This window comes from Alkalibacter saccharofermentans DSM 14828, from assembly GCF_900128885.1.
GTDB classification, from domain to species: Bacteria; Bacillota; Clostridia; order Eubacteriales; family Alkalibacteraceae; genus Alkalibacter; species Alkalibacter saccharofermentans.
In genome coordinates this window covers 1-57,671 of the sequence record NZ_FQTU01000009.1, presented here as the reverse complement: position 1 = coordinate 57,671, position 57,671 = coordinate 1, and the positions used below count along the sequence as shown (strand labels likewise).

Annotated in this window: 54 protein-coding genes, 1 tRNA gene, 1 other RNA gene and 1 riboswitch (1 of these 57 running past the window's edge); of the genes, 10 read left to right on the top strand and 46 right to left on the bottom strand. The window is 39.0% G+C overall.

The features are described from left to right. The 8 genes from cobT to BUB93_RS07285 form a co-directional block, all read right to left on the bottom strand. Nucleotides 1-611 carry the 5' portion of a nicotinate-nucleotide--dimethylbenzimidazole phosphoribosyltransferase gene (gene cobT / locus BUB93_RS07320; RefSeq protein WP_073270660.1) on the bottom strand. 439 nt of this gene lie to the left of the window's left edge, so only the first 611 of its 1,050 coding nucleotides appear in the window; the start codon lies at nt 609-611; its stop codon lies beyond the left edge, outside the window. Between the two features lie 109 nt (nt 612-720). Beyond that, nucleotides 721-889, bottom strand: a riboswitch (cobalamin riboswitch). A gap of 25 nt (nt 890-914) precedes the next feature. Continuing rightward, the gene (locus BUB93_RS07315) at nt 915-1,892 is read right to left on the bottom strand and encodes a TIM barrel protein (protein ID WP_073270659.1); all 978 of its coding nucleotides are present in this window, start codon (nt 1,890-1,892) and stop codon (nt 915-917) included. Beyond that, on the bottom strand, nt 1,889-2,668 hold the full coding sequence (locus tag BUB93_RS07310) for a sugar phosphate isomerase/epimerase family protein (protein WP_073270657.1): 780 nt from the start codon (nt 2,666-2,668) through the stop codon (nt 1,889-1,891). The genes BUB93_RS07315 and BUB93_RS07310 overlap by 4 nt, the downstream gene beginning before the upstream one ends. Before the next feature lie 8 nt (nt 2,669-2,676). Further along, entirely contained in the window at nt 2,677-3,600 is a 924-nt protein-coding gene (locus tag BUB93_RS07305; protein ID WP_073270654.1) for an amidohydrolase family protein, read from the bottom strand. Between the two features lie 55 nt (nt 3,601-3,655). Beyond that, entirely contained in the window at nt 3,656-4,507 is an 852-nt protein-coding gene (locus BUB93_RS07300; RefSeq protein ID WP_073270652.1) for a bifunctional 5,10-methylenetetrahydrofolate dehydrogenase/5,10-methenyltetrahydrofolate cyclohydrolase, read from the bottom strand. Nucleotides 4,508-4,602: 95 nt separating this feature from the next. Further along, nucleotides 4,603-5,229 (bottom strand): cyclodeaminase/cyclohydrolase family protein, encoded by a 627-nt coding sequence (locus BUB93_RS07295; protein ID WP_423230804.1) that lies wholly within the window; start codon nt 5,227-5,229, stop codon nt 4,603-4,605. Between the two features lie 35 nt (nt 5,230-5,264). Further along, on the bottom strand, nt 5,265-6,938 hold the full coding sequence (locus BUB93_RS07290; protein ID WP_073270648.1) for a formate--tetrahydrofolate ligase: 1,674 nt from the start codon (nt 6,936-6,938) through the stop codon (nt 5,265-5,267). A 74-nt stretch (nt 6,939-7,012) separates the two neighbouring features. Then, the gene (locus tag BUB93_RS07285; RefSeq protein WP_073270646.1) at nt 7,013-7,825 is read right to left on the bottom strand and encodes a methyltetrahydrofolate cobalamin methyltransferase; all 813 of its coding nucleotides are present in this window, start codon (nt 7,823-7,825) and stop codon (nt 7,013-7,015) included. A gap of 208 nt (nt 7,826-8,033) precedes the next feature. On the opposite strand from BUB93_RS07285, the gene BUB93_RS07280 reads away from it, so the two are divergent. Continuing rightward, nucleotides 8,034-9,815: an ASKHA domain-containing protein gene (locus tag BUB93_RS07280; protein ID WP_073270643.1), complete on the top strand. Its 1,782-nt coding sequence runs from the start codon at nt 8,034-8,036 to the stop codon at nt 9,813-9,815. A 40-nt stretch (nt 9,816-9,855) separates the two neighbouring features. Here the strand turns inward: BUB93_RS07280 and ilvN are convergent, their stop codons facing one another. Together ilvN and ilvB are read right to left on the bottom strand one after the other, a co-directional pair. Beyond that, nucleotides 9,856-10,353: an acetolactate synthase small subunit gene (gene ilvN, locus BUB93_RS07275; RefSeq protein ID WP_073270642.1), complete on the bottom strand. Its 498-nt coding sequence runs from the start codon at nt 10,351-10,353 to the stop codon at nt 9,856-9,858. Between the two features lie 60 nt (nt 10,354-10,413). Further along, nucleotides 10,414-12,039, bottom strand: a complete 1,626-nt coding sequence (gene ilvB / locus BUB93_RS07270) for a biosynthetic-type acetolactate synthase large subunit (protein ID WP_073270639.1) — start codon at nt 12,037-12,039, stop codon at nt 10,414-10,416. A 163-nt stretch (nt 12,040-12,202) separates the two neighbouring features. On the opposite strand from ilvB, the gene BUB93_RS07265 reads away from it, so the two are divergent. Beyond that, nucleotides 12,203-13,318, top strand: a complete 1,116-nt coding sequence (locus tag BUB93_RS07265) for a hypothetical protein (protein WP_073270637.1) — start codon at nt 12,203-12,205, stop codon at nt 13,316-13,318. A 14-nt stretch (nt 13,319-13,332) separates the two neighbouring features. Here BUB93_RS07265 and BUB93_RS07260 read toward each other — a convergent pair whose 3' ends face one another. The 3 genes from BUB93_RS07260 to ssrS form a co-directional block, all read right to left on the bottom strand. Beyond that, complete coding sequence (locus BUB93_RS07260) at nt 13,333-15,480, bottom strand: transglycosylase domain-containing protein (RefSeq protein ID WP_073270635.1); 2,148 nt, start codon at nt 15,478-15,480, stop codon at nt 13,333-13,335. Between the two features lie 34 nt (nt 15,481-15,514). Beyond that, entirely contained in the window at nt 15,515-16,405 is an 891-nt protein-coding gene (locus tag BUB93_RS07255; protein WP_073270633.1) for an RluA family pseudouridine synthase, read from the bottom strand. A gap of 96 nt (nt 16,406-16,501) precedes the next feature. Beyond that, a non-coding RNA gene (gene ssrS / locus BUB93_RS07250) (6S RNA) lies at nt 16,502-16,678 on the bottom strand. Nucleotides 16,679-16,813: 135 nt separating this feature from the next. Between ssrS and BUB93_RS07245 the strand changes: the two genes are divergently transcribed. Together BUB93_RS07245 and rpsT are read left to right on the top strand one after the other, a co-directional pair. Continuing rightward, nucleotides 16,814-17,644: a prephenate dehydratase gene (locus BUB93_RS07245; protein WP_159432071.1), complete on the top strand. Its 831-nt coding sequence runs from the start codon at nt 16,814-16,816 to the stop codon at nt 17,642-17,644. Nucleotides 17,645-17,735: 91 nt separating this feature from the next. Further along, nucleotides 17,736-17,996, top strand: coding sequence for a 30S ribosomal protein S20 (rpsT, locus tag BUB93_RS07240; protein WP_073270629.1), 261 nt, complete (start codon nt 17,736-17,738; stop codon nt 17,994-17,996). A gap of 76 nt (nt 17,997-18,072) precedes the next feature. Here rpsT and holA read toward each other — a convergent pair whose 3' ends face one another. The 3 genes from holA to BUB93_RS07225 are packed head-to-tail and all read right to left on the bottom strand — an operon-like array spanning nt 18,073 to nt 22,085. Next, nucleotides 18,073-19,095 carry a DNA polymerase III subunit delta gene (gene holA / locus BUB93_RS07235; RefSeq protein WP_073270627.1) on the bottom strand — a complete coding sequence of 341 codons (1,023 nt, stop codon included), beginning with the start codon at nt 19,093-19,095 and terminating at the stop codon, nt 18,073-18,075. Further along, the gene (locus BUB93_RS07230) at nt 19,092-21,386 is read right to left on the bottom strand and encodes a DNA internalization-related competence protein ComEC/Rec2 (RefSeq protein ID WP_073270625.1); all 2,295 of its coding nucleotides are present in this window, start codon (nt 21,384-21,386) and stop codon (nt 19,092-19,094) included. Before BUB93_RS07230 ends, holA begins: the two co-directional genes overlap by 4 nt. 39 nt (nt 21,387-21,425) lie before the next feature. Further along, nucleotides 21,426-22,085, bottom strand: a complete 660-nt coding sequence (locus BUB93_RS07225) for a helix-hairpin-helix domain-containing protein (protein ID WP_073270622.1) — start codon at nt 22,083-22,085, stop codon at nt 21,426-21,428. Nucleotides 22,086-22,206: 121 nt separating this feature from the next. Here BUB93_RS07225 and BUB93_RS07220 point away from each other — a divergent pair, with 121 nt between their 5' ends. Next, nucleotides 22,207-23,457, top strand: a complete 1,251-nt coding sequence (locus BUB93_RS07220) for a D-alanyl-D-alanine carboxypeptidase family protein (RefSeq protein WP_073270620.1) — start codon at nt 22,207-22,209, stop codon at nt 23,455-23,457. A gap of 7 nt (nt 23,458-23,464) precedes the next feature. Here the strand turns inward: BUB93_RS07220 and BUB93_RS07215 are convergent, their stop codons facing one another. The 16 genes from BUB93_RS07215 to BUB93_RS07140 all read right to left on the bottom strand — a co-directional run bounded on the left by BUB93_RS07215 (nt 23,465) and on the right by BUB93_RS07140 (nt 41,010). Further along, nucleotides 23,465-24,304: a histidinol-phosphatase gene (locus BUB93_RS07215; protein ID WP_073270619.1), complete on the bottom strand. Its 840-nt coding sequence runs from the start codon at nt 24,302-24,304 to the stop codon at nt 23,465-23,467. 3 nt (nt 24,305-24,307) lie between these two features. Further along, a complete protein-coding gene (locus tag BUB93_RS07210; RefSeq protein ID WP_073270618.1) occupies nt 24,308-24,847 on the bottom strand; it encodes a GNAT family N-acetyltransferase in 540 nt (179 codons plus the stop codon). 14 nt (nt 24,848-24,861) lie between these two features. After that, on the bottom strand, nt 24,862-26,658 hold the full coding sequence (locus BUB93_RS07205; RefSeq protein WP_073270617.1) for an ABC transporter ATP-binding protein: 1,797 nt from the start codon (nt 26,656-26,658) through the stop codon (nt 24,862-24,864). Further along, nucleotides 26,658-28,463: an ABC transporter ATP-binding protein gene (locus tag BUB93_RS07200; RefSeq protein WP_073270616.1), complete on the bottom strand. Its 1,806-nt coding sequence runs from the start codon at nt 28,461-28,463 to the stop codon at nt 26,658-26,660. The genes BUB93_RS07205 and BUB93_RS07200 overlap by 1 nt, the downstream gene beginning before the upstream one ends. A gap of 131 nt (nt 28,464-28,594) precedes the next feature. After that, nucleotides 28,595-29,221: a V-type ATP synthase subunit D gene (locus tag BUB93_RS07195; RefSeq protein WP_073270614.1), complete on the bottom strand. Its 627-nt coding sequence runs from the start codon at nt 29,219-29,221 to the stop codon at nt 28,595-28,597. A gap of 23 nt (nt 29,222-29,244) precedes the next feature. Beyond that, on the bottom strand, nt 29,245-30,612 hold the full coding sequence (locus BUB93_RS07190; protein WP_073270612.1) for a V-type ATP synthase subunit B: 1,368 nt from the start codon (nt 30,610-30,612) through the stop codon (nt 29,245-29,247). An 11-nt stretch (nt 30,613-30,623) separates the two neighbouring features. Continuing rightward, on the bottom strand, nt 30,624-32,390 hold the full coding sequence (locus tag BUB93_RS07185) for a V-type ATP synthase subunit A (protein ID WP_073270611.1): 1,767 nt from the start codon (nt 32,388-32,390) through the stop codon (nt 30,624-30,626). Continuing rightward, nucleotides 32,380-32,997: a V-type ATP synthase subunit E gene (locus BUB93_RS07180; RefSeq protein ID WP_073270609.1), complete on the bottom strand. Its 618-nt coding sequence runs from the start codon at nt 32,995-32,997 to the stop codon at nt 32,380-32,382. The genes BUB93_RS07185 and BUB93_RS07180 overlap by 11 nt, the downstream gene beginning before the upstream one ends. Before the next feature lie 14 nt (nt 32,998-33,011). Then, entirely contained in the window at nt 33,012-33,311 is a 300-nt protein-coding gene (locus BUB93_RS07175; protein ID WP_073270607.1) for a V-type ATP synthase subunit F, read from the bottom strand. Nucleotides 33,312-33,320: 9 nt separating this feature from the next. Next, on the bottom strand, nt 33,321-33,740 hold the full coding sequence (locus BUB93_RS07170) for an ATP synthase subunit C (RefSeq protein WP_073270605.1): 420 nt from the start codon (nt 33,738-33,740) through the stop codon (nt 33,321-33,323). Between the two features lie 19 nt (nt 33,741-33,759). Further along, on the bottom strand, nt 33,760-35,706 hold the full coding sequence (locus BUB93_RS07165; RefSeq protein ID WP_073270603.1) for a V-type ATP synthase subunit I: 1,947 nt from the start codon (nt 35,704-35,706) through the stop codon (nt 33,760-33,762). Then, nucleotides 35,707-36,765 (bottom strand): V-type ATPase subunit, encoded by a 1,059-nt coding sequence (locus BUB93_RS07160; protein ID WP_073270602.1) that lies wholly within the window; start codon nt 36,763-36,765, stop codon nt 35,707-35,709. After that, nucleotides 36,762-37,094, bottom strand: coding sequence for a V-type ATP synthase subunit E family protein (locus BUB93_RS07155; protein WP_073270600.1), 333 nt, complete (start codon nt 37,092-37,094; stop codon nt 36,762-36,764). Before BUB93_RS07155 ends, BUB93_RS07160 begins: the two co-directional genes overlap by 4 nt. Nucleotides 37,095-37,995: 901 nt before the next feature. After that, nucleotides 37,996-39,216: a pyridoxal phosphate-dependent aminotransferase gene (locus BUB93_RS07150; RefSeq protein ID WP_073270598.1), complete on the bottom strand. Its 1,221-nt coding sequence runs from the start codon at nt 39,214-39,216 to the stop codon at nt 37,996-37,998. 88 nt (nt 39,217-39,304) lie between these two features. Next, on the bottom strand, nt 39,305-39,685 hold the full coding sequence (gene gloA, locus BUB93_RS07145) for a lactoylglutathione lyase (protein WP_073270596.1): 381 nt from the start codon (nt 39,683-39,685) through the stop codon (nt 39,305-39,307). 119 nt (nt 39,686-39,804) lie between these two features. Further along, nucleotides 39,805-41,010: an ATP-binding protein gene (locus tag BUB93_RS07140; RefSeq protein WP_073270594.1), complete on the bottom strand. Its 1,206-nt coding sequence runs from the start codon at nt 41,008-41,010 to the stop codon at nt 39,805-39,807. A gap of 145 nt (nt 41,011-41,155) precedes the next feature. Between BUB93_RS07140 and BUB93_RS07135 the strand changes: the two genes are divergently transcribed. Then, nucleotides 41,156-41,554, top strand: coding sequence for a PspC domain-containing protein (locus BUB93_RS07135; protein WP_073270593.1), 399 nt, complete (start codon nt 41,156-41,158; stop codon nt 41,552-41,554). Next, nucleotides 41,551-42,468 (top strand): LiaI-LiaF-like domain-containing protein, encoded by a 918-nt coding sequence (locus tag BUB93_RS07130; RefSeq protein WP_073270591.1) that lies wholly within the window; start codon nt 41,551-41,553, stop codon nt 42,466-42,468. Before BUB93_RS07135 ends, BUB93_RS07130 begins: the two co-directional genes overlap by 4 nt. A 42-nt stretch (nt 42,469-42,510) precedes the next feature. Here BUB93_RS07130 and BUB93_RS07125 read toward each other — a convergent pair whose 3' ends face one another. Further along, nucleotides 42,511-43,509 (bottom strand): NAD(+)/NADH kinase, encoded by a 999-nt coding sequence (locus BUB93_RS07125; RefSeq protein WP_073270589.1) that lies wholly within the window; start codon nt 43,507-43,509, stop codon nt 42,511-42,513. 128 nt (nt 43,510-43,637) lie between these two features. Here BUB93_RS07125 and BUB93_RS07120 point away from each other — a divergent pair, with 128 nt between their 5' ends. Beyond that, nucleotides 43,638-44,564 carry an alpha/beta fold hydrolase gene (locus BUB93_RS07120; protein ID WP_073270587.1) on the top strand — a complete coding sequence of 309 codons (927 nt, stop codon included), beginning with the start codon at nt 43,638-43,640 and terminating at the stop codon, nt 44,562-44,564. Here BUB93_RS07120 and BUB93_RS07115 read toward each other — a convergent pair. After that, nucleotides 44,554-45,405 (bottom strand): DegV family protein, encoded by an 852-nt coding sequence (locus BUB93_RS07115; RefSeq protein ID WP_073270585.1) that lies wholly within the window; start codon nt 45,403-45,405, stop codon nt 44,554-44,556. The genes BUB93_RS07120 and BUB93_RS07115 overlap by 11 nt on opposite strands. A gap of 14 nt (nt 45,406-45,419) precedes the next feature. Then, nucleotides 45,420-45,866, bottom strand: coding sequence for a MarR family winged helix-turn-helix transcriptional regulator (locus tag BUB93_RS07110; RefSeq protein WP_073270584.1), 447 nt, complete (start codon nt 45,864-45,866; stop codon nt 45,420-45,422). A gap of 190 nt (nt 45,867-46,056) precedes the next feature. On the opposite strand from BUB93_RS07110, the gene BUB93_RS07105 reads away from it, so the two are divergent. Continuing rightward, on the top strand, nt 46,057-46,320 hold the full coding sequence (locus BUB93_RS07105; RefSeq protein ID WP_073270582.1) for a metal-sensing transcriptional repressor: 264 nt from the start codon (nt 46,057-46,059) through the stop codon (nt 46,318-46,320). 83 nt (nt 46,321-46,403) lie between these two features. On the opposite strand, the gene BUB93_RS07100 is transcribed toward BUB93_RS07105, so the two are convergent. The 11 genes from BUB93_RS07100 to BUB93_RS07050 form a co-directional block, all read right to left on the bottom strand. Further along, nucleotides 46,404-47,129, bottom strand: coding sequence for a GntR family transcriptional regulator (locus tag BUB93_RS07100; RefSeq protein WP_073270580.1), 726 nt, complete (start codon nt 47,127-47,129; stop codon nt 46,404-46,406). 11 nt (nt 47,130-47,140) lie between these two features. Further along, entirely contained in the window at nt 47,141-47,779 is a 639-nt protein-coding gene (locus BUB93_RS07095) for a cobalamin B12-binding domain-containing protein (protein ID WP_073270578.1), read from the bottom strand. Nucleotides 47,780-48,121: 342 nt separating this feature from the next. Continuing rightward, the gene (locus tag BUB93_RS07090; protein ID WP_073270576.1) at nt 48,122-48,691 is read right to left on the bottom strand and encodes a 5-formyltetrahydrofolate cyclo-ligase; all 570 of its coding nucleotides are present in this window, start codon (nt 48,689-48,691) and stop codon (nt 48,122-48,124) included. A gap of 18 nt (nt 48,692-48,709) precedes the next feature. Then, nucleotides 48,710-49,165: a ribonuclease HI gene (gene rnhA, locus BUB93_RS07085; protein ID WP_073270575.1), complete on the bottom strand. Its 456-nt coding sequence runs from the start codon at nt 49,163-49,165 to the stop codon at nt 48,710-48,712. Between the two features lie 18 nt (nt 49,166-49,183). Further along, nucleotides 49,184-49,732: a Holliday junction resolvase RecU gene (locus BUB93_RS07080; RefSeq protein WP_073270573.1), complete on the bottom strand. Its 549-nt coding sequence runs from the start codon at nt 49,730-49,732 to the stop codon at nt 49,184-49,186. Between the two features lie 4 nt (nt 49,733-49,736). Next, the gene (locus BUB93_RS07075) at nt 49,737-50,708 is read right to left on the bottom strand and encodes an RluA family pseudouridine synthase (protein ID WP_073270571.1); all 972 of its coding nucleotides are present in this window, start codon (nt 50,706-50,708) and stop codon (nt 49,737-49,739) included. Nucleotides 50,709-50,712: 4 nt separating this feature from the next. Next, the gene (gene polA / locus BUB93_RS07070) at nt 50,713-53,382 is read right to left on the bottom strand and encodes a DNA polymerase I (RefSeq protein ID WP_073270569.1); all 2,670 of its coding nucleotides are present in this window, start codon (nt 53,380-53,382) and stop codon (nt 50,713-50,715) included. A 111-nt stretch (nt 53,383-53,493) separates the two neighbouring features. Beyond that, nucleotides 53,494-54,663: a DUF4349 domain-containing protein gene (locus BUB93_RS07065; protein WP_073270566.1), complete on the bottom strand. Its 1,170-nt coding sequence runs from the start codon at nt 54,661-54,663 to the stop codon at nt 53,494-53,496. Then, entirely contained in the window at nt 54,653-55,219 is a 567-nt protein-coding gene (locus BUB93_RS07060; protein WP_159432070.1) for an RNA polymerase sigma factor, read from the bottom strand. Before BUB93_RS07060 ends, BUB93_RS07065 begins: the two co-directional genes overlap by 11 nt. A gap of 31 nt (nt 55,220-55,250) precedes the next feature. Next, nucleotides 55,251-56,195, bottom strand: a complete 945-nt coding sequence (locus tag BUB93_RS07055; RefSeq protein ID WP_073270564.1) for a GGDEF domain-containing protein — start codon at nt 56,193-56,195, stop codon at nt 55,251-55,253. After that, nucleotides 56,183-57,277, bottom strand: a complete 1,095-nt coding sequence (locus BUB93_RS07050; RefSeq protein WP_073270562.1) for a cobalamin B12-binding domain-containing protein — start codon at nt 57,275-57,277, stop codon at nt 56,183-56,185. Before BUB93_RS07050 ends, BUB93_RS07055 begins: the two co-directional genes overlap by 13 nt. Nucleotides 57,278-57,418: 141 nt before the next feature. Between BUB93_RS07050 and BUB93_RS07045 the strand changes: the two genes are divergently transcribed. Continuing rightward, nucleotides 57,419-57,505: transfer RNA gene (locus tag BUB93_RS07045), tRNA-Leu, on the top strand. Nucleotides 57,506-57,671 lie beyond the last annotated feature (166 nt).

Here is a 57,671-nt window from a genome sequence, read left to right as displayed (position 1 = left end):
TTGGCCCCGATGCCTGTGACTTCTTCTGGGGACAACGACCCTAAAACTGAAAATATCGCGGAACTGGGAGTTGTGTTTCCTATTCCCATTTCTCCTGTTGCAAGTATATTATATCCGTTTTTGATCATTTCTAGAGCAGTTTCTATGCCTATCTCGAAGCTTTTTTCAGCTTCCAATCTGGTCATGGCTTCCTGCTTAGCCATATTCCCCGTACCCAACCTTATTTTTTTATTCCTGACTTTGGGATTCGTAATCTCTGCATTCACTCCTACATCTGTAACAAAAACCTCTGCACCAGCTTTTTTTGCTATAACCCCCACCCCGCTTTTTCCTTCTGCTATAAAGTGAGTCATAAGGGCGGTCACAGGCTGTGGAGCACTGGTTATATCCTCTTCGCAAATACCATGGTCAGCAGCAAATACCAGTACAGCTTTTTTAAGCTCGCCTCCTAGGATATCTGGGTTGATTCCAGCTATTTGTATAGCTATGTTTTCCAAAACTCCCAAACTTCCAACCGGCTTTAGCAGTCCATCTACATGCTCTCTGGCTTGTGACATTTTTTCCTTATCCACAGGCTCGATTTTTAATAATGTTTCTTTCAATAGCGACATAGTGTTTCCTCCCGTTGTTTTTATTGAATACTCTGCCTTGAAAGCTTGTTGAATAAAAAAAGCTTACGATCTCATCCATGCAAACAAGACCGTAAACTTTACCATCATTTACGTTTACAGATTTAAGGCAGGTCTCCTGGCTTGGACTCACAGCAGTTATGCTCCTTCCCGTTTCCAGTGGCTGATGCACACGCTCCTCCTTACAGTGGCGGGTCCGCTCGGAATTTTAATCCGATTCCCTATTCTCCCTTCCGGGCACCTTAAATCTAATATTCGATTAATCAGATTATAACAAATTAATTCTTATCTTCCAAGAACTTTGTTTTGAATCTTAATCATATTTTTAAGTTCCGATTTATCCTTAGGTAAAAATTCGTAAACGAGGTACTTTGGGTCTATCAGTTCCAGGATTTCATTAATTCTAGGATTGATAAAAGGAAGATGTGTATCGATGTTTCCGATATGCTCCCTTGCTAGATTCAAAACATCCCAGTAGCTATCAGCACTTCTAATGACGTTTAATTTGCTTTCAACGCTTTGCTTCAAGTAATCACCTGTTAAGGACTGATTAAGATGAATACCTTTTATCATTTTCAATACTACTTTGTTTCTTTCTAGCATGTTTTGAATATAATCACAAGCCTGATCCAAAGTCTTAAGGTCGGGGTTGGTTATCATTAAATGGCCAATATCCAGCATAAACCCTTTTTGTGGATACTTTATCTTGTCGATAAACTCCAAGGTGCTATCGGGATTTTTAAAATTCAGACCCGGCCACCAAAGGTTCTCAAAGAGCAAGTCAAACCCAAGGTATTTCTCACCTGCTGCCCGATTTACAAGTTCTGCAGCGCAATCTAGCACCTCTTCATCAGAATATGTAAAATCCCAAGTGAAGGCATGCTCTACTTCAACGTGTGAAACGTGAAAGACCGCGTAATCAACCTCAAGCTTTTTCGCAGTATCAAACTCTCTTTTATACTGGTCGATAATTGCATCTGGTGAAGATCCCCCATAATAAAGCTCTGCATTATCCATGCCCATAAACTGGCTTTCCAATGACAAAGCATCGCCCCTCCAAAAATCCAGCCAGGTAGGCCAGTATTTCAAATGCATTCCCACGGCTATCTCTTTCGGGATTTTTTCGGTATCATAGTCGTCATGAAATATCAGTTCGGAGCCGTGCATTCTTTGCTCTTCAAGAAAGTCAGCAAAGTCAGTCCAATCGCATTTAAACCAGTCTAGTTTGCTTTTATGATTGACCATATTCAAGAGTACTTTCATAGCCCACCTGCAATCCTTTCCAGTCTTTCATAGGCAGCAGATAAAAAATCCTCCGGGTTCTCAAAGGGCTCACAGCTTCCTGTAACCTCTATAGACAAGGAGCGGAGATTGGATTTTGAATAAATTCCCCTGAGCAGCTTCCAATCTACATGGCCGTCACCGGGAAGCCAGTGCCTGTCTTTTAACTCATCGTTATCAGACAAATGAGTTGTAAAGGTCCTTTCCGCCCATTTGTCAAACAGCTGTCCTTTAGTCTGTCCTGTTAACCAATCGTGTGACGAGTCGTAGCAAAGGCCTAAATTTGGAAGCTTGAGCTCCTCCAGCAGCATGTCCACCAGACTGGCGTCTCTGGTGTTTTCTACCGCTATTTTAACATCCCCGCTTTTGGCATTTTCAGCCAAGTCCTGAAAGCTTTTGATTCCGGCATCAATATCCAATCCGATATTTTCTTTATCGCTACAATGCATTACCAGTGTGCCTATGCCGTGTTTATGGCAATCCTCAACATACCCAAAATAGCGCTCTAAAGTTTTCTCTCTAGCTTTTTCATCCCTAGTCCATAAGTTGTTTACATCGCTATAGGGTGCATGGATGTACTCTACAAAAAGCCCGTTGTCTACAGCCATTCTTGGCATATCTTCTTTCTTTACGATTTCGGGAGATATCTCATCTTCCCACCATAGTGAAACTCCGTCAAAACCTACTTTTTTAATCAGTTCAAGCCTTCTTTTTATAGGCATAAAAAATCCAAACCAGGAAAATATGCTTTTTTCCATCTCTGCACCTAACTTTCGTCTATAATCCTGTCCTCTGCAGCCCCAATCTCCTTTTGGGATATCCTCAAAGCCGATACTCCGTTTTTATATGCAATCCTCATCAACTCTTCTTTCCCTATTCCCGACTTGTTTAGATATATCAACTCGTCAAAAAAACCAGATCCGTGATAAACCCTGTAAGATCCCGCATCGCTTCCTACAGCTATTTTAACACCCATATCATAGCCGGATTTAATCATTTTGCATTGTTGCTCAAAGATTCTTCTTATAACGTTTTTTTCCTTTTTGTATCTCTTATCGTTTGAATATAGTATATTCCCAAGGGGAGCCAATGTCGGAACCCATATTATATTTTTTTCCTTCATAGCACAAAGATTTTCATCAGAGAGGTAATATCCGTGTTCTATGGTATCGACTCCGGCTTCAGCAGCCATTTGTACTCCTTGGAAAGAGTTTGCATGAACCATCACAGGAAGGGATAGATCTTGGGCTTTTTTTACCAAATACTCAAATTCATTTTTATTAAACCCTACTCCTCCAACCTTTCCATACTCTTTGAAGGATATCATCCCGCTTAAAACAATCTTTATAAAATCAGCTTTTTTAAAAGCCAGATCATCAAGGTGTTTGTTTATTTCATCCAGTCCTTCTACCGGCTTGCCAATCATGCTTCCATAATATCCTTTTTTGTATATACCATAAATGGGCGTCCTGTAAATAAGTCCTTCTTCGTCGGCAACTGAACGAGCCAGCTCATATAGTCCTAAGTTGTCTCCACCATCTCTTATAGCAAATATGCCCCTGGATTTGTATGATTCAAACACTTTTCTTAACATATTTTCAGTAGTTTTTGAATCGATGTTTAATGAATTCCTATATTTTTTTGAATCTATGCCGTCTAACGTCAAATGCATGTGCGTTTCTATAAACATGCTTCTCACCCTGCCTTGAAAGCTTCTTTTGCTGTTGCTTCACGCCATTTTAAAATTACCCGATTTGCAGCTTGCATGCCTTTATGACATGCTTGGCTAGCACAGATGTTGTGACGGACCCCACTCCTCCCGGTACTGGTGTTATCATGCCGGCTTTGTTTTTACAATCTTCAAAATCTACATCTCCGCAAAGTTTTCCGTTTTCGTCCACATTTATTCCAACATCTAAAACTATTGCGCCTTCTTTAACGTACTGAGAATTCACCATCTTAGCCCTTCCAATCCCAACGATCAAAATATCAGCAGCTGCAGCTACCTTTGAAAGATCTTTTGTTTTGGAATGGCAAATCGTAACTGTGGCATTTTCTTTCAAAAGCAACATGCTCACAGGCTTGCCTACGACCATGGATCTTCCTAACACCACGGTATTGGCTCCATTCAAATCGATATTGTAATGGCCAAGTATTTCCATGACCGCTGAAGGCGTACATGGAGCAAAACCTGATCTATCTCCTTCCATGACTTTAGCCACATTGATAGGACTAAAGCAATCCACATCCTTTTCAGGAGCTACGACATACTTTACGACATTTTCGTCTATGTGCTTGGGCAAAGGTCTGAAAATCAATATTCCATGCACCGAATCGTCCTTGTTCACTAATTCCAACTCGGCAATAAAGTCGTCTTGTGATATACCTTGATCAAGTTCTAAAACCTCAGTTTTTATATCACAACCGGCCATTCTCTTTAGTGCTCCTCTTTCGTAGGATAGGTCACTGGGGTTTTCACCTACCCTTATTATCTTTAGTTTGGGCTCAACTCCTCTTTTCTTAAGTTCTTCTACAGCCCTGACCGTCTCTTCTTTTATGCTTTCAGCTACTAGCTTTCCACTCAACAACTCACTCATTTTATTCCTCCTGAAATCAAATAGTTTGTGTTTTTTTTAACACTAATTTTAAACTTAATCCTCCACCGCTAAGTGGAGGATCGTTAAATCAGATTCTATTTAGCAAGCTTTTTGTCCACCTTGCTGTACACATCGTCGCAAATCTCAATCCCTTTTGACAGCAACGGCTTTACTTCGTTTTCCACCTTTGATACATACTCCTGATTTTTTATTGAGTTAATATTGATCTGTACATTCAACCAGGCACTGATTATTCCTGATCTTAGACACTGAACTCCAACCCCTACATCACTGATAGCCAACATGGAGCCTTTGTCTACCAGCTCTTCATGGAGCAAAATGGCTTCATAGCACTTTTTTACTATCTCTACCGGTACAGAGCATGCCTGAACAAGACATTTTTCCATAATCTCTTCCTTGTGTTTTTTTTCTTCTTCCGTTTCTTTAGGAAGTCCGTAAGCCTTTGACAGCGGAAGGAAGTTCTCCGCATCCAGATCAACCATTTCGAGGAGCGCTCTTTGAATCCTATCAGCTTCCTTCATGATTCTTTGAATATCCTCTTCATATTGTGCATATTTTTTCTTCCCCGTAGTCAAGTTGCATACCATGCCTGCCAATGCAGTGCCCATTGCACCGGAGAGGGCGGCCGCGCCTCCTCCTCCCGGAACTGCATTTTTCGATGCAAGCTCATCCATGAACCTCACACAGGAATAATCTATCATTTTCATGCTCTACCTCCGAATTTCATAAGTCAGTCTTAAAACAACCCTGATATCACGCCGTTTTCATCCACGTCGATTTTTTCAGCCGATGGTACTTTGGGGAGCCCGGGCATTTTCATGACATCTCCAGTCAGCACTACTATGAACCCGGCACCTGCAGATACGGTCAGATCTCTAACGGTTATTGTAAACCCTTTAGGTCTTCCCAGTATGGTTTGATCGTCAGTTAAGGAATACTGTGTTTTCGCCATGCATATAGGCATCTTGCCGAATCCGAGTTTTTCAAAGTTAGCAATCTCTTTTTCAGCTTTGCCTGTAAAGCTGACATCATCAGCTCCATAAATTTTTTGTGCAACCTTTCTGATCTTATCCTTTATTGAATCTTCCTCATCGTATGCGAATTCCATATCGCTTTCAGTCTGTGTCAATCTGATAAGCTCTTTAGCTAATGCCTCTCCACCTGCTCCACCTTTTCCCCAAACTTCTGACAAAGCGACGTTTACTCCAAGCTCCCTGCATCTGTCTTCAACAAGCTTGAGTTCTGCTTCTGTATCTGTCGGAAATCTGTTTATAGCCACTACAGCCGGCAGCTTAAAAACCTGGGTTATGTTTTCCACATGTTTAAGCAAGTTGGGAAGTCCTTTTTCCAGAGCCACTAAATTTTCTTCCTGCAAATCGGTTTTTGCTACTCCTCCGTTGTACTTGAGAGCCTTTACCGTAGCCACTATTATCACCGCATCCGGCTTAATATCCGTCATCCTGCATTTTATGTTTATGAATTTTTCAGCTCCCAAATCAGCTCCAAATCCTGCTTCAGTGACTACGTAATCTGCATACTTCATTGCGAACTTTGTCGCCAAAACAGAGTTGCATCCATGTGCTATGTTCGCAAAAGGTCCGCCATGAATAAATGCAGGATTTCCTTCCAATGTCTGTACCAGATTTGGTTTCAAAGCATCTTTTAAAAGAGCCGCCATAGCCCCTTGCGCGTTAAGATCTCCCGCTGTTACAGGCTCTCCTTTTCTATTGTACGCGACTATTATTTTTGCGCATCTGTTTTTTAGATTTATAATATCGCTGGATAGACAAAATATAGCCATTATCTCACTTGCCACCGTAATATCAAAACCATCTTCTCTTGGCATTCCCTGGGCTTTTCCTCCGAGCCCGTTCACGATATTCCTCAATTGCCTGTCATTCATGTCTACGGCTCTTCGCCACACGACTCTTCTTACGTCTATATCCAGATTATTTCCCTGAAAGACGTGATTGTCGAGCATTGCAGCCAAAAGGTTGTTGGCTGCGCCGATGGCATGGAAATCTCCAGTGAAATGCAAGTTGATGTCTTCCATTGGAACAACTTGGGCATATCCCCCTCCTGCCGCTCCGCCTTTTACGCCAAATACTGGTCCCAGGGATGGTTCTCTCAAAGCTACCAATACGTTTTTGCCCAATCTCGAAAGGGCATCCGCCGCTCCTATAGTGGTAGTAGTCTTTCCTTCCCCTGCCGGTGTTGGGTTGATGGCAGTCGTTAAAATAAGCTTTGCTCTTTTATCTGACTTCTCCTGAAGCAGATTTATATCGACCTTTGCCTTGTACTTTCCGTACAAATCCAGATTTTCTTCATTCAAACCCAATTTTGCCGCGATCTCTCTAATGTCCTTTGGTGCAGCTTCCTGTGCAATTTCAATATCGCTCTTGAACCCCATTTAAACTCCTCCTCAAACTAATTTTATGCACATTAAAACAATATAACCGGTCTGTTTTAACATCTTCTGGTGTTTTATATTCTGCCTTTTCGAACTGCAGTGTTATATTTTCTGGTGTGCCTGTCTCTTCCCAATAGAGCTTCTGTAGCATAAATCGCTCCCATTATTTCCTTGTTCAACGGATCCATTATAGCCGAATCCATTCCCTCGTATATTGCAAGAGTCATAAAATTTTGATTGATGATTTTTCTTGAGGGCATTCCGAAAGATATATTGCTAAGTCCGGATGTAAACTTAACTGTAGGATAAATGGCCTTCACTTCCTTCATTGCTTTTACAAAGTTAAGCAGTGAGTTGTTGTCAGTGGATAGTGCCATGACCAATGGGTCGATGTGTATCCTGTCTGGAGTTATTCCGTATCCTGCTGCTTTTTCAATTATCTTCTTTGATATTTCAACTCTGGTTGGAACATCTCTTGGTGTTCCGTTGACGCTATCGCATGTCAAGGCTATCACCTGCCACTCATTGTCCTTCATCAAAGGAAATATTACGTCGCATTTGTCTTTATCTGATCCTTCTACCTTTTCCAGATTCACCGAATTGATCATGCCCGGCTTGTTTATTATAGGCAATACTTCTTTAATGAACATTGGATTGGGACTATCTATGCAAACAGGCGTATCTACAGCTCCCTGTACTATTTCTATCAACCATTTCAAGGTTTCCACTTCTTTGTCCGGTGCAGTAGAAGCGCAGACATCTATGAAATCCGCTCCGGCTTCCGCCTGCTTTACAGCCCTTTCCCGAATAAACTCAGCGTCCCTTTCTTCAATAGCCTTCTTGACTACCGGAATTGCTCCATTGATTTTTTCACCAATAATAATCAAAATACTCCCCCCTGTTGTGTGGTATCGATTTCAACCCGATTAACTCCTTAATTATTCAAGTGAGCAACTTGTATATACAAGCCTCTTTATGTTTCAATCTTATCAAAGAGTATAGTCTTTGTCAATAAATTATTTAAACTTGCTACTAAATTTATAATCGTTTAAAATTAGACTATAAGCTACCTACACCAAGCAAAGGAGACTGAAAATGGATAAAAAGATTACAGTTAAATTCCCTCTTCTCAACAAGTCGCTGGAAGTCGAACCCGGAATAAAAGTATCTGACGCATGTGCTATTGCAGGCTACCCGTTAAATCTTGTATGTGGCGGAAAAGGCACCTGTAAGAAATGTGCCGTGGAAATCAAAGAGGGCGGTCACCTTAAAAAAATTCTATCTTGCCGAGAAACTGTCTATGACAACATGCAGATCATGCTAAAAGAGGATGTTCAGAAGGCGCAAATCTTAACATCATCATCTTTGGATGAAATCAACTTCAAACCTTCAATCAGGTCTTTGCTATTTAAACGGGAGGAACTCAAAACAGAACTTGGACAAAACAATTGGGATGTTTTGCATAAATTATTAGGCAAAGAAGTAGAGTATCCGACTTTGGAAATATTCCAGAAGATGTCTTTTGTTTATCATAATCCTGAAGGAATAAATGTCATCTTGAATAAAAATAAAATCATCGATATCCAACCAGCCGGATATTCATCAAAGCTATACGGCATAGCCTTTGACCTTGGGACCACTTCCGTAGTAGGATATCTGTACGATCTTAATGAAAATATTTTAATAGGCATCGATTCTACCCTCAACAAACAGACAGAGCTTGGAGGAGATGTTATAAGCAGGATCGACCAAGTCATCAATGACAAAAATAAACTTTCACGATTGCAGCAGCTTGCCATTGACTCACTAAACCAGATAGTGGAAAACCTTTGTAGAGAAAATGAAGTCACAGCAAAAGACATATATCATGCGACCCTATGCGGAAACAGCACCATGCAGCATCTGATTTTAGGCTTTTATCCGGAACACCTTGGCAAGGCTCCTTTTACCAGCACAACCCACGGTGCGGTCGAGGCCAAAGGGGAAATCCTAGGCTTGAAGATAAGTCCAATGGGCATCGTCTCATTTCTCCCCTTGCTGGGGGGATTTGTGGGTGCAGATACTACAGCAGTGCTTTTGTCTCTGCCCAAGGATGGCAAGGCTAGGCTTGTGATAGATTTGGGCACTAACGGAGAGATAGCTGTGGGAAAGGACACCTCTTATCACGTCTCCTCAACGGCATGCGGTCCTGCTCTGGAAGGTGCAGGTATAAAACATGGCATGCGCGGAACTGACGGGGCAATCGAGAAGGTTTCTATGGAGGATGGCAAACTGTCTTACCAGGTAATAGGAAACATAAAGCCCCAAGGCATATGTGGCTCAGGAGTTATCGATTTGATGGCATTGCTTTTCTCACAGGGAGTAATAAACAAAAGAGGTGCTTTTGTTCCTATTGATAAAATCGTTGACAATGACTTGGCTGCAAGAGTCGTTACAAGGGAGGAACAAAAGGTATTTGTCCTGGCTTTTAAAGAAGAGTCTTCCCTAAATGAAGATATATATTTTTCTCAAAAAGATATACGACAGGTACAACTGGCCAAAGGAGCCATATATACAGGCTGCGTAATGCTTATGGAGGAATACGGAATAAAGGGTGAAAATCTTACAGAAATCATCATAGCCGGCGCTTTCGGCAATTACATCGACATAGAAAAAGCCCAATCAATAGGAATGCTCCCCTGGTTCAAAGGTGTGAACGTAAAATCTATAGGAAATGCCGCAGGCACAGGGAGTCAGATGTATCTTTTGTCAGAAGATAAGCAAAACGAGTGTAATGAGATAGCCGAAAATGCCGTCTTCGTAGAACTTGCAAACAATAAATCCTTTGCGACCCAGTACATGACCAACACATACTTCACAGATTTACGTTTGCGATAAAGAAAAGCCTGCTTCGATTCTATTTCGAAACAGGCTTTTCTTAATTTTCTTTAAGTACTTTATCTCCTCTTTGCAGCCCGGTTGCACCCGATCTTATAAACTCTAAGATTCCGAATGGCTCCATGAGATTTGTAAATGCTTCTATTTTCCCTGCATCACCTGTAAGCTCCAGTATAAGGCTCTCATGAGCGACATCAACTATATTTGCTCTGAAGATGTTTGATATCTCGATAATATTCGACCTAGTCTCATTGCTTGCCTTGACCTTGATAAATACCAGTTCCCTGCTTATGGAGTCCTGTGTGGTCAGTTCTATGACTTTTATAACCTCCACCAATTTGTTAAGCTGCTTTTTTATCTGTTCAAGGATTTGTTCGTCTCCGATGACCACGATAGTCATCCTTGAGAGACTTTCGTCCTCGGTAGTTCCTACCGTCAGACTATCGATATTAAAGCATCTTCTCGCGAAAAGTCCTGCTATTCTGCTTAGCACGCCTGAATTGTTTTCAACCAGTAAAGATAATACATACTTCTTCATTGTCTACCTCCCGTTACACTTAGTCTGTTATTTGATTTACCATCAATGCCTGATAAGTCGTCATAAAGTCCTGATATCAGGGTCTATATTACATTGTATCAGACAAGGTTCGTCGGTTGCCAGTACTTCATCTAAAACTTTTTTGAAATTTTCCATATCGCTGACTTCATGTCCGGTTATGTTATAAGCTTCAGCTATTTTGACGAAATTGACCTGAAGATTTAAGTCTACCCCGTAGCTTTTGTCCTTGCCATACAAGTCCTGCTGTATCTCTCGCACAAGACCCAGTTTCCTGTTATTCAATAAAATTATCTTAATCCCCGCATTTTGTTCCCTAACTACAGCTAGTTCGCCGAGACACATCTGGAAACCTCCATCTCCAATTACGCACACCACCTGCCTGTTTGGATTTGCCATCTTAACTCCCGTAGCGGCAGGCACGCTGTATGCCATAGTTCCAAGGCCACCTGATGTCATGAATTTTCTTTCCTTTTTGATTTTGTAATTTAAGGCGGACCATATTTGATTCTGACCTACATCTGCCACAAGGCAGGCATCATCATCCATCTTTTCTGAAAGATGACTTATAAGCTCTTTAGCGTTTATCAGTCCCGATTGTGTTTTATAATCCAAGACTGACAAGCACTTTTCTTTGATAGCTTTGATTTCATCATGCCATGAAGAAAAATCCATATTGTCCGATTTATCAATGAGCTCTCCCAATATTATTTTTGCATCACCTACGATAGGAAGTGTATATCCCACGTTCTTGCCTATCTCTGCCGGATCAATGTCTACGTGAATGAATTCTATTTTTGGGTTGAGCTTTGAGAATCCTGCTGTCGCCCTATTGGACATCCTAGCGCCAATGGTTATCAGCAGGTCAGTCATACCTATGATTTCACTGGAATAGGGATATCCGTGGCTTCCAACAATTCCGGCATAGAGACTGGAGTCCTGAGGAAAACCACCTACTCCCATCAAGGAATTGATTACAGGTATATTTGTCTTTTCAGCAAATTCAAGGACCTCTTTTTCGGCATGGGAAGATAGGATGCCTCCGCCAGCATAAATGACCGGCCGCTTGGCTGACTTGATTCTTGAAACAGCCCTCTTAATCTGCCCTATATGGCCGGAGAGCGTAGGATTGTATCCAGGTATATCTATTTCATTTGGATACTCAAGCTTAATCCTGTCTTCTTGAATATTTCTCGGGATATCAATCAGTACAGGCCCTTTCCTTCCGGTATTTGCTATATAAAATGCTTCTTTTATTATCCTTGGCAAATCCTGGGCATCCCTGACGAGGTAATTATGCTTGGTAAATGGCTCAGTTGCCCCTTTTATATCTGCTTCCTGAAATGCATCGGTACCTATCAGATCGGTATCTACCTGTCCGGTTATTATCACTATAGGAATTGAATCCATATAAGCGGTTGCAATTCCAGTAATTGTATTAGTCGCCCCAGGTCCTGATGTGGATATGCACACGCCGACTTTATTCGTCTCCCTAGCATATCCGCTTGCATAGTGCACAAGAGACTGCTCGTTTCTGACAAGTACATGCTTTATGTCCGATTCCCTGAGGGATTCGTAAATCGATATCACTGCCGCGCCCGGATATCCAAAAACAACATCGGTGTTTTCTCTTTCCAGACATCTGATTATCGCTTTTGCCGCCTTCATCTGCAACCATCTCCTTAAAGTATTTCTATATATGATAAAGTAACAATTTGACAAAGTCAATGATTTTGTTTTTCTTTCACGGGAATTGATAAAAGCTCTTTTTTTTTCTATAATGGAATTGTGAGCATCCGGCAACACAAAACAAATTATTGGGGAGGCAGATTTGATAAAAACAATTGAGGTATCGACTAAAAAGCAGCTGCGGGATTTCGTCTCATTTCCCAAAAAGCTTTATTCTGGTAATCCCTACTATGTACCCCGGCTTGCTATAGACGAATTGTCTACCCTCAACACTGATAAAAACCCAGCTTCTGAACACTGCACGTCCAAGCTTTGGCTGGCAAAAGACAACGGCGTCACTGTAGGCAGGATAGCTGCGATCGTCAACTACAAGTATATCGAAAAATGGGGACTTAACACTGGTCGATTCGGTTACGTCGATTTTATCGAAGATTTCAAGGTTGCGGAAGCCTTATTCCAGGTTGCCCAAAATTGGTTAAAGAGCCTTGGCATGGATCAAATCCATGGTCCATTGGGCTTTTGCGATTTAGACCCTGAAGGGATGCTCGTGAGTGGTTTCGACAAAACTTCCACATTCACTACGATTTACAACTTTCCTTACTATCCAGTTTTTATGGAACGTCTTGGCTTTACAAAGGACGTAGAATGGTATGAATACGAAATCGATATACCAAGGGTTCCTCCAGCCATATTGGAGAAAGTATCAAACCATGTATTGACTAATCATAACCTCAGGATACTGAACTTTGATAAAAAAAGAGACTTAAAGCCGTTCATTCCAAAAGTTTTTCGGCTGATCAACTCTTCATATTCCGATTTATACGCAGTTACAGAGCTTTCGGACAAACAGATTGAATATTATACCAAGCAATATCTGTTTTTTTTCAAAACTGATTTCGTCAAGTTGGTCGTCGACGGGGATGACAACTTAGCTGCCTTCGGGCTGGCTTTGCCTTCTCTTGCCAAAGCCATGCAAAAATGCCATGGTCGTCTGTTTCCTTTTGGTTTTTTGCAGATTTTCAAGGCTTTAAAGCAAAACGACAGAGCTGAGCTTCTCCTGATTGCAGTGGATACCAAGTATAAAAAGACGGGAGTCAATGCCGTAATATTGAAGGCTATAGTTCAAAACAAAAAATATAATATAACCAAAGCTGATTTGAACCCTCAGTTGGAAAACAATTTACCCGTTAGGACCCAGTGGCGATATTTTGATTCTGTACATAATAAAACGAGACGCAGCTATATAAAAAAACTATAAAGCTACGTCTATTTCTACCTTTGAAATATTTCTCTTAATCTGTCGAGTATGTGGGATTTGTCGCATTCTTCAGGCACATTCTCAGGCAGATAAAATCTAACTTCCTTATCTTTCTCCAAGCATTTGCCTTGTGCAAACAACTTGCCTGTGCTTCGATCCACCTCAACCCTTAGGACTCTGACATTTTCAAAAAAGTGAAGGTCTTCCTCCAAGACGGAAAGTTCAGCTATCATGGTTTCATCCACGTATGGGGAACCACCGCTTATTGCATTTTCATCCAGCAATACATAAATAGTTTCCAATTCGTAACCTGATTCCCCTGAAACCAGGTTATAATTGCTGTTTAGAAGATAGTCTCCTATGTTAGACATGTACTCGCCGTATCCCCATGCACAATAGCTTCCCGAACCACCTATTCCCTTGCGGTCAGGATTTCCCAACCATATAGAGGTCGTAGCGTTTCCGGTAAAGCCCACAAACCACAAATCCTTGCTTTCTGAACTAGTGCCTGTTTTCCCTCCGGTCACAAATTTGTTGCCCGCATTTTTCCCTGTCCCTCGCACCACGTTGTCAACGAGAATTCCACTAATATATTCAGCAATATCTTCGTCGATGATGTTATCATCTTCAGTCTGGCTTAAGTTTTTTCTGTAAATATTCCTTCCATTGCTGCCATCTACCGATAGAATACTCCAAGGATCAGTCTTCGCTCCTCCATTGGCAAAAATCGTATATGCCGTGGCCATGTCCAACGGCGTAACTCCATATGTCATTCCTCCTAATGCTGTAGGCAGTCTGAAATCCTCTTTGTCAATTGTTTGTATCCCCATTTCTTCTAAATACGATAAGGTTTTTTCAATTCCCAAATCATTCATGGTCTGGACTGCAGGTATATTTAGGGATTGCACAAGCGCCTGCCTGATTGTGACATAACCGTAATATCTGTTTGAGAAATTCGACGGTGAATAACCATTAAAGTCTGTCCGTCTATCCACTAACAGTGTATTTTCCTGAATTATGCCTTCTTGTAAAGCCGCTGAATATATCAACGGCTTTAATGTGGAACCAGGCTGTCTGGGCGTCGATGCGAAATCAATATCGCTTGTTCCACCATAATAGGCAAGAATTGCTCCATTTTTTGCATCAATGGTAACAATAGCCCCGGTAGCTTCTGTCAAACTATAATTTTCTATTGCTAAAGATACGCTTTCAACAGCTTTCTCTTGGATTTTTGCATTTATAGAAGTATAAATCCTTAGTCCATCCCTTTTCAAGCTTTCCAGGGCTTCACTTCTTGCCTCTTGGTCTTTGTCTATGTAATTAGCATCCTTGTATATTTCTGTGTACTCATCTATCACAGTCCTTATGAAAGCTTCGTAGTTTTTTTTGTACCTACCGACTTTTTCCTCACTGCTAGAATTTCGTATCTCAAGTTCTTCAGCTTTTGCTCCAACAGATGCATCTTCTGTTATAAATCCCTCTTCTACCATTCTTTGAAGCACTTTTTCTTGCCTAGCTTTTGCTCTGTCAAAGTACACATCAGGTTGATAGGCGCTTGGAGCCTGTGGAAGCCCCGCTATCAATGCACATTGGGCAAGATTAAGCTCCCAGACATTCTTCCCAAAATAGCGCACGCTGGCTTCTTGAACGCCATAAGCTCCTCCTCCCAAGTATATCTCATTCAGATACATCTCTAAGATCTGCTCTTTGCCGAACCGTTTCTCCAACATCACCGCCGTTTTAATCTCTTTTATCTTTCTAGCTGCAGTCTTTTCCGTAGATATTTCTTCAAATATATTCCTAGCCAACTGTTGCGTAATGGTGCTTGCACCTTCCGATATTGTCCCCGCTCTGAAATTAGTCAAAAACGCCCTTGTTATGCCTACAAGATCAAATCCGTTGTGTATGTAGAACCTATTATCTTCCACAGCCACTATAGCATTTTTTAGATCTTCCGGTATTCGGTCGAGTGTCACGTATGTTCTGTTTTCTTCGTATATTTCTCCAATTTCTTCACCGTCATCGGAAAATATTATGGTCTTCTGATTCGGCTTGTATTCAAACCCCTCTACATCCGCCGCTTCTATGGATAAAAAGAAAACCACTGCAGAAGCAGCTATTAACAATATTAAAGCTGCAATAATCATCAACGCTCTCTTCATTTTTTCTCCTTTATTATGCTATAACCACATCATTTTAGATTTTTTCAATCAAATTTTTCATATCCTCAGGAATCGAGGCTTCGACCTTTATCTTCTTTCCAGTCCTCGGCTGAATGAATTCCATTTCGCCGCTGTGCAAAGCTTGCCTGTCGATCATATCCGAATTTCCGGGATTGTATAGCGGATCTCCTGCCAAGGGATGCCCCAAGGCTTTCATATGAACTCGAATCTGATGTGTCCTGCCTGTTTCCAAGTCCAGCTTAACGAGGGAGTAAATGTTGTTGGATTTTAAGACATCATAATGTGTTACGGATTTTTTCCCTTCCGCCATAACGCTTCTTTCAAAGGATTCATCTGATTCTCTGCCAATGGGCAGATCTATGGTCCCTGAGTTGTCCTTTAATACGCCATGAACCACTGCAAAATAGGTTTTTTTAATGTTTCCTTCTTTCATTTGACTCTGTAAATGCTGATGTGCAAATTTACTCTTGGCAATCACCACCAAGCCGGTAGTATCTCGGTCTAGACGGTTTACGAACCTTATCTTTGCCTTGATATCTTTTTCAGAGAAGTAGTAAGCTACCCCATTGGCCAGGTTGTTTTCTTGATGGCTCCTAGTAGGATGCGTGACCATCAGGGCTTCTTTGGCTACAATGAGCAAATCAAGGTCTTCGTATATTATCTTCAAGTCTATCTTTTGTGTCGGAGCATCGATCTCTTCAACAGGCATCAATACGGCTACCTCGTCTCCCTGGGATAGAACTCTGTCCATACGGGCAGTTTTCCTATTTACAAGCATTTTGCCTTCCCTTTTGATGAACCTAATAAGTCTGGAAGAATAACCTTTGCAGTCCGCCAAGTAATTCTTAAGGGAAATTTCCCCACAGTTATTTTTATAAACAAACGTATTATTGTCTTCTTTCATATTCTCCTCAACCCGCTTAATATATCACTTGAAATTTTATTTTTCCTTAAGTAAAAAATCGTTTCCCTACAATAAAAAATAAGCACCAAAAGGTGCTTTATTCCCGAAATGCCGTTCTCTGAATTTTGACGCCTAGAAAGATCTAGGTGGGTGTCCTGTCTCAAACCTCTGTCTTCCACTTAAAGAGGCATGACATACGCTCAAGAACTTCGAACTCCCTTATGAATGTTGTAGGTTCAAAATATCAGAGTACCTCGAACATTTCAGGAATTGATTTATATTCATTATAAACCAATTCAGATGATTTAGGAAGTAAATTTTTTGAAATTCCCCTTACTTTCGATCAGTTGATTATTTTCTTTTTATTCATTATAATGAATAGAGCTTATAAAAAAGGACGGATATATGATGAAAAAGTTAAAAATCGCCTATCAGGGAGTACCGGGATCATACAGCTACCAAGCCATGCATGAACATTTCGGAGAAAATATAGAATCAATTAACAAACCGCTGTTTGGAGACGTTTTTGAAACTGTTGAAAATGGAGATGTGGATTTTGGGATTATTCCCTTTGAGAATTCCACAACAGGAGGGGTATACGAAGTTTTTGATCTTCTGGTATCCTCAACGGCCTTAATAGTTGGCGAACGGTGCATTGAGGTCAAACATAATCTTTTGGGCATCAAAGGCTCTTCTATCGATGATATAAAGACTGTTTATTCCCATCAACAGGCACTTGACCAGTGCAGCCGCTTTATCAGAGGCCGCGGCTTGAGTCCTATTCCCACAACTAACACAGCTATCAGCGCCAAGCTTGTCAAGGATAAACAAGATAAAAGCTGTGCGGCCATCGGTAGCGAAATGGCAGGCAAACTATATGATCTGGAAGTCTTGGCAACGGGAATAAATAATTACTTCAATAACATAACCAAGTTCATAATAATTGGAACTAATCCTGTTATGTCTGACGACAAGGATAAAATAAGTCTATATTTCACCACTCCACACAAACCCGGTGCATTGTATAGCTCCTTGGGCATATTTGCAAAAAATGATATCAATCTTTTAAAGCTTATATCCCGACCAACTAGAAACACGCCTTGGGCATATTCTTATTTTGTAGATGTTGAAGGAAACCTAGGTGCCAAAAACGTAACCGCGGCACTTAAAGAGCTCGAAGACTTATGCCCCAAATTCAAAATTTTAGGCAATTACAAGGCCCATAACATAGATGTCTAGTTGCCCTTCAATATTTGTAAAAAACCCTTGAGTTTTCAGTGTTAAAGTGATAGAATATCTAATGTTATAAAGAATGAGGGGTGGTGAAAACATGGCAAATATCAAATCAGCTATGAAAAGAGCTCAAATCGCAGAGCTAAGAACTGTAAGAAACAGAAGCGTTAAAACCGGTATAAAAACTAGCATCAAAAAGTTCGAGGTGGCTCTTGATTCTAGAGATCCGGAAACTGCTCTTGCCGCTTTTAAAGTTGCTGTTCAAAGACTTGATAAAGGTGTTGCAAAAGGAGTGCTTCATAGAAACTCAGCTGCAAGAAAGAAAAGCAGCCTTGCAAGAAAACTTAATGCGATGTAAAAACCCCGTTCTATATTTCCCACAACGTGTCTAAAAAAAAGACTACTCAAAGTAGTCTGTTTTTTTTTGCCTGCTATCATCTAAAATCGTACAACAAAAGCTCCAGCAGTACTTTCGGGTCCGCTCTTGAGCTTTTTAGCAGGATATCGATTCTGGCACATCTGTTGTAGGCTTTTTTAAGTTTATCAAAATCGAATCTCCTCGATTGCCTCAACGCATTGTTGACCATAAAAGTTCTCAAACCCGTCAAAGAGGCAATATTCTCCGTTGAATACCCTTTCATTTTAAGGATTTTGCACTGATACATTATTCTGAACTGTCTAACTATCATGGAAAGAATCTTTATAGCCGGCTCTCCACTATCAAATAGGTAATCCAATATCTCAAGTCCATCTTTCAAATTGCCTGTTCCTATGTGATCCAACATTTTAAATATATTCGACTCCATGCTTTTAACCATTATTTTTTCTACTTCTTCCTGAGTAATAATCCTGTCATTTCCCCCCAGGGATATCAGCTTTTCAGTTTCGTTTTCAATATCACCCAAGGTCATTTTACTGTCTTTCCCAAGGTAGTCCATCCCTTCAATAAATAAATCCATAGCCTTTTTATCTATTGTTTTGCCGGATATCCTTATACGCTTTGTAATCCATCTTTCAAGATCTTTTCTCTCCAGCTTGGCGCATTCCACTAAACTTCCATTTTTTGCTATGTTTTTATACAACCTTCTCTTTTTATCTATTGTCTTGCTTATAAAAACCAGACATGTACTTTTGTTTGGAGAATTCAAATACTCTATAAGCTTGTCTCCATCCTTTTCGTTTCCTCCGGTATTTGCAAGCAAGGGATAATCAACTATCAGAACCATCCTCTTTTCGCTCATAAAAGGCATCGTTTCGCACTGACTTATTATGTCATCCGCAGTAGTGTTTTTGTCGTCTATCTTGTGGTAATTGAATTGTTCAAAGCTCTCATCTACTAATGCCTTCTTTAGATTTTTCACCATCATCGATGATAGGAGATATTCTTCCCCATACACAAGATATAATTCCCCTATGTTATTATCTTTTATATCCTTTAAAAGCTCTTTATAATTCATGGATGCTCCTCTATATAAGTTTTGATATTTACTTTCTCCCCATCGGTTACAAACTCAACTGCTCCGTTTAAATCTGTACGTAAGTATTTTATACCTTCCCCAGCTAATCTTTCAAGTGTTTTATCCGAAGGATGTGCATATCTGTTGTTTCTACCCACGCTTATTATTGCATATTCAGGATTTACCAAAGCCAAGAATTCTTCTGTCGTCGACGTGTTGCTCCCATGATGTGGGATTTTTAAGATTGTGCTGTCTAAATCTTTGTTCATTGCTACCAGCTCTCTTTCCCCTTCTTCTTCGATATCTCCGGTAAATAAAAACGAAACTTCGTCATATATTAATTTGAGAACCACTGAACTGTTGTTTGCATCCAAATAAATAGTATTGTCACCTGGGTAATAAACTGTCATATTTATATCCTTTGACAATCCTATCTTTTGGTCTTCTTTTGAATAGACTATTTTGGATCCGGCTTTTACTCCTCTTTCAGCCAAAATTTCAAACCCCTCATCTTCCAATGGATTTATCATTATGTGTTTAATATTGACAGCATCTATTATTTCTACAATCCCACCTATATGATCATAATGGGAATGGGTGCATATTACAAGATCCAACTTCCTGATGTTTTTGCTTAACAGTGCTTTTAAAACCACATCCTCGCCGATGCGTCTGTTATATGATCCTCCTCCATCTATCAATATGTTTTCTCCTCCCGGGGCCTCTATGAGTATGCTGTCTCCTTGTCCAACATCCAGTGCTGTGACTATAAGATTATTGCTGAAAAAATGCACGGGGACTATTAATAGCCACAGAAGGCATATCCATATGGTTAATGCCGCCTTTCGACCTCGAATATCCAAATAAAAATAACCCGCAAGGCTAAATAAAAAAGTGTAGTAAAGCAATATAAATGATGTGGACATTGTAGGTACTGTAATATATGAAAATCCGTGACCAATAAAAGATTCAGTAATGGCAAAACACAAGTCTGCCAACCTGTCAAATAATGACATCAGCGTGCCTGATGCCACATCAAACATTGCCATTAGAGGCATCGCCGTCATAAAAGTCAGCAAGATAAAGCCTGCTATTGGAACTACAATAAGGTTTAGAATAAAAGAAACCAGGGAGATCCCATTGAAGATGTAAGAGATAATGGGAAATGTGAATGTCTGAACAACGAATGTAATAGCCAGTGCATCCATAGGCTTTTTCCAATTCTCTTTTAAAAGGCGAGAAAAAATCTCCTTGAGGAAAGGATAAAAAACGGATATGGCAAAGACCGCAGAGTAAGAAAGAAGAAAAGAAGATGTGTAAACAATCAGCGGATTCACGGCCGCATTGACGCATCCTATAAAAAAAAGAGCGTTAAGAGTATCGTAAGAAAGCTTATAAGCCTTCGCCAACTGGTGCAAGGCTGCCATCGATGAAGCCCTGGCCACGGATATGCTAAAATCGCATAAAAAAGCATACAGCATCAATAGTATACACACAAAAATGAAACTTGTTTTTCCGGACATCTTTAATATGGATGCCAAAATCAACAAAAAACCGTATATGAACCCCACGTGAAGTCCAGAAACAGCCAATACGTGGGATATTCCACCTTTGGTAAATATCCTGGAATCATCATCATCCATGCTTTTGATGCCAAACACCAAACCCTTTAGAAAATCCCCATTTCTTTTATCCATTTTATCTTCAATCTCATCTATGATTCTTTCTCTAAAGTCGACTATGGGCTTTAGCAAAGGACTTATATCCCTTCTTATAAGTTTGAGAGATTGGGAATCTGCGTAGAAAACAGAATAAACGCCTTTTGACCTCAGATAGAGATTATAATCAAATCCTCCCGGATTTCTCTTTCTGTCTGGAGCATACCCTATCCCTGTCACTTTTATTACATCGCCTTTTTTTATCTGCACATCATATTCGCTTATGTTTATATAGCACTGAACTTTCTCCCCCAGACTTTTGACGTGCAGAATGAAACCTGTATTTTCATTTTTAGTTGATGGAAAGCTTGCCACCCTGCCTTCAATTGAAGAATTTTGACCAAACTCCATGCCGGATTGGCTTTTTATAAAGTATGTCGACCTGCCAAATACAATCGCTAAAAACAATACGACCAGCACCCCTGCCAAATATTTTTCGCTAATCTTCCTGCATGATCCTATGGCTAGTGAAACAATGGGTACTAGAAAAAGCAAAAGAAGCATCCTATCGTAATAAATCGAGGCTGATATTGCTATTGAACCGGCAAACAATAAAATAAACAGACGTCTCAAAACATCACCGCTTTCATTTTTTATGCACCTTCTTGATCGTCAATTCGCAGTTATCATATCCTTAATCTTATCGAACGTCTTATCCCCGATTCGATTAACATTTTTTATATCATCTATTGAAGCAAATCCGTTATTAGACTGCCTGTAGTCTATTATGCTCTGAGCAATGGTCGAACCAATTCCTGGAAGCGTTTCTAGCTCTGTTTTCCCAGCCGAATTGATATTGATTTTGTTGCTTGTCGTGATTTCAGCATCACTGCCCCCTGCATAAACGCTATCCGGTATTTTGGGCTCATTGATATTGCCAATCACCACTTTTTGCTGGTCTGTCAAGAGAGATGCCAGGTTTACGCTGTCATAATCACCATCCTTTGTTATTCCCCCTGCTTTTTCTACGGCTTCGTAGAGTCTCGATCCACTTTTAAGCTTGACCACCCCGGGGCTTTTTACTTCACCGGAAACATGTACATATATTTCAGGCTCCTCTTCAGCCATATCCTCTTCTCCACTGATAATATCATTGTCTAACAATTTTTCTTCTGCTGCGTTTTCTTCCATATTTTTTTCAATTTCATAGTCCGACGACAAAGATATGTTTCCTTTGGTGAATCCTGTATAGAATAAAATAAAAGCGCTGAGAATCAGCAGGCTAATACCAATGATCCATAAGCTTTGCCTGTCAAGCTTTCCTTTGATCACAAAAACCACCTCCTTCTATCTTTTTCTACATATATTTACATTTACCTTTTTTTTAATTTTATTTTGATTTTAAGAGATAAATTTATTATACTGTTAAGAGATAAAACTACGGAGGATGCAGATGTTTAGAAAAGTTCTTTTAACACTTGCAGCATTATTTCTTTTTTCAGGATCAAATACCGTCAACGCACAGCCTTTAGTAGAATCAGAGGCTGCAATTTTGATGGATGGAAATACAGGTCAAGTTCTATTTGAAAAAAACAGCCATGATATCCACTATCCTGCCAGCATAACTAAGATTCTCACAGCGCTCATTTTAGTGGAAAACACCGATCCGTCTGACAACATAATCGTTGGAGAGGATGTTCCTTTTCTCATAGAGAGAGGCAGCAGTCAGGTTTATCTAATACCCGGAGAAGTCCTAACTGCCGAGCAGATGCTAAATGCATTGATGATTGAATCAGCGAATGACGCTGCAGTGGCCATTGCCCAGCATATCAGCGGATCCATAGAAGAATTTTCTGCTTTGATGAATAAACGGGCTAAAGAATTGGGAGCGACTGATACCAATTTCACAAATCCCAGCGGACTACACGACGACAATCACTATACCACAGCCTATGACATGGCCATGATAATGAAAGAGGTCATAACGCACCCAGAGCTTAGGGATGTAATGACAACAATCAATTACAAAATCCCTAAAACCCAACACCAGGAAGAAAGATATCTCTGGACTAAAAATAGGCTCATAAGGTCGCCATCTAACGAATACTACTACGAAGACGTAACTGCTACAAAAACCGGATTTACATCAATGGCCGGAAATACTCTGGTCACGTCTGCTGCTAGAGATTCATTGAGCCTGATAACCGTGGTGCTGAAATCAAGGGGAGTAATGACCTATATCGACACATGCAACATGCTGGATTACGGATTCGATAATTTTACCACTACTGTGCTTTCTGAGCCAAATCAGCTGGTAAAATCGATTCCCTTCGCTGGTGAAAATTTGGACCTACTCGCTGATAACAGGCTGGTGTGCACGATCCCTAAGGATCAAGCGAGCCTAATCGACGCAAAGGTATTGGTAAGTGAAAATCTTGACCTTCCTTTGGACAAAGGCGAAGTCGTAGGAGAGGTGGTTTACACCCTCAAAGGAATCGAAATCGGGAAGGTGGCTTTGCTGTCAGCCCAGGCAATTTCAAAGCCATTTAACCTAATTGACCTTGTAAAGTCAGTTGCAGGCGCGGCATTTGCAATACTGCTAGCGTCATATTCAGTGCTTAGAGTATATGTGTCCAGGCAAAATAGAAAGATCAGAAGAAGAAAAAAGCTAAAAAAAATAAAGAATGAATATTCAAAATTCTGACCCAAGGTCAGAATTTTGTTTTTATCCACTCTTTTCCATCAAACGCATATATATGATCAATCCCTTTTGAAATCAGCAAGTCTCTCGTTTCGCCATAATAGAAATCCATTCCTTCTAAATCGTGGCTATCTCCATTTACTGTAATCTTCACATCCATATCTTTTATCAAATCGAGTATCCAATGACTTGGATAGAAGCAGTCTGCTCCATATCTTCGTATTCCTCCTGTATTTATTTCAATTACAGACCCGTATTCTTTAACTATTGATAAAAACCCTTTAACAACATCTACGTACCACTGATCTTCTTCATTGAACAAAATACTATTTTTGTTGTTTTTCTTTATGATATCCATATGACCTACTATATCCGGATTGCTCTCTTTTACCATTTTGGACATTATTTCGTAATATGTTTCCACGGCTCTTCTGCCATCACCATGGAAGGTAGTCTTTATTCCCTCTTCAACCCCTTCGAATGCATCATCAACGAACCAGTATCTATCCTCATCTGTTTTCCCCAGTGCATGGACAGATCCTATGAAATAGTCGAGCCTTTCCATATGATTTTTCATTACAGGGTTTAGTCCACGGTCAAAAAAGTAGTCTATTTCCATTCCTGTATAAACCTTAATCTTGTCTTTGTGTTTTAACTTAATCTCTTCTATCTCGTTAAAATACTCCTCGAGCATTTTCTCATCCATAGTCCAGTGCTCTTCCTCTATCGGCGCATGAGAGCTTATTCCGATGTGTTCAAAGCCGGCCTCAACAGCTCTTAACACCATATCTTCTATAGTGTTTTTGCCGTCACAATACGTACAGTGTGCATGGTAGTTGGTTTTTATCATTTGTCAGTCCTCCTCATTGATTTTTGCATATCTATAATGATCCATCCATTTCCCGTTAATTTCCAAGAATTTATGCGACATCCCTTCTTTGGCAAATCCCAATTTTTCAGCCACTCTGATTGATGCATAGTTGTCTTTCACCATATTAATTTCCACTCTGTGCAAGCCAGCAACCTCAAAGACAAAATCCAGCACTTTTTCACATGCTTCGGTTACATATCCTTTGTTGACTTCAACCGCATCGAGCTTGTATGACATGAAACAGCTCTTGAAATTGCCCCATATGATGCAATTGATGGTAACAGATCCTATTAAATTCCACGTGTCTTTTTTAAATATCCAAAACCTGTATTCCTCATCATTGCAAAATCGGTCCTTTTGATTCTTCAAGTCAAAGAAATGATATTTGAGGCTATAAAACTCCTCATTTCTTTTCGGCTCCCATTTTCCCAAAAATTCGGCATTGCGCTTATAGTAATCTGCTACTTTAGCTGCTTGCCTGGGATTAGGCATTTTAAGCATAAGTCTTTTAGTTTCAAGCATATGTAAAGTCCCCCTTAAATCGCATCAGACGGTCTATGAAAAAACTGGCTTTGAACCAATGAGTAATAATCTCCTCTTTTGCTCATAAGCTCATCATGGCTGCCCATCTCTTTTATTATACCCTTTTCTATCAATAAAATCCTGTCTGATGACAATACAGTGGATAGACGGTGAGCAACTATAAACGCAGTCCTTCCCTTCATCACCTGGTTGATGGCCTTTTGTATATAGACCTCCGTCTGTGTATCCACAGAGGATGTTGCTTCGTCTAAAATAAAAATTCTTGGATTTCTTATCACAGCCCTGGCAAATGATATCAGCTGCTTTTCCCCAGTGGATAATTTACCCCCACCTTCTCCGACCTTGCTGTCATAACCTCTATCCAGCTTCACTATGAATTCGTGGGCGTTTACCACCTTAGCCGCATTTATCACTTCTTCCATGGTTCCTCCTGGCTTGCCAAAGAGTATATTTTCTTTTATTGACCCACTGAAAAGGTGAGGACTTTGTAGTACATATCCGATTTTTGAATGAAGCCATCCCAAAGATCTTTTCTTGTAATCAACTCCATCAAGGGTAATCTCTCCTGACGTGGGTTCGTAAAACCTGCATAGGAGATTTACTATGGTGCTTTTTCCTGATCCCGTCTCTCCAACCAACGCTATCTTTTCTCCAGGTTTTACACAAAGGTTAAAGTCAGACAATACAGGTTCTCCCTTCAAATAGCTGAAATTAACATTTTTAAACTCTATCCTCCCATTTAACTCCACTTCTTTTTCATTATCAATATCTATTACAGCTTCAAAATCACCTACCGTCTCTTTTGTTCCCAATAAGGCGTATACTCGCTCTGCTGAAGCCTGAGCCTGTTGAAACTCTGATATTACCCTTGCGAGCTCCCTTATAGGCTCGAAAAATTGCGCCGTATATGTTATGAAAAGAATCAAGACTCCTAAAGATACGCTCCCCTGTGCAACTCCTGAACCACCTTTGAATAGAACCAAGGCTGAACCGATAGAACCGATGCTTATAGCCAAGGGCATAAACATCGAGGTAAAGATTGCAGCTCTGATTGATTTTATCCTCATATTATCAGTAGCGGACTTAAACTCTTTGAAACTGTTTTCTTCCAACGCCAGGGATTTTGTCGTTGTAGCTCCGCTTATTCCTTCGCTAAATAACGAAGTTATCTGGGAATTGATTTTCCTAACCCCTCTGTACTCTTTGAGTATTTTTAGCTGAAAAAATCTGCTCAAGACGGCAAGAACGGGCACCACGGACAGGGCTACCAAGGCCAATCTCCAATTATAGTAAAGCATGAATCCTGCTATAATAACCATCATGGACAATCCCCAGACCAGATCCACAACTCCCCAGGATATGATCTCACCGATTTTTCTTATGTCCGACGTCATTCTGGCCATTATCCATCCTTTAGGTGTTTCGTCAAAATAAGAGAAGGAAAGTCCTTGCAACTTCTCGAATGCTTTTTTTCTGATTCCGTATGCAAATCTAACCTCGACCTTGCCCGCAGCCTTGATGAACAATAGTATATTCACCGCTTGCCATGCAACGAGACAGGCGTACAGCAATGCAAAAACACTCAACCCTTCAGAGCTTTCAGGTACTATGAATCTGTCTATCGCAACCCTTGTCATCTGGGGAAAGATGCTATCTGCCAAGGAAACGCTTATCATAAGCATCATCACTGCTATCATTTCTTTTTTATATTCAGTCAGATCTTTTATAATTTTAAGCCAAATCCGCTTATCCAGTTGACTCTCGTCAGTTTTATTTATTATTTTTTCCATCAGTTCCCTCTATGCCCGGTCATAATGTTTCCATTAAAAGTATTTTGATGATCCCAAATTTCTTTGTACAAACCATCGGCAACAGCCAATTCATCGTGTTTTCCCTGCTGTACTATCCTGCCTCCATCCATTACGATGATTTTGTCGGCTTCCATGGCTGTTGAAATCTTGTGGGTGATTATCAGGATGGACGCTTCTTCATTTTCCGCCCTGAGCTCTTTTCTGACCTGTCTTTCGGTCTTGGCATCCAAGGCGCTTAATGAGTCGTCAAAGATGAGTACGGAAGCTTTGTCGATGATGGTTCTAGCTATCGCTATCCTTTGACGCTGACCTCCGGACAAAGTCACCCCCTCTTCACCTACATAGGTTTCATAACCCTTTTCAAATCTTATTATATCTTTGTCGATTGATGCCGTTTTAGCCGCTTTAAAAATTTGTTCCTGCTCACTCTTTCCGTAGATATCTATATTTTCAGTTATAGTTCCTGAAAACAGAAATGGCTCTTGAAGCACCAACCTCACACTTTTTCTCAGCCATGTTTTTTCAATGCTCCTCAAATCAATGCCATCTATCAATATCTTACCCTTTACCGGTTGATAAAATCCTGCCAGCAAATGCGCAAGGGTGGACTTTCCCGACCCGGTTTTTCCCAATACCGCAAGCACTTCTCCATGCTTGATATCAAAATTGATGCCGTCTAGGATCTTTCTTTTGGGATCGTCCGAGTATGAGAAAGCTACATCTTCAAATTTTACATTGCCTGCTATTTGAGGCTTCAATCCGGTTTCGACATAATCCTCTTCGTCTTCAAGCAGTATCATTTGTATTCTTTCTACCGAAACGAGGGCTTTGCCAAAGTCAGCTATAATGTTTCCCATTTGCCTGATTGGCCAAACTAACATCGTGACATAGGATGTAAATGCTACCAATACGCCCAGCGTAATCTCTCCTGATAGATTCAGGTAAACTCCATATACGAGTACCAGCCCTATTTGGGAAAAACACAAAAAGTCAGAAATAGACCAGTACCACGCCAAATCTGAAAGCAGTTTATAGGATTTATCCCTGTATTCCGAATTTTTCTCTCCAAAAACCTTGATTTGAGCGCCTTCAGCACCAAATGCCTTTACGACTCTTATGCCGCTTAGATTTTCCTGTATTACAGTTGATAATTCAGCTTCAGCCTCATCTGCAATCTCAAATCCACTTTGAATCTTCCTGAAGAAAAACCAGGCAAACAAGAAGATCACTGGCGTGAGGGATACAGCTGAAATCGTCATCCTCGGACTTAACCTCCACATCACATATACCGAGAATAAAACCATTAGCGCCACTTTTCCCGTTTCCACAAGTTGAAGCGCTAAAAATTTTTTTAATGTCTCCATATCGGAGGTAGCTCTTTGGATTAAATCACCTGTATTTGCATTCTTGTGATATGAAAAAGGCAGCCTTTGGATATGATTAAATAACCTGTCTCTGAGATTTTTTACAGTTCCCTCAGAAGCACTTGCGGATAATTTGCCTACAAAGTAGAGCAAAAAGCCTCTCAGCGCAGTGAAAACCACATACAAAAAGGCAAAAAACCAAAGATAGCCAGAAAGCGACTCTATCTTAAGCAGTTCCATGATTCCCGCCACTATAGGATTTTCGACATTAAGGTCCCCGATAGAATTGTCCACTGCTATTTGAAGAATCAGCGGGTTCACCAATGAAAACCCTACTGACAAGCCCATTAGGATTGCAGCTATCAAATAAGTTTTTTTATATCCTCTCATATAAGAAAAAAGGGGCAAAAGATTTTCCACGTTATCCTCCGTAATTTTATAGTTACAGCCATTCTATATAGTATATCGTATTACAAAAAATCATCTTTGGCGATAAAAAATTTGCCATAGAAGCGTTAAAATCACTTTTCTATGGCAAATAAACTTTATAGTCAGATTCCGTCATTCTGCTTTTTTTTAATTATCTTAAGCCTGAAAAAATCTTCCCGCTCTTTTTCGTCTATGGTATCAGTAATGAATTTAATTTGACCTTTCAGTCGAGGCAAATGAATCTTTTCCAGCGCATTGGCTCTTTTTTGAGTCTTTCTGATTTCCACAGAAAGTTTGTATGCCGCAGTCTCAACCCTTGCCAGTTCATAGGATAGGTACTTTACCTCATTAAGGGCAAAGATAGCGATATCCAATGATGGATTACTCCTGTAAAAACCGTACTGGGGCTTTATTTTTTCAGTTTTATTATAAATAACCTCGGGAATCTCGACTCCCATTACACTTTTAAAGCGTATTTGATAGTCCTCTTCCTTGTTGATTCCCAAAGTGACTTCTTCAAGGTTTGTAAGTCCCATGGTGATGCTTGTATGTTTAACCGCTTCATAGGCTTGATTGAATTTTTTTTCGATTTCGACTTCGATTTTTTTTGCGGCTTCTATAAGGCTCATCATTTCTTGAATCAAGACGGTCCTCTTTTTGTCCAGCAGCTCAAATCCTTTTTGAGAAAAATCCAATGCTCCTTTACTTTTGAGCAGATTTGCCTTTGTCGGTGTTATTTTACCCGGCATCCTCTCACCTTCAATCCTATTTATTAATAGTACTCTTCAACCAAAGCTGGATTAAGCCTGTTAAGCTCAGTTACAGGAAGAGTTCTTAAAATATCCCATCCCAGATCCAAGGTCTCATTCATTGTCCTATTTTCTTCGAATCCTTGAGCTATAAATCTCTCTTCAAATTGCCTGCCAAACTCTATATACTTTTTATCTATTTCAGTAAGATCATCTTCGCCGATTATTTGAGCCAATGCTCTAACTTCCTGGACTTTGGAATAACAGGCAAACAATTGATTTGCAAGGTCAGGATGATCCTTTCTAGTATAACCTTCTCCTATGCCGTCCTTCATTAATCTTGACAATGACGGGAGTATGTTTACAGGAGGGTAAAAGTTGTTTTGAAAAAGCTCTCTGCCCAAAACAATCTGTCCTTCCGTAATAAAACCTGTCAAATCAGGAATAGGATGGGTGATATCGTCATTGGGCATAGTGAGTATAGGCAAATATGTTATGGACCCTGGATTGTCTTTCAACATTCCCGCCCGTTCATACAAGGACGCCAAATCTGAATATAGATATCCTGGATATCCTTTTCTGCTGGGCACCTCTTCCCTTGCAGAAGAAACCTCCCGTAAAGCCTCACAATAGCTAGTGATATCGCTCATTACCACGAGAATCTGCATACCTTCTTCAAAAGCCAAGTACTCAGCAGCAGCCAAAGCACACCTTGGGGTGTTGATTCTCTCTGCTACCGGGTCGTCAGCATAGTTAATAAACATTACCACCCTGTCCATTGCATTTGCCTCAATGAAGCTTCTTCTGAAAAAATCCGCATCATCGTGCTTTACGCCTATAGCAGCAAATACTATCGCAAAATCCTCATTTGAGCCTTCACTCAACCTTGCTTGCCTAACGATCTGGGCTGCCAATTCGTTGTGGGGCATACCGTTTCCCGAGAATATAGGCAATTTTTGCCCCCTGATTAGAGTTATTAATGCGTCTATGCTCGAGATCCCTGTCTGTATGAAATCCCTAGGATATTTTCTGGCTACGGGGTTGATGGGTCTACCGTTTATATTGTATCTTTTTCTGCTATAAACCTCCCCTCCGATGTCGTCTGGTCTTCCCAGACCATCGAAAACCCTGCCCAGTATATCTTTGGATAAAGGCAGCTCAAACGCTTCGTTCTTAAATCTAATCGAAGAATTATCTGTGGAAAGTCCTGATGTGTTTTCAAAAACCTGTATGGTTACCTTGTCTTTTTCGAGACGAATCACTTTCCCTTTTTTTATCTCGCCGTCTTTGCTTTTAATATCTACGACCTCACCGTAAGCCACACCTTCTACGTTTGACATCTCAACAAGAGGACCTACGACTTTATCTATTTTTAGATATTCTTTTTTCAATTCTATCCCCTCTATTCAAGATATTTTTGGTTTAATTCGTCATAGTAAGTGTCTATCATAGAATTTATCTCATCTATCTTAGTCAGATCTTTATTGGGCACTGTATACTTCATTTTGATAAGCTCGTCAAATATTTCTCTGTTTTTTATCTGGGATATGGGTATGCTGAGAGCTAATGAACTTTTGCATTTTTCATACAGATGGTCTATTGCCTTAAGCATCTTGTACTGCTTTTCCAGTGGCACAAATGTGTCCTCTTTGTTGAAAGCATTTTGCTGCAAAAATCCCGCTTTAATTATTTTTGAGATCTCTAATATTATCCTTTGATCATCCGGAAGTACATCCTCCCCAACCAGCATGACGATTTCCAGAAGTTTGTTTTCCTTGTATAAAAGCTCCAGCATCTTATTCCTTAGAGGTATCGCCTCATCTGAAAGGTTCTCTTCGTACCAACCCTCCAACACCTTAAGATATCCGCTGTAGCTGTCAAGCCAGTTTATCGCAGGATAATGTCTGGCATATGCCAGTTCTTTATCCAATGCCAGGAATACATTTACGTACCTCTTAGTGTTTTCAGTGACCGGTTCAGAGAAATCTCCCCCCGCCGGTGAAACAGCACCAATTATGGTTACAGAGCCTTCTTTTTCACTCAATGTTTTTACATAACCTGCCCGTTCATAAAATTCAGCTACCCTCGAAGACAGGTATGCAGGATAGCCTTCTTCAGCAGGCATCTCTTCCAGCCTGCCCGATATCTCCCTTAGAGCCTCTGCCCATCTCGATGTAGAATCCGCCATTATAGCTACGTCATAACCCATATCTCGGTAGTATTCCGCCATGGTGATCCCTGTGTAAATACTAGCTTCACGGGCTGCCACCGGCATATTGGAAGTATTGGCGATGAGCACGGTTCTTTCCATGAGAGGCCGATTTGACTTGGGATCGATCAACTTTGGAAAATCTTCCAAGACTTCCGTCATTTCATTACCTCTTTCACCGCATCCAATATATATTATGATATCAGCGTCGGACCATTTAGCCAGTTGGTGCTGGGTCATGGTCTTACCGGTACCAAATCCCCCCGGAATAGCACATGTGCCCCCTTTTGCCAGTGGGAAAAACATGTCGAGGACTCTTTGTCCTGTAACAAGAAGCTTTTCTATTTCTTTTCTTTCTCTAACCGGCCTGGCATTTCTCACAGGCCATTCGTGATACATTTTTAATTCTATAGTCCTGTTTTTATTCTTAAGCACAACCAGAACGTCTTCGATTCTATATACGCCATCTGAAACTATTTTTTCCACCACACCGGCACAGCCTGGTGGAACCAACAATTTATGCTCTATCAATCCTGATTCTCTAACAGAACCGAAAATCTGTCCAGGTTCGAGTTGATCACCTTTTTTGACACTTAATTCCACTTGCCATTCTTTGTCTTCGTCCAAGGATATCATACCTATTCCTTCCGGTATGAAATTTTTGTTGATTTCATCTATCTTCAGCAATGGTCTCTGAATTCCATCAAAAATATTTCCTATCATGCCCGGACCCAGCTTAACAGAAAGAGGTTTACCTGTAGGGATTATTTCCTGTCCTAGTTTAAGTCCCTCTGTTTCCTCATAAACCTGCACGGTACCGGTCTCGCCATCTAAGATTATGACTTCGCCAATGAGCCTTTTCTCACCAACCATGACCATCTCCCGCATTCTAAATCCTGACATTTTCTCTCCCTTTATTACAGGTCCGTTTATCATTGTTATTTTTCCGTTAACGATCATTTTTAAAGTCCTCCTCCAACATCTCGTTGAAGATCAACCCGGTTTCATTCTGATATTCTTCCAGCCTAGACCGCAGGGTGTAATCTATTCTCTCCATATTATTTTCGCTTTCAATGATGAATCCGCCGATGCACCTATCATCCCCAGCGGCAACTCTAATTCTGGGATATGATTTCATCAGTTTTTCTGCAAATTCAATTCTGTCTTTTTCTTTAATATATATAACCGCATCTTGATTTAAGATGAATTCTTTATATATATCGATCATTTTAAATAGCCATTTTTCATAGGCTTCCGATTCTGCGAAGCCTTCTAGACTGCTTTCTATGCTATCTTCCAGATCCTCCAACAATCTGTTTTTAAGTTTAAACACCTTGTCCCTAGCTGTGATTTTAGCTTTGGAAACAACCTTTTGGCGCTCAAGCTCATGCTTCTTTTTGAGTTTAACGTTTCTGATCTCACATTTTTCCTTTGCTTTCAGCTCAGATTCTTTGATATTTTTTTCACTCTTTAATTCAGCCTCTTTAATTAAATTTTCAGCTTCATTAAGCTCTTTCTCGTATACATATTTGGAAAAGGTCCTGATTTTATCTTCAACTGTTATCACGGGTTCTCCTCCTGTCACAATCCGATGGATTCCTTTATATAGTTTGTTATTTTTTCCTTGTTATTGTCATATCCGTGCCTATCCGGTATGACAGTTATAAGCGGAAGGTCGTTTTTTTCTTTATGGAGTATCACTTCCTCTTTTATCCTGTGATAGATCTTTTCAGTCAAAAGAATAATTCCATAATCTTTACTTGCCGCATCCAAAAAAACAGCCTTTGCAGATTCAATGTTCTGGACATATGCACCTTCTATGCCTGCAAGTCTAAGACCTACATATGTATCCCTGTTATCGCTTATAAGATATGATTTCATTTCGATTACCTAAAGTGCCCCAAGAATCATGATGGAAATAACCAACCCATATATGGCAATCCCTTCAGCCAGACCCACATATATAAGCGTTTTTCCCAGCATTTTTTCATCTTCCGATATTGCTCCCAGCGCGGCTGATCCAACATTTCCAACGGCTACACCACTTCCTAGGCAAGCCAGTCCTGTCGCTAGAGCAGCCCCCAGATATCCAAGCCCTGCATTGCTGTCAGCACCCTCGGAAGCGCGGACTACATCTGGAATCAATATTAATACAGCCCCCATCATCATCGGAATGAACAATGATAAATTCATCTGTAAAAACTTCTTCAACTTTCTATTTTCAACACAACCCTTTTTAAGATAATAAACACCTGCTGAAATAGTTGCAAATATTATTATTACCGCACTGTACAAAATAAAATTCAACATTTTGTTTCCTCCTAGTCAATTATAATTTAGCCGGATCGAATTCGATTCCGCCGCCTTCAAAGTACTTGCTGAAAAGCTCATAATACTCAAGCCTCAAAACCTGAATTCCCACTATCAAGCCTTCGAGTCCTATTATGAATATATTTCCCAATATATAAATCGCTACGCTGCCGATACCGCTATCGATGAGCATTGCCAGCGACTCGAAAGCGATAAAAAGGCCTACATGGTTGAGTGCAAATGCCCCTACCCTTATAAATGAAAGGGTATTGCTGACAATGCTAAGCAGTATTTCAAATATCTCAAACACCCTCTCCACGACACTGGCTTCTTCGTGGTCTTCATTATCAGCATTTTTTAATTTCACCCATTTTGATATACTTTCTTTTAGAAAAAGTATCACTATTGCAGCAACAACTATTGATACCAGCAATTTCATCGACATGATTCTGTTCCCGGTTAAGGACGCTATAGCTATCATAAGAATACTGATATATAGAACCGTGCCTGTAATACCATTTTTACCCAAGGCAAAATTTGAATAGTTGCCTGCCTTGAAGCTATTTATCATTCCGTATGCGTATCCTACCAGTAGAAAAGCCACACCGATTATGATTGCTGTAATCAAGATGGTATTAATATGGTGAAAAGGCTTAACCCAAAGCGCTGGTATCAGTGTTTCAAAGCCAAATATGCTTCCATATACGAGGCCAAATACCATCGACGTTATTCCAAGCCTTTCTATGATTCCACCAAGCTTTATACCTTTAAGACGAATCAAAAGCCCTAATAGAAAGAGTACAAAGCCCTGCCCCAAATCTCCGAACATGAAGCCGAAAAATACCAGATACGTCAAGCTCAAAAACGGTGTTGGATCCAGCTCTTTATAAGAAGGCATACCGTACATTTTAATCATGAATTCAAATGGCTTGAACATCCAGTTGTTTTTTAGTTTCGTCGGGGGGCTCATGCCCGGGTCATTTACATCCTCGTTGAACATTATTATTATATCTTCAAACTGCGAAAGTTCTTCTACGATATGGTTTTTCATCTTACTTGGTATCCAGCCCGAGAAATAGAAATTCTCTTCGCTGAAGGCCATTAACTTCTTTATTTCCTCGATTCTCTTATACAGATTAAAAACATTATATGCGTAATTGCTTTCTTCTCTGAACCGTTCCTTGATTTTTTCAATTTCATTTTCTAAGATATCCACTTTTTCCTGGAAATCTCCTCTTTTTTTAACCAGCCATTTTATTATCTCCTCTGGTCTTTTTGGGTACTCCGGCTTTAGACCTTCTATGGTTTTAAAGCTTAACGACCTAAGCAACCTGTTTGTTTCTCTTTCCAAGTCTTTGGGAGATATTACCAAGTACACCTCATCATCATCATCGCTTCCCACATGAACGACTATTGCAGTAATGTTGCCGTAGTTTCTTTTAAGCCTTTGGACATTTTCCTTGCTTAAAGTTCCCAAAACATAATTGAAGTATTCCATATTGTTTATATCTTTCATGGCAACCCCTGCAGATTCCAGAAATCCGTAAGCCTTGATACTTTGGTCGATTTGACTTATATCTTCCTGATAAAGCTTTAGTATCTTATGCTTTTTGTGGAGGACATTATATATTTGATAAACGGATTTTACCACTTGATCGATGTCTATGTCTCCCTTTAGATATCTTTTGTCAATTTTAAACTCATCACCAAATATCTCCCTGATCAAACCAAGTTTTTTGACAAACTCATCACTGCTTCCAAATTTAATGCCCGATTCCAAGGATGAAAAACCCAGTATTTCTTTGATGTTTTTTTCAGTAACGTTGATGGTGAACCTGAAGTTGTCTATTTCGTTGTAAGCGTCCACTATTTGAACGTTTTCCATAAAAAGTATCTCTTTGACAAATGAATCGATATATTCATTTTTACCCACGACGTTCATCATCACCAGTTTTTCTATAGCCATCTACTCCACCACCTCAATTGTTCGTATTAAATACTTGGACGTCTCTGCAGGGGAAAGCTTGTACCGTATACACTCAACAAGGGATATTATATCTTTTACTTCAAATTCTAAAAGAAGTACAAATCCCATTATTCTGCCAAACTCCAGCACATGTTCACGATACAGCGACAAGCTTTTATAATAAAGGTATCGTTCGATCCTTCTTTCCATATAAAGATCCGTGTCATCTCCATGACTAAATAAAAAACCGTATTCGCTGTCTTTAAAGTAGTCTCTGAACTTGGAAGGCGTCAAATTATAAACCATATCCTTTATTTTAAAGAAGTTGTATTTATGTCCTCCATCCAATACAAAATTTAAAATTTCTTCCTTGGACATATCGTAAAATTTCATCGCCCTGTAAATCCATTCAAGATTGAAAAGATCTATGTTTCTGCCTATCAACTCCATTACAGGATTGTTTTTTGAATCGGGGAGCTTTTTGCCTGCTGCAGCAAGCTGACGAAAATAATACCTGTCAAGAACCATCTCAACATAAAAACTGAATTTTAAATCGATGTGATTTACATATGGAATAAGGATATCATAGTAGGGCGTGTCACTCAATTTATCCATCAGCTTGGCCAATGAATCTTGGCTTAAAAGCTCATTAAAATCAAGTTTCGAGAACGAATCTCTGGAAAGTATGTGACTTTCGATATTTGTTAACGAGCTTCTGCCGGCAATATATTCTATGACCAGCTTCAAATCTTCAGTTTCGTATTTTTTCATATAGCTCTTCATAAAACCTTTATATGGTTCATTCAAATAATGCAAGAGTTTCTCAAGAGATAATACGTTGTGTTTGTACAGTGCCCTTTCGATATCACCTCTGTGGACCTTTTGCCCCTTCATATCCCATAAAACACTCTTGTACTCCGTATGGTCATTCAGATAATCAAATATGCCCCTCACATCTGGCTGGCCCATCATACTCTTGAAATCATCCAGTGACAACATGTAAGATTTCATCCCGCCTATTTTGGCGCTGGCAGAATCCAATTGTTTTGACCCTATCATCTGAGTTTGCTCCCATTTAATATTTCTTTCACTATCCTGTCTCTAAGTGCTATCTTAGACTTGCTATAAGCTGCTTCTATTTTTTCACATTTCACATCAGCTTCGTCTAGAATCTTTTTTGCTTCCAGTCTGGCATTATTCATTTCTTCTAAATGTATTCTGTCCAATTTATTTTTGGATTCATCAAGCATGCTGTTTTCTATTTCTTTAATTTTTTCTTTTGTTGCTTCTTCAATGAATTTCTGCTTTTCCTCTGCCTCGTTTTTGACATCCTTTGCTCTCGTATCCATATCAATGATCTTATTTAAAACGAACTCTAATTCATTCATAAGCACACATCCTCTAAACTTTAAGTTTTGTTCTTAATCTAATACATTATTATACTCTTTATTTCAGAAACGTCAAACTATTTACCACATATTGTCATTACACTCTCATAAATTCGCATCATGATATCAAAGGAACACCAAAACTCTAACGACTAACGGCCAATAACTAAATAAGAATCAGCACCTCGGACACCGTCGGAAAGTTGATCAGTTTGTTGGTCAGGGAAAATGTTAATAAATTCAGAAGACTAATATTCACCCTTTCCACTTTCTGCTTTCCAACTGATTGCTATCAAAAGCAAGCTTTAACCCCATGGTTCTACATAAGAATCAGCACCTCGGACACCTTCGCTGTCCGAGTTCGTGGGCTTCGCCCAATATCAACCTGGCAGTTCATCGCATTTAAAGTGAACTTTATGCGCTGCCTAGATGTTTATTAACTCTGTCATATTAACCCTGTCATATTATGCAAGAATCAGCACCACGGACACCTTCGGTGCCCGAGTTCGTGGGCTTCGCCCAATATCAACCTGGCAGTTCATCGCATTTAAAGTGAACTTTATGCGCTGCCTAGATGTTTATTAACCCTGTCATATTATGCAAGAATCAGCACCACGGACACCTTCGGTGTCCGAGTTCGTGGGCTTCGCCCAATATCAACCTGGCAGTTCATCGCATTTAAAGTGAACTTTATGCGCTGCCTAGATGTTTATTAACCCTGTCATATTATGCAAGAATCAGCACCACGGACACCTTCGGTGCCCGAGTTCGTGGGCTTCGCCCAATATCAACCTGGCAAACAAACGTCTTTAAATCAAGCTTTAACCCCATTTGGTTGCCAGGTTGATGCTGTTTCTCAGCTTTGCACGCAAAAAGGACCCTTTCAAGTAAGGGTCCTAGATCATTTTTTCTGCTTGTATTCCTTTAAGAAATCTTCCAATCTGTCCAAAGCTGTTTTTAATTCTTCCAGTACGGGCAAGAAAACAATTCTGAAGTGGTCCGGTTTTTTCCAGTTAAAGCCTGTTCCTTGAACGACCAAGACTTTTTTGCTTTGTAAGAAATCCAACGCAAACTGCATGTCGTCATCAATTCCAAATTTCTCAACATCTATTTTGGGGAAGGCGTAAAATGCTCCTTTTGGCTTAGTACAGCTAATACCCTCTATAGAGTTCAATCTTTCATAAAGATAGTCCCTCTGAGCCAACAGTCGTCCACCAGGCTTTATCAAGTCGTTGATGCTTTGATATCCCCCCAAAGCTGTTTGTATTGCATATTGAGCAGGCACATTCGAACATAGCCTCATAGATGAAAGCATGTTAAGTCCTTCAATATAATCAACTGCGCTCATTTTATTGCCTGTCAAAACCATCCACCCGACTCTGAATCCAGCTATCCTGTGAGATTTTGAAAGCCCGTTGAATGTGATGCATAATACATCGTGAACAAGTGTGGACATCGGAGTTGAAACAATACCATCGTATGTTATCTTGTCATAAATTTCATCGGCAAAAACTACTATCTTGTGTTCGTGGGCAATCTTGGCAATCTGTTCCAGTAGCTCCTTTGAATAAACAGCCCCTGTTGGATTGTTTGGATTTATAATTACTATTCCCTTGGTTTTTTCTGTAATTTTTGATTTGATGTCCTCGATATCCGGATACCAGTCCGCTTCTTCATCGCAAATATAATGAACCGGTCTGCCACCTGCCAAATTTACTGAAGCAGTCCATAAAGGATAATCCGGTGCAGGTACCAAGATTTCGTCTCCGAAATCCAATAGAGCCTGCATGGACATGGTTATCAACTCACTGACTCCATTACCTATGTATATATCATCCAATGAAATATCCATAACATTTTTGTTTTGATAATGCTGCATTATAGCCTTCCTTGCAGGGAATATTCCCTTTGAGTCACAGTACCCTTCGGCGCTCTTTAAGTTTATTCTTACATCATGGATTATCTCATCCGGTGCGAACAGGTCAAAAGGGGCTGGATTTCCAATATTCAGCTTAATTATATTTTCTCCATTGCTTTCCATGATCGCACTTTGTTCCATTACCGGTCCTCGTATGTCATAACATACGTTTTCAAGTTTTTTGGACTTATTGATATGCTTCATCTTCCCATCTCTTTTCCATAGTCGATTTTATCCACTATTATAACAGAAACATCTGAATAAATGATTATACAAGATGTAAACTTTTAATTTATTTTCTTATAATCTCTATCCGATATCCGTCTGGATCTGTTATGAAATAAAATTTTGCAGGCGATCCTGGAAGCCCGCTGAGTTTTGTCACTTTATACCCTTTTTCTTCATGAGTTTTATGTGACCCCTCTAAATCCTCCACTACCATTGCAATGTGGCTGTATCCGTCTCCTATAGTATAAGGCTCTTCTCTGTCGTAGTTATAAGTCAGCTCGATTTCATGGTTGTTATCTTCATCCGCCAGGTATACAAGAGTGAATCCATGCTCCGGAAAATCCTTCTTTTTTACTATCTTCAATCCTAACGCATTTTCATAAAATTCAACGGAAGCCTCCAAGTTCTTGACTCTTATACAAGTATGTACGAATTCATATTTCATTCAAATCACCTTTTTCTATATTTTTAATCCATTTTAACACATTAAAATAACTGTGTAAAACTTTCATAATACTTTAATTGAAAACAGGTTTTTATGTCATGCCATTAACATTGCCAAGGCTATTCTTGCCTGCTTTTTTTGGGCAGCTTGTCCACAAGCTGTCTGGCGCTCCTACCTGATTTTGACGCTCTTGCAATTTTCCATTCATTGGCAATCTGCATCAATTCCCTTTCCGACAAATCTATTTGGCTCTTATGAGCCATAGTCTTGACCATTGTGGTGTACAATTCGTCATTTGGCTGATTATAGTAAATAGTTATTCCAAATCTATCGAATAACGACAACTTTTCACTTACCGTCTCATTGCCGTGGATGTCTCCGTCTCTTTCAGAGAACTTTTCTTTTATTAGATGTCTTCGGTTGGATGTTACATATATCAACAAGTTGTCAGGTTTCGTTTCGAAGCTGCCTTCCAGCACCGCTTTTAAGACCTTATATTCTGTTTCAAAATCCTCAAAAGAAAGATCATCTATAAACACTATAAATTTATGCATCCTATCCCTTACTGTTTCTATTATAGATGGGAATAATTTAAACTGATCTTTCTTCATTTCAATAACCCTTAAACCTTCATGCTTATATTCGTTTAATAGCGCCTTCACGGAAGAAGATTTCCCCGTACCTCTATCTCCATAAAGCAAAACATTGTTGGATCGTTCTCCCCTTAAGAAAGACTCCGTGTTTTCTCTTAGGGTTTTTATCTGACTCTCGTAACCAATTAAATCTTTAAACTCGACCTTGTCATAGTTTACAACAGGTTTTAATAGATTATTATCTCCAATCTTAAATACGTGATTATTTTGATAGATCCCTCTCCCCTTTTCGCTGTATAATTTTCTAAAATACTCTCCAGTCCTAAATTTGTCATTTTCCCAATAACTGCAACTTCCTTCTAGAACGGAATTTATAGTGATGCCTTCCATGCCCAGTTCTCTTTCTAATAGCTTCCAATCGAATTTCGTATTAGCTAGCACTATATCTAAATCCTCGAGTACAATTTTATATAGACCCTCAGGTATATCGCTTCCTCTTTCACAAAGCCTAGAAAAAATATTTTCATCTTCACTGACTAGCTGAAGAAGAAACATTTTCCACAAATCACGTCCCGCTAGTCCTTCAAAGTGTTCTAAGAGCATATTTTGGAGCTTAAAGTAATGCTTTAGAGCCTTTTTCTTGGATTTTGATTCTAGCATTTTCATATACGACATAATTATCTTATTTTTCAATATGCATCTGTACACTATCAGATTTTGCAAGCTTTTCATCCGGCTCCCCCTTTTCTCCTATTAGTAACATTATATCAATGACATCTGATATGTGCCAATCCAATATTAATTTCCAGATAATTTGTATTTAATGAATCTCTAATCTTAATGGTTTATATTAAAATCATGGAATGGAGGGAGTTAAATGAATTCAAGATTATTTAAATCAAGAAAAGACAAAATGATACTAGGTGTTTGCGGAGGAGTAGCTAAATACATGCAGATAGATGCTTCCATAATCAGGATCCTATGGGCGATAGCCGCTCTGTTCTACGGAAGCGGAGTACTGCTATACCTCATAGCCGCTTTTATACTTCCATATGAAGATGAAATCGACGGAATTATTGATGAATCCAAGAATGGCGAAGCTGTTGAAAATGACGAAAATCAAAAGAAGGTAATTGGAACAATCTTGATAGCAGCCGGGTTGTTGCTTCTATTTAGAAATTTCAGATTTTTCTTTGACATGGATATTATCTGGTCAGGCCTTTTGATATTACTGGGCTTTGCATTGGTCTTTAAAGAAAGGGGCAAAAACAAGTGAAGAACAAAAACATCTTTTTAGGAATTATACTTATTATAGTAGGAGGCCTATGGTTTTTGAACAACATCAACCTTTTCGATTTCTCGGTAAGATACCTGTTCAACGCATTTTGGAAGCTCTGGCCTTTAATTATTGTAGTAGCCGGAGCTGGATTGATATTGAACAATAAAACTGCAGACAGAGCCCTGTGGCTGGTTTTTTTCCTTGTGATAATAGGTTATGCGTTTTTTTTACAATACGGCAATCCCTTTTCCAATAACATCGACGGAAATATAACAGACAATAGAAATAACATACAAGACAATCGCTATTATCCCTTAAGCTCAGAGGACCAAAAGGGCAACTTGAACTTGAATATAGGTGCAACTAGATTTACGGTAACGGCCATTGAATTCGACAATCTGATCGAAGTAGATTCTAACATTGAAAATCTGAGAATCGATGTAACCGATAGCGGAACACATACCGCAGCCAACATAAGAAACAGCGGCGATTTGATGAACATAGGCGGGGTTTCAAACAACACTTTGGATGTTTTTATAAACAATACAGTGCCTTGGGATTTAAAAGTCAACTGCGGAGCTGTTGATGGAAGCATGGACCTGTCGGAAATAGCCTCGGAAAATATTGACGTAAGTATTGGTGCTGGAAAACTAGCTTTGACCTTAGGAAACAATGCTAGTAATCAGAATTTAAAGCTAAATGCCGGAGTTTCTGAAATTGAGATTCATATACCAGAAAGTTCCGCTGTGAAAATAAGCTTTAAAGGCGCCCTTAACTCCACAAACATAGACAGCCTAGGTTTGTCGAGACAAGACAATACCTATGTATCTGATAACTTCGACTCAGCTGAGAATAAAATTGAAATGGACATTGAAATAGGTTTGGGAAAACTAGATTTTGAGTTTTATTAAAACTAAGGCGAGAATTAACTCGCCTTTTTAATTTTGTATTCCTTACCTGTTTTTTTGAAAAAAACCCTTCTTCACTGCATGCTCCAATACTTTTTTAACGTCTATTCTTTTAGGTCCGTGTCTTCGAATCACAAATCCAAGTGTATCACCTTCCGAAAACACAACTGTTCTTTCACCATCAAGTGCCAAGGTTCCTTTATGGTCAGATTTATAAACATACATCTGATCAAGGGACATCTTTATTGGATTCCCCACGCTTATTGCAGTCATTTTCCCTGGGCTGAAAGGAACAAGCAACCTTTTATCTTCTCCTTTCATAGACATCCTAAAACCGAAATCATCTTCAGGATAACAAATAGTATCTACTCCGATAGCTGATGAAAACCCTATCGCAGATGGATGGGATCTGGTGACAATAACTTCCCTGATCTCATTTATATCCCACAAGGCCCTGCTCCCCACAAACCTGTTGTCTGTTATTGCAGCATCCACCAAAGCTACATCCTCATGACTTCCATTGACATATATGTCTATTGCCTTATCTATATTGACATATGCAGAATTTTCTCCAAATTGACAATACGCAGCAGCAGCCATCCCTGCAACGGTTCCCTCTAGGAACTCCGGATATACATTATTAGTCCCTGTGGAAACAGATATTATTGGAACCTGAGTATGCGTCTTGCCTAAAAGCCTGCTTGTGCCATCTCCTCCCAAAACAATGATGCAATCAACCTTGAGAGACTCCATTTTTTCCGCCGCCCTTACCGTATCTTCCCAGTTATTCTTTAAGAAAATATCTAAAACCTCAACTTCGGCTTTCAGCTCTTCGTTTAATTCAAGTGTACTTCTTATTGTAGAACCAATGTTGTAGGGATCCGGCATAATATAGATTTTTTCGACACCTAAGTCTTGAGCTCCCAGTATCATCCTTTCTACCATATTGGCTTTTTCATTGTTACCAATTGTTATTGCATAAGAAAACAATCTCCGTATATCTTTCCCTGAATTGGGATTGGCAATAATACCAATTTTCTTCAAATCATCGACCTCCTGATGTATTATTAATTTTGCATATAATATCTTGATACCCATTGGTTCAAATCTTTAATTATAATTCTTTTTAATGATATAATTGTATTATATCAAACAACCAAGGAGGATTATATATGTTTTCTACCTTCAATCTAACTAGTAAAGACAATTACAAACTATCCGGATATAAATGGTCTACCGAGAATAAAATCAAAGGATCTGTAGTTATAATACACGGCATGGCAGAACATGCTCTGCGATATGAGGACTTTGCATTTTTTTTAAATTCAATGGGATATCAAGTATACTCTATGGATCTTCGAGGTCATGGGGAAGATGCCCGTCTCGCTACCCCCGGATGGTTCGCCAGTGAAAACGGATGGTTTCTATGCATCGATGATATCAAAGCTTTAATCGACTACGTACAAAAACAGGAAGAGGCAGATAAAATATGCCTTTTGGGGCACAGCATGGGTTCATTGCTTGTAAGAAGCTATCTTATCAAATACTTAGATTCGAGAATTGACAAAGCTGTGCTCTCAGGAACGACGGCAGGACTTCCGCGCTATAAATTGCACCTGGCAAGGCTGCTGTCTAATGTCGCCTGCAAAATGGCGGAACCTAAAAAGCCATCCCAGCTGATGGACAAGCTTATATTTGGAAGCTACGCCAAATCAGTGACCGGCTATAAAACCAAATTTGATTGGCTTACCTGCGACGCTGAAAAGGTTGATAAATATATCCGCGATCCACTCTGTGGATTTGTATGCAGCTCACAATTTTATAAAGATCTTATCGAGGGAACTCTCTATTGCAATAAGGACACAAACTTAAATAAAATTAATGCCTCAACCAGACTGCTAATAATATCAGGGTCTGAAGACCCCGTAGGCAGATCCGGAAAAGATATTGATATTTTATGCCAAAAAATAAGCCCTGTCGTAAAACAGGGCAGTGTAGACACTATTGTTTATAGCAATATGCGCCATGAAATAATAAATGAAATCGATAATGTGTCAGTATACAAGGATATACTGCAATTTATTGATGTTAACTATTGATAAAACTGATACCTATCGCTCCTGGTCCCGAGTGTGTTCCAACTATGGCTCCAACCTGTGATTCTATTATCTCCTTAGGTTTTAAGGTTCCCTCTAACAGCTCTTTAAGCTCATTAAGATATCCTTCTTCTGAAGCATGCACGAGATAAACTGTTTTGTCTGTCAGGTCGTAGTTATTGCTTCCCAACCAGTCCTTGATCCACTTAAGGGCTTTTTTTCTACCCCTGACTTTGTCTTTAGGGACCAACTTACCATCCTTAAGCTCCAAAATTGGTTTTAGCTGTAGCATGCCTCCAATAAATGCAGCTCCCGCTGTAAGCCTGCCTCCCCTTTTCAAGTATTCAAGCGTATCAATAACAATAGCAGATTCCACTTTTCCCTTTATGGCCTCTATATGCTCTACAACATCAGCTGCCGGCTTGCCTTCAGCTGCTTTTAGGGCTGCTTCATAAACCAGAAGCGACAGTCCCAAGCTAACTGATCTGGAGTCAATTAAGTGAATCCTCTTTCCCTTGTCCTCCAATGATTCTTTGGCGATGACTGCTGAGTTGAAAGTGCCGCTTAATTCAGAAGATAAAAACATCCCGATGATATCATCACCTTGATCTAATATTTCATTGAAGACCTCCTCGAATTCTGCTGGATTAACCTGAGATGTAAACGGATTTTGAGTAGTGCTCTTTAGTTTTTCGAAGAACTCATCCGATGTAATTTCATACCTATCCTTGTAGCTTTCCTCTTTACCAAAATTCACCGTCAAGGGTACGACTTTGATGCCAAACTTTTTTTCAATATCTACATTAAGATCACTAGCACTGTCTGTTACTATTCTAATACCCATTTTGAACCACCCCTCTAATTGTTATAATTTGTCATGAAATAATCTATTAGATTATTTAAACCTTTCATTAAAGCCCTCTCTTCAGATTTACTTAAGTTCTCGACAATCTCATTTATCATGTTGTCGTGAAACTCTTGATGCAAACTGAATATTTTCCTGCCTTCATCTGTAAGTGCTAAAAAGACAACTCTTCTGTCCTTGGTGCTTCGCTTTCTTTTGACGTACTCTTTTTTCTCCAAGTTATTTATTGCCTTTGTCAAAGTACCTAAAGTGACGTTGAGCTCTCCTGCCACCCAACCCATAGTTTGATCTTCTTTTTTTCCAATTGCATCTATGACGTGAATCTCGTTTATAGACAAATCTTTGCATCCCACTTCTCGTAAAAATTTTTCTTCTGACTTTAACACCAGATTGAATAAAAGAACTAAGGCGTTGTTTAATATCGATTTGACTTCATCCATTTGATTCCTCCAAATACTTTGATTATCAAATTATATTCTATACAATATTGATTTTTTTTTCAACATATAAAATAATTCAACCTCCATATTGGGCAAAGTTTCAAATTTCTTGACATAATACATCAATAATTGATACAATGTCTTTACCCCCCCACACAGGGGATGCGGATTGGAACTTAAGGAGGTTAATATGTCTCACGATAAAATGTACCAAATCAATTTATTAAAAACTGCAAAAGGTCAAATAGACGGAATCATAAAAATGCTTGAAGATGGCAGGTACTGCATCGACATATCAAATCAGATTATAGCCGTACAAGGCTTGCTTAAAAAAACCAACCTAGATGTGCTTGACAACCATATTAAACACTGCGTCAAAGAAGCAATCAAAGAAGGTAACGAAGATGCAAAGATCAAAGAATTGACTCAGATTCTAGATAGACTTATAAAATAAAAAGCACACCTCAAAAATATTTTATAACTTTTGGGGTGTACTTGACAATTTAGGGTAATCTCACATTGCAGCATAACAAATGTCTAATATATTATATTCGACTTGTCTACAAATGAAGAAACTGCCTGCAGTTGAAAAAAATCTCCCTTGAAATATGTAATCCCCCATCCAATGGGTTTGTTTCCCTCGTCCAGGAGCTTCTGCTCTATGACCATTACCGGTTCGGTATCTTCGATGCCTAAAATCCCTTTTAATTTTCCATCAGGCTTTTGAACTTTTATTTTAAGTTCTTTATTTATTGCAAACAACGATTTTTTTTTGGAGACTATCTCCGGAAATGTTGCGTAGTGTATCTCTTTTTCCACGATGGGCATCCCTCTATAGTATGGAATATATTTAATGTCATATGCCACCGGATTTCCTTCATTTATAAAGACTCTTCTTATTAGCACAACTCTCTTATTTTCCGGAATCTGAAGATTGAAGATTATCTCAAGGGTCGGCTTCACAATATTTACATCCAATAACTGAGTATCCTCAATGCTCCCCTCTATGGAATTCATCTCGTTGAAGTAAAGGATATATTTGTCTTGGTTTGGTTCATTGACAAAATTTCCTTTCCCGGGAACAGAGTATATATAACCTTCACTTGCTAATACGGTTAGACTTTTTCTCACGGTCATCCTACTTACATCGTATTCTTCACAAAGAGCGTTTTCGGATTTTATCATATCTCCTGGCTTTATCTCCCCTGAATTTATCTTGGTTTTAATATTTTCTACGATTGTTAAGTAAATCGGTGATCCCATTTTTTATCTCCTCATCTATCTTTATTCATCCATTTTTTACACATCTTCAGACCTTCCGTGGCATTATTGGCAAATGCATCTGCCCCTATGTATTGGTAGGCATCTTCGTTCAATAAATTTCCTCCTGCTATTATCTTCACATTGTTTCTCAGTCCCGCTTTTTCAATGGCATCTACAGTCTCCTTCATGCTGCTTATCGCCAAAGACAATACTCCGCTCATTCCAACTATTTTTGCATTTGTTTCCCTTATTTTCTGCACAAAATTAACAGGATCCACATCGACACCCAAGTCATGTATGACAAACCCTGCTGAAGTGGCAATATCAGCGAATATATCCTTTCCTATATCATGAAGATCTCCTTTGACGGTTCCCAGCACGATATCTCCTATAGAATTTTTTTGAATTATACTTTTGTCAAACTTCATTTCTTCTAAATCAAGTATTTCACGAAAAATAATTCCCGCCATTATAAGATCAGCAATGAAATATTCACTTTCTTCATAAAGATTCCCTACGTTATCCATCCCCCTTTGAAAAACAGCAAGTATCTCCTCAGGCGTGACTCCTTTTTTTAATTCTTCTTTGACCATCTTTTTAACTTTGTCCTCGTTTAAATCTGTAATTGCCTTTATAAGTGCTTCATTCATCCTTTAACCCCCAAAACAGCTTATTAAAAATCCTATAAATTATTGTATTTTCTTAATTCTTGTTATTGATATCGTTTAACTGCTACAAATATTATTCTATGATTTAAATGTATATTTTGTCAATTGAATATAGTTCCCTAAAAAAAGACTCCTATTAGAGCCTTTTGAACATTTCTGTCAAGCAAACTTGATATACGTGATTTTTTATAGCACCAACAATAACTTATTTAGAAAATTTTTCATATTCATTTTTGTCTCCATTACATTTTTAATATTGAGGAGTCTTATACTTGTTTATTATACCAACTTTGTACATCCTTGTATATACACGTTCGGTTCTTCTTAACATTTGATTATCTCTTCGTCGGTTACTAGATAATCAACTCCAACATCGTGTTCGTCGGTAGGAAGGTCATTAAGCACAAATTCCTTATAAGCCGGACAAACCGTTGAAGTATCACTTCTTTTTTCAGACAAAAGCCTGTCATAAAAACCCCCGCCATAGCCTAGTCTCTTACCTGACCAAGTAAATGCCAGTCCCGGTGTAATTATTAAATCAATGTCCTTAATATCAACCACAACCGCTTTAGTTTTTGGTATCTCAAGAATTCCGTATTTAGTTTTTTTAAACCCCTTTGGAAATTCAAATGTTTTCGCCAGGATCAAAGTTTTATTCTCATTGTTGCATATTGGAGTTATAACAGTTTTGCCTTCCTTTAATGCATCAATTATGAAATCATGAGTGTTTATTTCATTCATGAAACTAACATAGATCATTATTACATCGCTTTTTTGATAGATATCCATCTTTTTAATAGTACCGAAAATCCTCTTGCTTATATTTTTTACATAGTTGCTGTCAAATCCAGTTCTCTTGTTGATGATTTGTTCCCTTAATGACTTTTTATCCATATTTGATCGTCACTTTCTTTATGATATTTCATCCATAGCTTCATTAACAAGCTGGTCAGCTCGGTTATTATAAGTATTGTCGCTATGTCCTTTCACCTTTATAAACTCCACATCGTGTTTTGATACCAGCTCATATAATTCAATCCAAAGCTCTCTGTTTTTCAGCTCGCCACTTTTTCCCCTTGTCCAATTCTTTTTCTTCCATGAATCAACCCAATTTTGATTGAATGCATTAACGACATAAGCGGAGTCACTGTAAATTTTTACCTTGCATTTTTCCTTTAGCAGCTTTAGGCCAGTTATTACTGCTAAAAGCTCCATTTGGTTGTTTGTAGTATTTTTAAATCCTTCCTTGACTTCTTTAACATATCCCTTAGATGGGTACATCAGCACGGCACCAATTCCACCAACATTGTCTATTGAAGAATCATTCCCCCTGCAGCCTCCGTCGGTATATATTATTACTTCTTTCATTGCTTCAACTCCGCTTCGTTATTTATGTTCATCTTCTTTAATTTTGTTCAGATATGCATTTACCGCTTGTAGGTAATGGAGTAGAAATACTCCTTCCCTTTTTATTTCGAATTGGGTGTCCAAGACTTTCCATGAAATTGACTTTCTTCCGCCATGCCTAGACTTGTCCCAGTAATACTTTATATCTTCAAAGGGTATCAAAAAATATCTATCAATCTTTGAAAAAAACACTATAATATATGATAGTCCACTTTGCTTTGCAAATTGCTCCATGAATTCGATCTGATGACCGTGGATGTTGGAGATGGGGAGACTGTCCCTGCTGGTTTCTTTTACATCGAAGCAAACTGGAATCCCCTGAATATTCCCCATATAATCGACTGTACTTTTCTGATCGAAATATGCTAATGTAATCACGCCTTTTTGCTTATCCAGTTTTATCGGCTTAATGGACGTGGGCAGCTTCTGAATTACTGCAAGCCCACATCGCAAATATTCTTCATTTGTTAGGTTTACAAATTCTTCAAGAGTACTGCCTCTGAGTCCCCTGCTGTTCCAGTAAGGCATTATATCACTCTCCTAATGAATCATTTATTATTTTCACATATTTATCAGGAAATGGTGCTGAGATTTTCAAACTTTTCCCCGAACTGAAGTAATCATCTATAACCACTTTGCTATTATGCAGCATCTGACCTTCTATTTTATATTTTTTATAAAAATAATCGTTAGTTTTCCTGTTGCCATATTTCATATCTCCAACTATTGGCTTTTTTATATAGCTTAAGTGAGCTCTGATTTGATGTGATCTTCCAGTTACCAATTCTATTTCAGCCAAGGTGAAGTCTTGTCCCATCTTAATGGGTTTTACTATAGTCTCTACGTATTTTGATCCTTCCACATAAGTCTCAAAAATCTGAGATTTGTTCAATCGATTGTCTTTTAGAATATAACCTTTTAAATCCATAGCATCTTTTATGCAGCCATCGATAAATGCCAAGTAAATTTTTTTTATCTTGTGGTCGGCAATTTTTTTATTAGTCTCCATCAAAGTCTTGTTGTTTTTAGCAATTAAAATTATACCGCTGGTGTTCTTGTCAAGGCGATTGCAGCACGCTGGTGCAAATGTTATTTCCTTTTTCGGATCATAATCGCCTCTATTAACAAGATACCTCTTAGCCATTTCTACAACGCCATTTTGATCCCCATGAGTTAAGGTCCCTGTCTTTTTATTTATTGCCAATAAATTTTCGTCTTCATACAGGACATCATTATCACTGATTATATCTTGTTCGCAATTTTTTCCCAAATAATCCCCGTCTTTTACCGAGAATTTATCCACAGTGGCTTCAGCGAGATAAATGCTGACAACATCACCTTCTTCCAGCCTGTAAGAAGGTGATGTTTTTTTTCCGTTTACTTTTATATATTTTTTGCGAATGGATTTGAGTACAAACCCCTTACCAGCTTGCTTCAACAACTTACCCATAAACCTGTCCAGTCTTTGATTTTCTTCGTTCTTTGTAATATTTATTTCTTTCATTGCCCTATTTTGCTTGATACCAGTTTTCTCCCTGAGATATTTCCACTGTCATGGGAACTTTCAAACTGGCTGCTCCTTCCATTTTATCTTTTACTATTGCTTTCACTTCATCAACTTCTTCCAGGGGACAATCGATCACCAGCTCATCATGCACAGTCAATATTAATTTGGCATCTGATTTTTTTGTCTTAAGCTCTCTGTATACGTCAATCATAGCAATTTTAATTATATCCGCTGCGCTTCCTTGAATTGGCGTATTCAAAGCAAGTCTTTCTCCGCTTTTTGCAATCATAGCGTTTCGTGAATGTATCTCTGGAAGGTATCTTCTTCTGCCAAACAATGTTGTCACGAATCCTTTGTCCTTAGCTTCTTTAACGATATTTTTCATATAATCCTCCACCTTGGGATATCTTCCGAAATACCTGTCTATATAATCTTGTGCCTCTTTTCTGGATATCCCCAGATCTTGGGATAAGCCATATGCTTGTTTTCCGTAAATAAGTCCGAAGTTTATGGCTTTAGCATATACCCTCTGAGTTGATGTGACATCTTCTATTTCCACTCCAAAAATTTCAGATGCAGTTCTTGTGTGTATGTCTTCCTCATTTATAAATGAACTTATGAGAGTTTCGTCACCGGAAATATGGGCCAAGATTCTCAATTCAATCTGTGAGTAATCCGCATCGATCAATACTTGATCTTTTTTCGAAGGAATAAATACTTTCCTGATTTTTTTTCCTATCTCTATCTTTACAGGTATATTTTGCAGATTTGGATCTGAACTGCTGATTCTTCCCGTGGTGGTCAATGCCTGGTTGAACGTTGAATGTATCTTCTCAGTTTTGAAGTTAATTATCTGCTTGAATCCTTTGACATATGTCGAGCTGAGTTTGGATACAGTCCTATAGTCTAAGATGTGGGTAATAACCGGATGCTTTCCTTTTAGCTTCTCCAAAACTTCAGCATCTGTTGAGTATCCTGTCTTAGTCTTTTTAACCACAGGTAGCATCAACTTCTCAAATAACACTTCACCCAATTGTTTTGGCGAGTTTATATTGAACTCTTGTCCCGATAAAGAATAAATTTCTTTTTTAAGGTTCCCCAGCTTTTCGTCAAATTCCACATCCAGCCTGTCTAACTCTTCCAAATCAATTCTGAAGCCTTCATGTTCGAAAAAAGCCAATACTTCTGTCAGCGGCAGTTCGATGTCTTTGTATAGGCTTGCCATTGCGTACTCCTCAATCTGGGGGGCTAAGAGCCTCCTTAAGTCCTCCATCAAATCCGCATGAGTACACATCGTAGTCATTGCGATTTCTCGTTCCAAACTATCAAAGGTTTTTTTTGATTTTCCTTTTCCGTACAGCTCCTCATCTGAGATTATTTCTTTGTTTAAATACTTCGATGCCAGATCATTCATTTTGTATCTGTTATCGGAAGGATCTATAAGATAAGCGGCTAAATAAGCATCAAATTCGACACCTTGAAGATTAATGCCTTGTTTTAACGCCCATGAATAGAGCCTTTTAAAGTCATGACCTATTTTTTTAATGTTCTCTGATTCAAACACTTCCTTAATGTTCTGGGCAATTTGATCTTCACCGAATATATTTGACGAAATATAATAACAATTGCCTTCAACTGATACTGCAATCGCTTTTAAAAAACTTTCATAATCTCTTTCCGCAACGTATGCAATATAAATCTCTCTGGCTTTTTTCATTACAGTTATTGCCTCTTGCAGCAGCTTGTTATCTGTAACTTCTGTAATTTTATTGGTATTTATTTTTTCATTTTCCTGATTAGGGGAATCACTTCCTGCAATTTTTGCAACTATTGAGAAGCACTCAAGCCTTTCAAAAAAATCAACGACTTCTTTAGATTTATAATTCAACGTTTCATATTCTCCGATATTGAACTCCAGAGGCACATGGGTAACTATTTCTGCCAAGTGCCTACTTAAAAAAGCATTTTCCTTATCATTCAGAAGCTTCTCCTGCATTTTGCCTTTTATTTCGTGGATATTGGCATAAACGCCCTCTATATCACCATACTCTTTTATCAACTTTATGGCTGTCTTTTCTCCAATACCTGCTACGCCCGGTATATTGTCTGACTTATCCCCCATCAGTCCCTTAACATCTATAAGGTCTCTGGGAGATACTCCATACTGATCCATTATCTTTCCTTCGTCGTATATCTCAACTTCACTGATGCCTTTTTTTGTATACAACACCTTTATATTTGGATCTATCAGTTGGAACGAGTCTCGGTCTCCTGTCAAAATGTCGACTTCAATTCCACTTTTTGAACAAGATTTCGAGATTGTGCCAATTAAATCATCCGCTTCATAGCCAGGCAGGGATATTTTTTTAATATCCATAAGCACCAGCATTTCCATAACTAAATCTATCTGTTTCTCCAAGTCCTCAGGCATGAGCATTCTTCCCGCTTTATAGTTTTCGTAAGAATCATGCCTGAAAGTTGGCTTTTTCTCATCAAATGCAACACCTATATAATCCGGATTATAGTTTTCTAGAATATTAATTAAAATATTTGCAAAGCCGAAAATAACATTAGTTGGAATGCCGTCTTTAGTTGCCATAGGCCTTACTCCATAAAATGTCCTGTATATTAAACTGTAACCGTCAATTATAATCATTTTTTTTGGTTCCATAATTCACCCTCTTCTCTAAATTTATATCCACTATAGTTTAACACATATTATAACATTTTAAGCTTATAATATTCAAAATCCTTCGCCCACAAGGCGAAGGATTCAAAATATCTATTTTTTATACTTACTCAATAAAATTCTGACAATATAAGCCGTTCCAAGTGCCACTACAGCAAATGGCATTAACCTTACAATCATTATAGATGCATCCACTATCAGCTTCAGAAGATAGTTAACAGACTGTATAAAAGCTTCCCTGATTCTTCTCCCAAAGTCTTCAAACGGCGTTTGAACCTTGCTTGTAGGCAATGTCCTTTCATAGATATTGATATTAATTGTAGAATATGCAACTTCTTTATCCCAGTTCTTTAGCATAGTCGATCTATGGTTTATTTCCCTGCGCACTCTTGTCAGCTCGGACTCTATCGACAGCATATCATTTATTGACTCAGCCTGTGACAGATAATCAAGCAACCTTTCTTCCTGAATTAAATAGCTGTCCAGTTCCCCCTCTATATCTTGGTACTGTTGTGTTATATTTGTAGAAGCAATGCCCGATCTCATCGCATCTCCATAGCTTTCTATTTCCTTCATCGTTTCAGAAAATCCCTCAGAAGGCACCCTGACTATCATATACCCCGCTTTTTCACTTCTTTCGGCAGCCACATCATAGTAATTTGCGCTCGCCTCCTGAATGAATCCACCTTGACTAAGCACTAATGTGCTTATCCTGTCCGCTGTTTCTTTATAATCTTCAGTATAAAGGCTGATATTCCCTCGATAGACTATTTTTGAAACATCGAACTCTCTGCTGATTTCAACGTTTTCAGCAGCCGATTGATTCCCACCGTCGCTGTCTCTAGCGATGTCTTCTTGAGGCGCATCTCCCTCCCATTGTTCCGGAGATTCGAAGCCGGGATATCCGCTTCCTGAGTCTGACGCTGAGTCATCGCTTCTTCCCATCATAAATAGATTGCTAAGAGTGGTTCCTGCTATAGCCAAAACTATTATAAGCCCGGCAGCATATGGAAGGTATTTTTTCATTTTAGGCATTCTATTTTTAATGCTTTTCATATTGTTTTCAATTTGTTTTTTATCCTTATCTTTGAGCTCGTGAACCACCATGCCATCTAAAACCGCTTTATCTGCCATCAAATCTTGATAATAGCTGCTACATTCTTCACATGATTGCAAGTGATGATCAAGCTCTTTTTTTTCATCCCCACTCAAGTCTTTGTCAACATCTCTGCTGATCAAGTCTATATATCTTTCATGATCCATCTTTGTTACCTCCTTCATAAACATTCAGACTTTGGAGACAACTTCTTAACTTATATCTGCCTCTGCTTATTCTTGATTTCACCGTCCCCTGGGAGACCCCAAGAATCTCTGAAATTTCCGAATATGAAAACCCCATTACGTCTCTTAGAATCACTGCCTCCCTATGATCAGTATCCAGCTTATAAATCTCAGCAAATATAATAGCCCTTAGCTCATTTGTTTCAGCAGTTGACTCTGTTTTATTCTCACCATCTGAAATTTCTCGGATGTTATCCAGTGAAAAATACTCTTTTTTCTTTCTCCAGTAGTCTTTGGAGCAATTAACTGCAATTGAGTATATCCATGTATAGAAGCTGCTTTCACCTCTGAAAAAATCAATATTATTATAAACTCTTATAAATACATCCTGAGTTAAATCTCTTGCGTCTTCTCTGTCTGAAATCATTTTAACAATTAGATTATAAACTTTGTTTCCATACTCTTTTACAATCAATTCAAAGGCTTCATTTTTGCCCTTTTTCAGATCCTTAATGAGATTAGATTCATTTATGCCCATCACTTTGACCCCCTCGTACATTTAGACGCAATTAATTGTTTTTTGTTCCATCCAGCCTGCTTTTATATACAACATTATTTCTACCTTTATCCTTGGCTTCATACATCGCTTCATCAGCTCTTTTAATTATTGAGTCCACCGTATCTTCAAAATGATATTCAGTAGCTCCAAAACTTGCTGTCACTGTTAAATCGTGACCTGGAATAGTTATCTTCGATACTAGTTTTCTTAGTCGTTCTGCCACTTCTTTTACATCTTCTTCATCGCTGCAAGTTAAAATTACGATAAACTCCTCTCCTCCAAATCTTGCAACCACATCTTCTTTTCTAAGTTTATCTTTTAATGCCCCGGCAAAATTAACCAAGACCAAATCTCCCACGTCGTGGCCGTAAGTATCATTCACATTCTTAAAGTTGTCAATATCGCAAAGAACCAACGCAAGCTTCCCATTTTTTGTTCTTTTATAATAGGATATCATCGCCTCAAGCCTTTCGTAGAAGTACTTGCGGTTGCCCACTTGGGTCAGGTAATCCTTGTTAAGAAGTTCAGTTATTTTTTTATTTGCCTGTTCCAGCTTTGCATTTTTTTTTGCCAGCTCTCTAGTGATATTTGACATTTCAATGTTCATAGTCGTAAGCTTTTCCGTTATTGAATCATCGTTGAAGATATAGTCTTCAAAAATAACCAATATGTTCTTTTCCTTTTGAATAGTTTTACCTGTAATTTTTATAGAATTGTGCTTGTCAGTACGGATCAAGGTAATTTCTTTTGAATTTGCTGTTTCTTCCACAACTACGGTAAAAATTTCGTTTATATCATGTGTTGCTTTTACTTCCACCCTATTTGAGACAAGAGAATAAAAGGCATTATTCGCGTAGAATATCTCACCTTCTGAATTAATTACGATAATAGGAATTTCAGAATCACCTTTCAGATAATTCAGTATTTCGTCTTTGAATAGATTTAAGAAGTCCATCTTTTATTCCACCACTCTCCAGCAAGCACTATAGGATCTTCAGTTCCTCCAACCACCAAATCGGCAGGTATAATTTCTTTGCTGCTCATATTTGATACTGCATAACCGCCAACCATGATTTTCATGCTGTTCAGTCTGTCGTCTTCTCTAATTCTTTCTATAAACTCTATTACTTTAGGCAAATTAAAGGGCATTGCCACCGATATTCCCAAGATATCAGGCTTATCTGATACTAGTCTTTCATAAAGAGAGTCAACAGGTGTGTTTGCGCCATAGTACTCCACATCCCACCCGTCAAGTTCCAATAAATCAGATATCATCCTTGCCCCTACCTCGTGAAACTCGTTTTGAGCCGCGCTCATTATAAATTTGCCCTTTGCATAATCTATTAATCCAAAAAACTTCATGTATAAGGTCGTCATCAACCTTATAATAATTGAAGTGGCTAAGTGTTCCTGGGCTGTCGTTATCAGCCCTTTCTCCCAAGAAAGACCTATCTCATACATTACAGGCCTTAGCACATCGTAATAAGTGCTTTTCAAATCTTCTCTATTGCTAACCACTGTCTCTGTCAACTTCACCGCAAGTCTAAAATCACCTTTAATTAAAATTTGGTATAAATCCTTTTGGAATTTATTCCACGAAGATTTCACTTTCGAATGGTCTTTTTCGTGAGTTATCTTATCTACATCTATCCCTTCGATAATATTTAAAATCTCATTATAGTACGGTATAACCTGGTTTGCCGTTGCTTCCGAAAATGTATCCTTGATGGTTTTAATCCACATAGGAATTGCTGTATGAAAGTATATTGGGTCAAATCCTCTCGATGTATAACTAAAATATGCCCACTCCACAATTTCATTAAACATCTTAGAATCTCTAAGTACAAAAACAGATTTCATAAAATTGACGTGATGCCTGTGATTGTCGTACATCACGTCAATGGAATTATTTCCGATAAGATTTCTTCTATCATTATCGTCCTTCATATATTTATTCATCAACTCAATCAACTGATCACTCTTTGAATCAAATTCCTTTAAGGAGTCCTTGTCGATATAATATTTTTCTATTCCCATTTTTGTTATCCCCCCATTTAATACTAATTACATTATAAACTATTAGTGATGCTAAAACTTCAATTTTGAGTTTTTTTATCTATTTCAATATCGATTACTCTTTCATATTATCAGCTTTTATGTTATTATGACCTAGTAATCGCCGAAGTGGTGGAATTGGCAGACGCGCTACGTTCAGGGCGTAGTGAGGTAACACTCGTGCGGGTTCGACTCCCGCCTTCGGCACCATCTGCAATCTAAGGATCCTTTGCTAAAAGGGTCCTTTTTACGTGCAAAGCAGAGAAACAGCAGCTATCGATCAGGCAGCGCATAAAGTTCACTTTAAATGCGATGAGCTGGGAGATAGATATTGGGCGAAGCCCACGAACTCGGACACCATCGGTGTCCGTGGTGC

Excerpts from the sequence above, each read along its gene's own strand:
- BUB93_RS07315 (WP_073270659.1), bottom strand. The coding sequence starts at position 1,892 with ATGAAAGTACTCTTGAATATGGTCAATCATAAAAGCAAACTAGACTGG.
- BUB93_RS07310 (WP_073270657.1), bottom strand. The coding sequence starts at position 2,668 with ATGGAAAAAAGCATATTTTCCTGGTTTGGATTTTTTATGCCTATAAAA.
- BUB93_RS07305 (WP_073270654.1), bottom strand. The coding sequence starts at position 3,600 with ATGTTTATAGAAACGCACATGCATTTGACGTTAGACGGCATAGATTCA.
- BUB93_RS07300 (WP_073270652.1), bottom strand. The coding sequence starts at position 4,507 with ATGAGTGAGTTGTTGAGTGGAAAGCTAGTAGCTGAAAGCATAAAAGAA.
- BUB93_RS07295 (WP_423230804.1), bottom strand. The coding sequence starts at position 5,229 with ATGATAGATTATTCCTGTGTGAGGTTCATGGATGAGCTTGCATCGAAA.
- BUB93_RS07290 (WP_073270648.1), bottom strand. The coding sequence starts at position 6,938 with ATGGGGTTCAAGAGCGATATTGAAATTGCACAGGAAGCTGCACCAAAG.
- BUB93_RS07280 (WP_073270643.1), top strand. The coding sequence starts at position 8,034 with ATGGATAAAAAGATTACAGTTAAATTCCCTCTTCTCAACAAGTCGCTG.
- ilvN (WP_073270642.1), bottom strand. The coding sequence starts at position 10,353 with ATGAAGAAGTATGTATTATCTTTACTGGTTGAAAACAATTCAGGCGTG.
- ilvB (WP_073270639.1), bottom strand. The coding sequence starts at position 12,039 with ATGAAGGCGGCAAAAGCGATAATCAGATGTCTGGAAAGAGAAAACACC.
- BUB93_RS07260 (WP_073270635.1), bottom strand. The coding sequence starts at position 15,480 with ATGAAGAGAGCGTTGATGATTATTGCAGCTTTAATATTGTTAATAGCT.
- BUB93_RS07255 (WP_073270633.1), bottom strand. The coding sequence starts at position 16,405 with ATGAAAGAAGACAATAATACGTTTGTTTATAAAAATAACTGTGGGGAA.
- BUB93_RS07245 (WP_159432071.1), top strand. The coding sequence starts at position 16,814 with ATGAAAAAGTTAAAAATCGCCTATCAGGGAGTACCGGGATCATACAGC.
- rpsT (WP_073270629.1), top strand. The coding sequence starts at position 17,736 with ATGGCAAATATCAAATCAGCTATGAAAAGAGCTCAAATCGCAGAGCTA.
- holA (WP_073270627.1), bottom strand. The coding sequence starts at position 19,095 with ATGAATTATAAAGAGCTTTTAAAGGATATAAAAGATAATAACATAGGG.
- BUB93_RS07220 (WP_073270620.1), top strand. The coding sequence starts at position 22,207 with ATGTTTAGAAAAGTTCTTTTAACACTTGCAGCATTATTTCTTTTTTCA.
- BUB93_RS07215 (WP_073270619.1), bottom strand. The coding sequence starts at position 24,304 with ATGATAAAAACCAACTACCATGCACACTGTACGTATTGTGACGGCAAA.
- BUB93_RS07210 (WP_073270618.1), bottom strand. The coding sequence starts at position 24,847 with ATGCTTGAAACTAAAAGACTTATGCTTAAAATGCCTAATCCCAGGCAA.
- BUB93_RS07205 (WP_073270617.1), bottom strand. The coding sequence starts at position 26,658 with ATGGAAAAAATAATAAATAAAACTGACGAGAGTCAACTGGATAAGCGG.
- BUB93_RS07195 (WP_073270614.1), bottom strand. The coding sequence starts at position 29,221 with ATGCCGGGTAAAATAACACCGACAAAGGCAAATCTGCTCAAAAGTAAA.
- BUB93_RS07185 (WP_073270611.1), bottom strand. The coding sequence starts at position 32,390 with ATGATCGTTAACGGAAAAATAACAATGATAAACGGACCTGTAATAAAG.
- BUB93_RS07175 (WP_073270607.1), bottom strand. The coding sequence starts at position 33,311 with ATGAAATCATATCTTATAAGCGATAACAGGGATACATATGTAGGTCTT.
- BUB93_RS07170 (WP_073270605.1), bottom strand. The coding sequence starts at position 33,740 with ATGTTGAATTTTATTTTGTACAGTGCGGTAATAATAATATTTGCAACT.
- BUB93_RS07165 (WP_073270603.1), bottom strand. The coding sequence starts at position 35,706 with ATGGCTATAGAAAAACTGGTGATGATGAACGTCGTGGGTAAAAATGAA.
- BUB93_RS07160 (WP_073270602.1), bottom strand. The coding sequence starts at position 36,765 with ATGATAGGGTCAAAACAATTGGATTCTGCCAGCGCCAAAATAGGCGGG.
- BUB93_RS07155 (WP_073270600.1), bottom strand. The coding sequence starts at position 37,094 with ATGAATGAATTAGAGTTCGTTTTAAATAAGATCATTGATATGGATACG.
- BUB93_RS07150 (WP_073270598.1), bottom strand. The coding sequence starts at position 39,216 with ATGAAGCATATCAATAAGTCCAAAAAACTTGAAAACGTATGTTATGAC.
- gloA (WP_073270596.1), bottom strand. The coding sequence starts at position 39,685 with ATGAAATATGAATTCGTACATACTTGTATAAGAGTCAAGAACTTGGAG.
- BUB93_RS07140 (WP_073270594.1), bottom strand. The coding sequence starts at position 41,010 with ATGAAAAGCTTGCAAAATCTGATAGTGTACAGATGCATATTGAAAAAT.
- BUB93_RS07135 (WP_073270593.1), top strand. The coding sequence starts at position 41,156 with ATGAATTCAAGATTATTTAAATCAAGAAAAGACAAAATGATACTAGGT.
- BUB93_RS07120 (WP_073270587.1), top strand. The coding sequence starts at position 43,638 with ATGTTTTCTACCTTCAATCTAACTAGTAAAGACAATTACAAACTATCC.
- BUB93_RS07115 (WP_073270585.1), bottom strand. The coding sequence starts at position 45,405 with ATGGGTATTAGAATAGTAACAGACAGTGCTAGTGATCTTAATGTAGAT.
- BUB93_RS07110 (WP_073270584.1), bottom strand. The coding sequence starts at position 45,866 with ATGGATGAAGTCAAATCGATATTAAACAACGCCTTAGTTCTTTTATTC.
- BUB93_RS07105 (WP_073270582.1), top strand. The coding sequence starts at position 46,057 with ATGTCTCACGATAAAATGTACCAAATCAATTTATTAAAAACTGCAAAA.
- BUB93_RS07100 (WP_073270580.1), bottom strand. The coding sequence starts at position 47,129 with ATGGGATCACCGATTTACTTAACAATCGTAGAAAATATTAAAACCAAG.
- BUB93_RS07095 (WP_073270578.1), bottom strand. The coding sequence starts at position 47,779 with ATGAATGAAGCACTTATAAAGGCAATTACAGATTTAAACGAGGACAAA.
- BUB93_RS07090 (WP_073270576.1), bottom strand. The coding sequence starts at position 48,691 with ATGGATAAAAAGTCATTAAGGGAACAAATCATCAACAAGAGAACTGGA.
- rnhA (WP_073270575.1), bottom strand. The coding sequence starts at position 49,165 with ATGAAAGAAGTAATAATATATACCGACGGAGGCTGCAGGGGGAATGAT.
- BUB93_RS07080 (WP_073270573.1), bottom strand. The coding sequence starts at position 49,732 with ATGCCTTACTGGAACAGCAGGGGACTCAGAGGCAGTACTCTTGAAGAA.
- BUB93_RS07075 (WP_073270571.1), bottom strand. The coding sequence starts at position 50,708 with ATGAAAGAAATAAATATTACAAAGAACGAAGAAAATCAAAGACTGGAC.
- polA (WP_073270569.1), bottom strand. The coding sequence starts at position 53,382 with ATGGAACCAAAAAAAATGATTATAATTGACGGTTACAGTTTAATATAC.
- BUB93_RS07065 (WP_073270566.1), bottom strand. The coding sequence starts at position 54,663 with ATGGATCATGAAAGATATATAGACTTGATCAGCAGAGATGTTGACAAA.
- BUB93_RS07060 (WP_159432070.1), bottom strand. The coding sequence starts at position 55,219 with ATGGGCATAAATGAATCTAATCTCATTAAGGATCTGAAAAAGGGCAAA.
- BUB93_RS07055 (WP_073270564.1), bottom strand. The coding sequence starts at position 56,195 with ATGGACTTCTTAAATCTATTCAAAGACGAAATACTGAATTATCTGAAA.
- BUB93_RS07050 (WP_073270562.1), bottom strand. The coding sequence starts at position 57,277 with ATGGGAATAGAAAAATATTATATCGACAAGGACTCCTTAAAGGAATTT.